Here is a 57,671-nt window from a genome sequence, read left to right on the forward strand (position 1 = left end):
CCCAAGGGCTGCTTTTTTTATTATATAGTCACATTACTCCACTACTTTGACAGGAGTACCATTATCTACATTGATCTGTCCGCTGGTAATCACCTGATCGCCTGCGGCAAGGCCAGAGAGGATTTCTACTTTGTCGCCAAAGTTACGACCACTCTTTACAGTAACCAATTCTGCCATAGGCACCTGCTCACCTTTGTCGTTTTTGCCCTCTACGATCTTAAAGATTTTGTTTTGGCTTACACTTCCTACAAAGGCACTATGAGGCACTACCAAAGCAGTAGCTGACTGGCTTTGTCCAGCAAACTGAGCAGTGGCATACATACCAGCGCGGAGCTTTTTGTCCTTATTGGAAACCAATATCTCTACGGGGAACTTAAGGGCACCGTCGGACTTAGGGGCTATAAATACAATTTTACCCTCTATTGTCTCTGTTTCAGTGCTGGGTTTTACCTGCACCTTGTCCCCTACATGTAGGCGGCTTACTTGGGCTTCATCTACAGTGATTTTGAGCTTGAGGTTGTCTATATTCACCACGTTGAAGAGGGTTTGTCCAGCCCCTACCATGGCACCTTCTTCCACTAGCTTACTGCTTACAATTCCGCTGATCTTACTCTTTACAGCAGTGTCCCCAGAGACAATAGCCGCAGAGTTATAGTTGGCTTGGGCATTGCTAAGCTGTAGGCGTACTTGTTCCAATTGCTGGGCGGTAACCCCCCCTGTCTGGTAAGCACTCTCAAAGCGCTTGAGGTTAGCCTTAGCGGTTTCCAATACAGCCTTAGCGTTCTCCAACTGTACATTGGTACGGTCGGCTTTGGTGCGGGCAAGTACCTGTCCTTCACGAACAAAGTCACCTTCCTTTACATAAATCTGTACGATTTGTCCCCCCATTTCAGAGGAAACATTTAGGTCTTGTGCTGCTACGAAAGTTCCATTGGCAGAGAAGAGGTCGGATACGTTCTCCTGAGCTACCTTAGCGGCACGTACGGCTACTTGTGCCTCCTGCTGAGCCACGATGGCCACTTCCTCAGCATTCTTCTGTTTGTTAGCATGTAAGCGATATGCTAAACCTCCCCCTAAAGCGAGTATCACAACAGCGATAAGTATTTTTTTCATTGTTTCTTAATTTTATACGTTATGAAGCTATCTTTCTTGATAAGGTCTTTTATATTCTTATTCAGGGCGCAAAGGTAAAACAAAAAACTTAATAAACAAAAAAAGTTTCCAACTTTTTTTGGTGATGCGTAAGAAATAATTTGTACCTTTGTTTTAGCTAACTGACATACAATGAAGACACTTTATCTTATCACCATTATAATAGTTATGGCATTGGGAGTGGTACACTCCGCCTTGAGTTTTAAGAAGTTTGAGCATTTTTCTGCTGAAGCTTTCTGGTTTTTTAGTGCAGGGTTGGTGCTTATCTTTGCAGGAATAGCCAACTTGATGCACTACCAATTGCAACTGCCTCTTAGTTTCCGCTATTGCGCTGTTATAAATATACTTTTAGCTGCTTTTACGGTGCTACTAGCTGTAAAAACACACCTACCTACAGCGCTATTAGTTGCTATTTTTTCGGTAATAATGACCTTTTTGATGCTTTTATAGTCAATCATATTTAGAATATGAATAAAACACGAATAAATAAGGCAAGGAGTTCATTCCTAATTCGCTCTCTTTCAAGGGCTAATTGCCATTAGCCCCTACAACTGCTCATGCTAATTTTTCGCAAACCATTTCTGTTTGACTATAAATATAATGCCAATCAATAGTAGAAAGACAATTGTAGACTCCAATTCGTAAGACGCAATAAATTGCGTCTCTACGGAAGACTACGCTCATCAGAAGTTGTCTTAGCCAACGTATGTTTAGCTGAGAAAGGAGTAAAACAATTCACTAAATAATATATCAACATTATGACCTCAGACGAATTTGCCAAAAACTTTTACCTTGAAAAGCTAGCGTTTTTAAAGTCTTGCTTTCAGGCACAACCCGAACAGCCTTCGGCTGTAAATGTCAGAATAAAAGAAATGGCACTGACAGCGCATCAAACAGAAAAACTTAAGGAAGTGATTGATATTCTGTTAGATGATGTGTTTTACACAATCCTATTAGGCTTAGATGGTGAAAGCCCCATAGGCAACACACAACAGGTTTATAAGATATATGACCAAGATGATAATCTTATTTCCAATTGTGGAGAATTGGAAGCCAGTGCTTATGAATACTTTCATGAGGGTAAATACGAAAAAGAAAGCCATTAAGTTTTAGAGAAAAATTTACATTAGGCGATTTTTGTTTCATCAAGTAAAAAACATTTGATTTCATTATAGGATGTGCGAAAATTGTCGTATCTTTGTCTTATGAATTAGGTTTCAGCAGCCTCGACTACTGACCGTTAATTACTTAATAATGAAAACATTTCTAAGTATTATTACTATCCTTGTTGCTCTTACGAGCTGTCAGAAGGACGACACTCCCAAAGTATCCCCTCCCTCCAAGAACCTCAACACCCTAATAGGTTATTGGCTGCGAGAGAATACCTCTTCATGTGGAGAAGAGGAGGCGCTGCTTTTTACAGAGACACAGATAGGTTGGGTACCTCTGCAAGAAAAGACTTGCCTATTAGCCTATCCAAAAATCATTGAATACACTTACAGCCTTAAAGAAGAAGGGAAACTTGTGGTGGCTGAACAATCTGCTTCTTGGGAATATTCCTTTGAGAACGGACATCTCCTATTAAAGAAAGATTCCACTGTCAACTCCTACTCCTATAAGCGCATCACAGCCAATGAGTATCATAGGTTTATCAGCGAACATCAGAAACGCCCCTAATCCTTAGCTCTCTCACCCATGATTTCCGTTTATAAACTAAAACCTAAATTCCAGCAGCTATTGCACCCCCTATTGGTATGGCTACACCAAAGAGGGGTTACTGCCAATGAGATTACCATAGTGGCTATTGTGTTTTCCTTAGGAATCGGTGTGCTCTTTTGGGAGGCTTCTGAGGTACCACTCTTCTTTTTGGCGCTACCCATAGGGCTGTTGATTCGCATGATTCTCAATGCCCTTGACGGCATGATGGCGCGTGAATTTGGGCAAAGCTCTCGCTTAGGAGAGGTGCTCAATGAGATGGGCGATGTAGTTTCCGATGTGTTTATTTTCTTTCCTTTGCTTAAGTATCACCCTGAAAGCCTTTACTTAGTGGTGGCCTTTATTTTATTAAGTGTACTCAATGAGTTTGCTGGCGTCATGGGCAAGGTATTAGGAGGGGAAAGGCGCTACGAGGGACCTATGGGCAAGAGCGATCGTGCGCTACTGGTGGGTATCTATGGGCTACTGGCCTACTTTGGAGTAGGAATAGCGGCTTATTCCAAAGTGATTTTCGCCATTGTCATTGCCCTGTTGCTCTTGAGTACTTTTATTCGTCTTAAAAAGGGACTCTATGCCACACGATAACAAGTATGCCGATGTACCACTGCGTATCAGAAGTTGGGGGGTGATTATCTGTGTTTTTGCCGCCGCTATTTCACACCCTTACGCGATGTACCTCTTTTCCCTATGGGTGAGTTTCCAAGCCCTTACGGAACTGGCGAGGCTCTTTAGCTTCGATGCTACCTATTGGCGTATGGCCATTCCCCTATTACAAGGCATACTCTTTGTGAGCTGTCCTACTTATCCCACTTATATGGTAGGAGCTGGCGCCTTGGTTGGTGTCAGCCTTATCCTAAGTCTCTGCTTAAGGCAAGTCCCCTTAGGCCTCCCCCTTTCCTTACTGATTGTCTTGGTAGCCTACCCACACCTGACTTTCTTACGTATGGAACCCCAAGGGGTGCTGTGGGTTATCTTCTTGGTAGTTACCACAGAACTCAATGACATCTTCCAATACCTCACGGGTAAGCGCTTTGGCAAGCGGAAGATCCTGCCCAAGGTAAGCCCCAATAAAACCGTAGAAGGTTTTGCAGGAGGACTACTACTTACCCCGCTCTTGAGTATGGGCTTAGGTAGGTTGTTAGGGCTACCTACTGCACTACCTACTTTGGCCTTAGTGGGGCTGGCTCTTAGTTTTTTCGGTTTTTGGGGAGATGTAAGTTTCTCCTACCTCAAGCGGCGTGCAGGCGTAAAGGACACAAGTAGCCTTATTCCTGGACACGGAGGTCTCTTAGACCGTATAGACAGCCTATTGTACAACTGTATTTGGTTTTACTTATGGATACGATAAAACCTTTCCACAACTGTCTGCTCCTCTCTGGTGGAGGTACCCGCTTTGCCTTATACAACGGCATGTATGCCGCACTACGCGCCTCGGGCAAAGCCCCTGACTTACTCATCGCCTCATGTGGGGGCGCCTTTGCCGCCTTGGTAATCAATGCCTTTGCTACGGACAAGGAGCGGAAAGCCTATTTGCAATCGGAAGAATTTTACGAGTTTATCAAAAGCCTGTCCCTTACTCCTTATAGTAAGCTACACCGCTTGGGAATTTTAGCTTTGCAAAAGCGGTATGACAAGCGCCGTGCTCCCTTTATCGAAGATGTATATCAGCGCTATTTGGTAGCTATGCGAGAAGAGCTTTCCTCTCTGTTACCCTCTTTGGCACAGGTGTCTTTTTCAGCTACTTTGCCTACCATTGTCATAGGAGCAAAGATGCTGTTTGCCCCCCATGAGTGTGGCAAGCCCAGAGGTGAGCGGAAGCTATACCAAGAAGTGCTCATGACTGACCCCATGACCGCCCAGAGGATAAATCTCTCGGCTATAAAGCATACCGAAGCCAACTATACCCATTCGGCCATAACGGCTGGCATACTTATCGAGACAGAAATGCCTATGCTCACAGCTGCGCGAATTTCTATATCGGATATGTTCTATGTAGCACCTGTGGCTTACAAAGGTGCCTATTATGCAGGCGGGGCTATTGACCTTGTCCCTATGGAGCTGGCAAGTGCTCTTTCAACAAACGTTATTGCCGAAGAGAAACAAGCCTACTCCCCTACCGAAGAGGCCTTGGTGCGTGCTGTTCTTGGCTTTAGCGGCAATGAGCGGTTAGCTTCTGTGGCCTCTTATCCTGCCCAATGGATAGATACACGTGGGGCAACAACGGCACTAAAAGGTTATTACTCAGAAAAATATATCAACTGGAAGCAACTAAGCATTGGCATTCGCTTTCCAAAAGATTACCCTACTTACCGCCAGCAGATAGACCAGCAATGGGACTATGGCTACCAAACCATACTTAACACCTTTAGACCATGAATGTATTTATCATAGGAGGTACCTCTGGGATCGGCTATGCCTTAGCGGACTTCTATCAGCGAGAAGGCAACCGAGTAGGGGTATGTGGCAGAGATCTCAAGAGACTCTCTAATGAATCACGCTTTGAGAAGTTTCAAGCCGATGTTATAGACAAGGAACTGTTAGATAGTGTCATACGCCAATTTGTAGGCACAGATACGCTCTCATTGCTCATCAACTGTGCAGGCCACTACGCCGAAGATGTAGCAGGAGAGATTACCTATGAGGAGGCTGTGGCAATGTTACAAACAAACATCATAGGTGCTATCAATACCCTAGAGATAGGGAGAGAACTCATGAGAGATAGCGGCGGGCAGATCGTTCTACTGGCTTCTATATCAGGAATTTTGGATTATCCTGAATCAAGCCTATACACCAAGACCAAGCGCAGTGTGCTGCAAATAGCAGATGCTTATAGGCGCGCCTTGCGCCCCTTGGGTATCTGTATAACCAGCATTGCACCAGGGTATGTAGCCACTCAAAAGCTACACGATCTGAACCAAAACGACCTGTCTAAGAAACCCTTTGTGGTAAGTGAAGCACAAGCCGTAGCCGAAATCAGCCGTGCTATTGCCCAGAAGAAGCCCCTACACCTATTCCCCAAGCGAATGAAGTGGCTTATGCAGCTACTTTCGCTGCTGCCCAAGTCCTTGTTATCGCTACTTATGTACAAAAAAGCCAAGTGGATGCAATCGACCGCTAATTCTTGAGTTAGAAATTAGGTTTTTAAGAAATAATTTTCTACTTTTGTCGCATAAATCTATTATCCCATGAATACAGGTTTTTTCAAAAGTCACGAAGGAGAAGAGTTATTCTTCTACGAATGGAATTACAAAGCAGGGCAAAAGACCCTTATCGTAATCCACAGAGGACATGAGTATGGCGAGCGCTTGCAGGAGTTTGCCACGCACCCACTGTTTGCCTCCTACAATATCTTTGCTTTTGACATGCGCGGACATGGACACACCAAGGCCGCGGTATCGCCTGCTTTCATGGACTCGGTACGGGATCTAGACACCTTTGCCAAGTTCCTTGGGCAGCGCTATGGGGTACGCGAGGAAGACATCTTTGTGGTAGCCAACAGTATCGGAGGGGTCATCGTATCGGCTTGGGTACATGATTTTGCCCCACGCATTGCAGGTATGGCTCTTTTGGCGCCTGCCTTTGAAATAAACCTTATTGTCCCTTTGGCCAAGCAAGCCATTGAACTGATGCTAAAGGTCAATCCTAAGCTCATTGTAAAGAGCTATGTGAAATCCAAGATGCTCACTCGTGACCCTGAGCAACAGCGTGCTTACGATACTGACCGCTTTATCACCCGCTCTATCAATGGCAAACTCCTTATTGACCTAGCCAACGCAGGCAAGCGATTGGTGGAAGATGCCGCAGCTATCACTACCCCTACCCTACTGCTTTCGGCAGAGAAAGACTTTGTGGTGATTAACCGACAACAGAAACAATTCTATGTAAATCTTTCTTCTGAAACAAAAGAATTTATCACCTTGGAAGGCTTTCACCATGGAATTCTCTTTGAGCAAGGCAGGGAAGAAGTGTATAAAATCCTACAACGCTTTATCCAAAAAGCTTTCTCAACGCCCTTGCCTGCCCCTACGCTAGCCCCTGACCTCTTTACCCAAAAAGAGTTTGAAACCATGCAATACGAACTTATCCCCAGCGGAGAAAGACGAAACTACCGATTTCAGAAATGGGCATTGGGTAAGTTTGGGCACTTGAGCGGAGGTATGACGGTGGGACTCACTCACGGCTTTGACTCTGGTGCTTCTATGGATTACGTATATAAGAATACACCCCAAGGCAAATGGGGGGTAGGTCGCTGGATGGATAAGAGTTATCTGAATGCCATAGGTTGGCGTGGGGTACGTATCCGAAAAGGTCACCTATTACAACAAGTAGAAAAGGCCATACAAGCCCTACAAGCACAAGGGAAAAAGGTAAAAATATTGGACATCGCCGGTGGGGTGGGTAACTACCTCTTTGACATCAAGCAGCGACACCCTGAAGTGGAGATCGTCATCAATGAATTCCTGCCAGCCAACATACAAAAAGGCGAACAAATCATCAAAGAACGCGGCTATCAGCATATACGCTTTACCAATTACAGCTGTTTTGAGGCTGACACCTACCGCAAACTGGATTACACGCCCAATATCACTATTATCTCAGGTATTTTTGAGCTTTTTGGAGACAATGCCTTGGCCGCTGAGGCGATCAAAGGAGTAGTTGCTATCTCGGACAATGGTTATATCGTCTATACAGGGCAGCCATGGCACCCGCAGCTCAAGACTATCGCCTTTGTACTGAAGAGTCACCAAGAGAAAGACTGGGTGATGCGTCGCCGTAGTCAGCGAGAATTGGACGGGCTTTTCGCCCTCCAAGGGGTAAAGAAAGAAAGCATGCTGATTGATGATTTTGGTATCTTTACCGTTAGCTTAGCAGGAGTGAAGAAATAATTATTTGAGGAAATATGAAAATAATTTATGCCTTTATAATAGCACTTATCCTCTCTGTACTCGCTTTTTTTCTTGCTATTAGAATCACTGATAGTACAGGAGCGGGACTCTTTTTATTGGGAATGCTACCTGTAACCTTTTTTATCATCTTTACATATACAAAACTATTAGATATTTTTCATGTAAGAAAGTTTGTATATGTAGCCTTATATACTTTTATAGCTTGTTATGTAATGGTTTTTATGACCACTTTCGGTTTAAGTTCAGATGGTAAGTGGGGCGTTGGGTATGCTCTTTTGGATTCTCTTCATGTAATGATGGATATTTATTTGCTTATTTGCAATATAGCTATTACGCTTATTTACAGCACTTTGTTTGTACTTTTTAGCCGCCTTTCAAGAAAGAAAGATAAGTAAATTAACGTGTGTTCGGTATAACGAAAGCTCCCACTGATTTTCACGGATTTTCTATGTCTATATAATTGTGTTGTTGCGATTTACACAGATTTCTATAAGACCAAAGGCTCTAATCATAGTAGGCACGAGCTGCAAGCTCGCGCCAGCGAAGGGAAAAATCCGTGAAATCAACAAAAATTGGCGGGAGATTTTAGCTCTTGGAATGAATTTTTGCAAGAGAATGAGGCTAACAAAGGGCTAATAAGGTCATTTGTCCACAGAATAAGCTTGCTCTTAAAGGTAATGTAACTCATTTAGTTGTTTTTCTAAAAGTAATTCCATAAAACTTGTTATTCCAGAACAATTCTGTTTTCTTTTCAGCCACTGATGCTGGGATACATTGTTCTATGGCATTCAAATCAACTGTTTTGCCTTCAAAATAGGATTTAGAAAAGATGCTTTTCTTGTATTGGGTCTCCACAAAGTCGGCTGTCTCATCGGCAATAAGCAACTTGCTACCAGGTTTGGCAACTCGGAGCATTTCGCTCATAGCAAGGGCTTTATCGTTGAAAAAATTGATACCTCCGATGTGAAAAACAATATCAAAAGTATTATCAGCAAAAGGCAAGTCCTCTGCGGGGCACTGCACAAGGGTAAGGTTTGTTTTCTTTTGCCACTGCTTTTTACATCTTTTGAGCATTCCCATCGAGATATCAGCCCCTACAAGGTTTATCGTTTTCAAATCAATCCCTTGGGGTAGATAACGCAAGTCCGCCCCTGTACCTATGGAAACATAAAGCACCGAAATAGCATTCTTCCATTCCAAGCGGCTCATCAATTCCGTACGCAGGCGGTCAATGGCGTTTCCATACTTGAGCTTTCCTATCCATTTTTCTCCAAAATCATAAAAGAAAGACATCCAATCGTACATTTTCATATATTTTTGATTGTCTCCACTGACAAAGTGGTCATTCATAAAGCAAAAAATACCATTTTCTTGTTTTACATCTTTTATGTCTATATCAGATTTTAATATTTGGGATATATCTTTCATTGTATTTATATTATTGAATTATCTTTTCTTAATCATAATCCGTATTTAGTCCAGCCCCCATCGTGCCATTGGCATTCGTCAATTCGCCACTCGCCATCTTTTCTGATGATAAGAAAGCGAAACTGACAATTATGTCTGTCTTGGGTGTAGAGGTATATTTTATTCTTGGTCACTGTCTCAGTATCGATAATTTGATGATCACCATAGGTACCGCCTTTATCTAAAGAATAACTAATTCCTTCAGGGCGATAGCCCACGCGAGGCTTATCGGTACAATACTTTTTGAAGAGGGCTATGCATTCCTCCCTTACCAAAAGATCACCCTCTTGGGTATCATCATTCTTGGCAGCAAAAGCCTCCCACTGGGTCATTGCCGCAAAGAAATCTAAGAGTAATTGCTTTACTATAGGTAAGTCATCAGAAGGAGGCGCCGCTGGTTTCTTCTTGCCTGCGGTGCGTTGGGCTTGTTCAAAGGCTTTTATCTGCTCGGCAGTGAAAGGTTTATCAAGGTAGAAACTCACCTTGTTGTAGTGTGCCACAGCCATAAGTCCTTCAAAAGTAACCCGCGTTCTCTTTAGTGAAAGAGACTTTAGGCGTGGTACTTGTAAGACGATTTTTAGTGTCTCATCAGTTATGGGGCAACCGTCCAGTGAGATATGGTCAATAGGTTTGTTGGCAAAGTACTTAAAGCCTTCGCCTGTAACTTGTTTGTTGTCCTCTAAGAAAAGGAGTTTTAGTTTGGGCAAAGTCGCTAAGTATTGTAGTGCTTCATCGGTAATTGCGGTATTGATAAAGCCCATATTGACCAACGACTTTACTTGTACGATCTGTGCGACCATCTCGTCGGTTAGGGCGACATCTCTGTAATGATGTCCCTTGCAAAAGCGCTCCTCGGTTACTTCCTTAAGAGCTGCTTCTAAAGTAATGGGGAGGGGACCTCTAATCATGTACACCTTCACATTGACGGAATACCAATAGTTGTTTTACTGCCAAAAAAGACTCCCCTTGTGACCATGTTTGCGCATATTCCCTAAGTCGCTCCGCCCCTTCGTCCCAGAGTTCGTTGTTCAGCAGACACTCTACTACACAGTCCTCTCCGACACGTGCTACATAGCACTTGAGTGATTGTACACGCACTTCTGTTGTGAAGTATTGAGGCAAGAGATCCACAAGTAAGTCATAAAAATCCCGCTTGGCAGGAGGCGTTTGCCACTTTCCTAACAAATACTGATTGCCAAGCGTGGTATGCCAATGTATATCTCCCAGATAAATATCGCAGTTCTTATTATGATAGCCGCTCAAGCTATCAATAATCGTCTGAAAAGTTGTGGAAAGATAGTTTTCTATAAGCGAAAGTACCTTTTCCTGTTCGGTATCTCCGAATCCTGCTATATTATCCACGATTCCTTGAGGAAAATAGCCATCTTCTAAGTAAGTGCCTATGTGTAGCTCTATGAGACTTTCGTCCATTTCAGGGGTAGGAATGACCTCCAGCTCAATACGCATTTTTTCTCCCATCCAAATGGTACGGGCAGGGATATCAGGGTCTGCTTTATACCCTTGTTCTATAATCTTTTGAGAGAGCTGCTCAAGGATTTGTTCTTCTATATGAGTGGTAAGACGCATGGTTAATGATTAATAGTTAATGATTAATGATTTCTGTAAATATAATGCAAGTAGGTTTGTCTACACTGATATGCTGTGAGGTATCGGTAAGGGTGCCTGTGGTAGCATCTCGCTGGAAGACCTGTATCTTATTATCATCTCGGCAAGCGACCAAAAGATATTTACCATTGGGGGTTATTGCAAAATTGCGAGGGTGAATACCTGTGAGTTGGTAACCTACTTTCTTTAGCGTACCCCGCTTAGGATCAATGGCAAAAATAGAGATCCCATCTTTTTTCAGACGGTGCGAGGTATAAAGAAAACGCCCATCGGGACTGATATGTATATCCGCACTTCCTCCCCCTTGGCCTTCATCGGCCATTAGGCGTTGGACTTCCTTTATTTTCCCTTTGTGATAGCTTAGCACCACACACTCTCCGCCCAATTCGTTGATTAGGTAGGCAAAACGTCCGTCCTTGCTAAAGGTAAGGTGACGAGGGCCTTGTCCATCGCTAACCTGATAAGCTATCTGTTGGTCTGTAAGCACCACAGCTCCTTGGGGAGCTTCCTGATTATAGCGAAAGCGATATATATGATCATTGCCCAAATCGGTAGCTAATACATATTTCCCATCAGGGGTAGGGATCATACAATGGACATGAGCCACACGCTCTGGAGTCCTCCCCTCAAAGGCTATATACTGTATCTCGGCCTGTAACTTACCTGCTGCATCTAATAGGAAAACACCGATGTCGCCCCCTGTGTAATTAGCAGTTATGGCATACTTACTATCTGCAATGATATGGCAAGGGTCGGCACCTGCTTGTGTAGGGTGAAAGATAGGCTGAGTGGGTAGCTTATCTTGCCCTACCTCAAAGGAATAAGCCCCTTGCCGGCCATCGTTATACTCACTTACCGCATAGAGATGTTTTCCGTTGGGGGCTAAAGCTATAAAAGAAGGATTAGCGGCGGCGGTACTACCTAGCAGTACTGACGTTCCCTGTTGCTGATCAAAGCTATAGGTATAAATACCCTTGGAATTACCCCCTTCTGTATAAGTACCTACATACATTGTAAGGCTATTGGAGGGAGCTGATTGTGCAAAAGTATGCAAACCAACTAATGCACAAAATAAAGATAAAAGTGTTTGTAATCTTTTCATATGAGTTTTGAGTTTAAAAAAGTTATTTTCAAGAAAAAACAAATTCTTTTGCTACAAGCTGTAACAAAAGAATTTAGTTTTTAGTAGCTCCCATTACTCAATAGGTGTTGTAGGGAGTTTGACTTCTCCTGGATCTTTCCAAAGGCCGTCCTTTATGGCACGTTTCTTAGCTGCTTCTGCTCGCTTTTCACTATCAGGGTGAGAGCTCATCATCTTTTGGAAGCGGCTCTGGGTTTCCCCGCCAGAGAGTAAGGCTAATTTCTTGAAAGCAGTATATACCGCCACTACATTGTAACCATGCTTCTTCATGAAGTTATAAGAGTACTCATCGGCTTGGGATTCTTGCTTTTTGCTGTGCTTGGCATCGAGCATGGCTTCTGCCATTTCCCCTAATTGGCTTTCGCTCAAGGTCTTCACCGTATTGGAAGCGGCTGCGCCTGCTTCTTGTAGGGCGGCTCTGGTATAGGCAGCCTTAATAGCATCCTTGGTATCTTCGTTCTTTACGTGGCCAATTTCGTGACCAATGATTGCTAAAAGCTCATCGTCAGTCATCAAGTCCATGAGAGAGGAGAAGACACGTACACTACCATCAGCACAGGCAAAGGCGTTGATATCGGTTACCAAATACACCTTGTAGTTGAGGGTCATGCCATCTTCGTTTTTGTGCTTACCGAAAAGACGATTAAGTCGCTTAGTATAAGGACTTTTTGCATCCGCCACTTTATTATGGGCATCCATCCACTCTACAGATTCTTTGGATAGCTTTTGAGCATCCTCATTGCTAAAGGAAAGTGCTTGTACGCCTTTGGTAGCGGCACTGGCCATCTTTCCAATATTAATCTGTGCTTGCGCAGTAGCTACCGCTACCATACACAAGACTGTCAAAATTGTTTTTTTCATATAAATCTCTTTATAATTACCGAGTGCAAATATAAGGGATTTAATTGTTAATTGTTGATTATCAATTATTAATATTTTCATATCTTGCCTAGTAGATAGTCAGTAAAAGAATAAAAAAGAGTATGAGCGATTTAAAATTAACACTTTTCAGGAAATGGGAATTTGACGATGAGGTGATTTAAATTTTAGAAAGATACAGATCAAAGTGCTGCTTATCAACATTGCAAAATTAGATAGTTTTAAGACTTTTTTGATTCGATTTAATTTTATTATACCCCATATTTATCATATATTTTTCAAAACCTTCAATATCTAAAGCATTAGATAATTTTATTACTTTGTAGGTAGTTTTTTCTTGTGTTAGATCATCTTCAGCAACTAGATCACTTTTAAATGAAATATTTTCATCTTCCATCATTTCACGAGTAGAGCCGCCAATTAAATAAAAAATAATATTTTTAGACTCTAACATATCTGCTTTTGGAGTTTCAAATAAAACACAAGCAAAAAAATCTTTATCTACTTCATTGGGTTTGTACAAATTATCATATTTACAAATATTTTTAAAATGATAGCGTTCATTACATAACGCAAATTTTATACCATTTCTTGGAAAAGAAGACCGAACTTCAATTTTCTTTCCATTATTTAATAATAAATCTATTTGATTAGAAGCAGATTGAAATGGAGTAAAAGAAACAATATCTCCAAATATTCCTTTAATATAGAAATACCACCCATATTCAGATAATACCCCTCCTAAGGTATCTAATATTAATCTATCCTTATCTCTTTTATTGATGCTATCATTTGCTTTGTGTGGATTAACTTTTTGTGCTAACTCCCATGCTTTATTGTAATAGAAAGGGGCATGAGGATTATTATTATCAAAAGTAAATTTTATTACTTTATAAGTTCTTTTAATATTAGAATTGTTATAAGGATCTTGACAATTAATTATTTCATATTTATACGGCATTATTCACTTCTTTTTTTGATGAGATAATATTTTTTATAAAAATTCTTGAATATAACCTTTTTCCGTTAAGATATGCTCTATCTAATTTTCCTTTCCATTTTTTATTGGCAATATAACTTAATTCTCCATCTTTTACTTGATAATCTGCACCTATGATTTCAAATTGTTCTGGATTATATTTTGATAAAAAAGTAATTGGAACTCCCATTATTCCTTCAAAATCGTATGGAATATCTTTAGTTTTACTTATTTCAATAGCTTTATAATTATCATATTCAAGATATTCAGTTGTAGAATATGGTTTAGATACATCTAATCTTTGATATTTTTGTTTTATATCTAGATTAGTATACCAAAAACTTCTTGCTCCTTCACATAAATCCCCATTAGGCAAAAAAAACCAACGAACACAATTAATCCCCAATCGTATTTTATTTGCCTTGATATTTTCTAATATCTTTTTAAAACTAAGTGCATTGGAATTTCCAATTATAAGAAAATATTTCTTTTCCTTCAACAACAAATTAACAAAATCCTTAAATAAAGAAAATGGCGGATTGGTAATGACTATATCTGATTTCTTTAATAAATCAATACATTCATCACTTCTAAAATCTCCATTTTCCTTCAACTTTTTTAATTTTAATTCCTTATTAGATCTATTGTAAATTAAATAAAAACCTTGTTCTTCCTCTTTGTAACTTACAATTAATTCTTTTAATTGTAAACTCTCAAAATTGTCAAAAAAGTATTTAAAAAAATTGCTGAATTTTGGATTATCACAGTTGCAATAGATTATTTTGTTTTTAAAAAAATCTTTATGGATCTCCAATTCTTTTTCAATATCTTTCAATAATGTATAAAATTCATCGTTTTTATTTTTTATAGCATTGTTCAACTTTTTATTTTTAGACATTATTCTTCTTTATTAATCATTATTACACTTTGTTTTATCTATTCTTTTGTATTAATCCAATAACCTTATATCCCATATCAGTTATATATTCCTTCTTTTATTTTCATAATTAATGCGAGCTTGATATAACAAAAGCCCCCACAAAGCCAGCGAGTGCTCACGACTGGGTATGTGAAATACAAATTTCACAGATTTTTATATGGTGTGTTTCTCAGCAGCTTTCGCTATTGGGGTCAAAGTTGTCAAAATTGTTTTTCCCCATACAAATTCCTTTATAATTACTGAGTGCAAATATAAGGGATTTAATTGTTAATTGTTAATGTTCAATTGTTAATGTTTAATACCAATAATGATTAATGACCAATAACTAATCCTTTATAGTATTAGTCATTGGTCACTAATCATTGGTCACTAATTGTTATATCTCGTGTTCTGCTTTGATTTCCCTATGTTCGTAGTCGGCGATCATCAGGCGATCATAGTCAGGCTTGGTACCTTTTCCGAAACGCTTACCTATGTTGTCAAAGATTAGATATACCATTGGCACAATAATCAAAGTCAAGAACAGAGAGGAGATTAGCCCTCCGATGATTACAATCGCTAAGGCGTTGTTAATCTCAGCTCCTGAGCCAGAGGCTATAGCCAAAGGTATCATCCCTGCTACCATGGCAATGGTGGTCATTAGGATCGGACGGAAACGCGCATGGTTGGCTTGTATCAGTGCCGTTACCGTATCTTCTCCTTCCTCCTTGCGGTGGTTGGCGAAATCCACAATCATAATCGCATTCTTAGCCACCAAACCGATGAGCATGATGATCCCCAAGAGGGTGAAAACATTAAGCGACATATTGGCCATGGCCAAGGCAATCAAAGCTCCAATAAAGGAAAGAGGAATAGAGAACAAAACTACAAACGGACGAGAAAAACTATTATAGAGCACTACCATTACCATGTACACCAATAAGATTGCGGCAAAAAGGGATACAAATATTGTTCCGAACCCTTCGTCCTGCATCTCTTGATCTCCAGAGAAGACGAACTGTACATTGGCGGGTTTCTGCAAGGTTTCTAACTTGGTTTTCCACTCAGAAACAATAGTACCTGTAGGACGTCCTACGGATTGGGCTTGTACGGTTACTGAAGGCGACTTGTCATAACGCTCTAACTGGGTAGGCCCTGAGGCATAGAATACATCGGCAAATTGGGAGAGCTTGACTTGTTGTCCTGTATTGTTGATAAAAATCATATTCTCTATATTCTCTATAGACTGGCGGTTACCTTCCTCAAATAGGATATTGATATCATATTCGGAGTCTCCTGTGCGGAACTTATTATCATCATTTCCGTTGAAAGCTACACGCATAGTCGTTCCTACTGTAGCAATATTAAGACCCAGCATGGCCATCTTATCACGGTTCAGCTGTACATTGATCTCAGGGTTCCCTGCCTCTGAAGAAAGCTTTATTTCAGTGGCTCCTGGTATTATCTTGAGTAGTTCAGCGGTTTTCACGGCATATTCTTGAGCCACCTTAACATCGTCGGAGGTAACTACCAAGGCAATTGGTGCTTGTTCTGCCCCCATCATGCCAACAGGTACAGTCTTTACTTTGGCATCAACCAAGTATTGACTCAATTCTCGCTTGAGCTTAGCGGCAATTACCGTAGTGGATTCGCTACGTTCTTTCTTATCCACAAGAGTAATCTGTATTTCAGACTTATACGCAGTAGCCCGAGTGGAACCCATACCACTGGTAGACTGTCCTACTGTGGTAATCATACGCTCTACCAAAGGCTTATTGGTGCCCGATACCTTGAGGTTACGCAAATAGTTCTCTGCCTTTTGGGTAATAAAGTTAGTCTGTTCCAAAGAGGCATCTTTGTTCAGCTCAAACTGTATTAGGAACTTACCCCTATCCATATTAGGCATAAAGTCTGTTCCTATATAGCCTGTAGGAATGAGCGAACAAGAACCTGCAAAGAGGAAGAATACCAAAATGAAAGTTTTCCATTTGTGCTTGAACGACCATACCAATAGGTCAGAGAAAAGGTGAGTCATACGCTTGATAAAGCCCTCAAAACCAATAGAGATCTTGCCCATAAGTGATTTAGGATCAGGATGCTCCAACTTTCCAAAACGAGAGTAAAGCCAAGGCACTATAGTAAAGGACATCAGCAAAGAGAGTGCTGTAGCAATAGCCACAGTAAGACAGAACTCTTTTACGATATTGACCACTATACTATTTCCTATAGAAATCGGTACGAATACCACCACAATCACCATAGTAATAGCCATAACGGTAAGGACAATTTCCTTAGACCCATCATAGGCAGCACGTACCTTGTTCTTTCCCATCTCCATATGGCGGTGTATGTTCTCCAAGACCACGATGGCGTCATCCACCAAGATACCAACCACCAGAGAGAGTGCCACCAAGCTCATCAGGTTCAGTGTAAAGCCAAAGAAGTACATACCAATAAAGGCTGCGATGAGTGAGGTCGGGATAGAGACCATGACAATGAGTGCGTTGCGCAAGCTGTGGAGGAAGAAGAACATCACCACGGCTACGAGTACAATCGCCAATACAAGGTCAAACATCACCGAATTAGCCGCATGTAGGGTAAATTGGCTGGTATCCTCTGCCAACTGTAGTTTTACATTTTGATTGACATATGTTTTTTCTATCTGTGCCATTTTCTTGCGCACCAACTCACTTACCGATACGGCATTGGCATCGGTCTGCTTGAGCACTTGCAACAAGAGTGTGTTTTCTTGGTTGATACGCGCGATTTTCTCAGCATCCTCTTCGGTATCTTGTACATCAGCTACATCGGAAAGGCGGATTTCGATACCATTTTTGGAAACTAATGGAAGGTTACGCAGCTGTTCTACATCCTGAATCTTACCCAAGACACGGATGGAGGTACTATTCTCACGCGTTTTGAGCTTACCAGCAGGGATTTCTATATTGGAAGCTGCAATAAGCTGTTGTACCTGAGCGATCGTAAGGCCATAGCCTTCGAGCTTTTGAGGATCCACATTCACACGAATTTCCCTCTTACGTCCGCCAATGATATTGACCTGTGCCACCCCTGGTACACGAGAGAGTTCAGGCTGTATCTTTTTATCCACTAGGTCATAAAGCTCCTGTGAGGAAAGATTGGAGGTAACCCCAAGAGAGATGATCGGCAAGTCCGAAAGTGAAAACTTGGAAAGAGAAGGTTCTTTAACATCGGTAGGGAGCTTAGAACGAATAGCATTGATCTTACGCTGAGCCTCATTGAGCGTATTGTCCACATTGGCATCGTTGGTTAGCTGGATAACCACCACAGAGAGTGACTCATAGGAGTAAGATTGTATTTTTTTGATATTCTCCAAGGAAGATACCGCATCCTCGATTTTCTTGGTTACGGTACTCTCAATTTCTGAAGGAGATGCTCCTGCATATATAGTGGAAATGGTTACCACATTGACCTCGAACTTAGGAATGAGTTCGTAGTTTAGGAGCTTATAAGAATATAACCCTCCTAGGAGAAATAAGGAGAGCATCACAATTAGGACACTGGGTCGCTTGATAGAGAGTTTGATTATATCCATCGCAAGTAATTTCTAAATCGGGGGCAAAGGTAAAGCAAAAAAACTAAATAAACAAAAAAAGTTTCCATATTTTTTATCAAGGAATAATAGCGTTATAGAGATATAGGGATACAGAGTTGCTAAAACTCTATATCCCTATATATATTACCTTAACTATTAACTATTTACTCAAAAGAAACCAACTTTTCTCTCCATTCTTAACACTACGTAGATCGTAATAGTAATCATAAGTAGTGGCATCTATTTGATAAGGACTGTTATTGACCACCTCATCGATGATAGGAGTGAGGTAGGGGAAGTATTGCGAAAATCCGCTGGCGAAGTTCGGGTCTTTCAAGAAGATCTCTATCTGCTCAGGATGCCCTGCTACCCCCACAAAATCAGCCTCATAATCCGAGGTATAGTCAGTATAATTACCATTATTAGGATTGACATTTCTCAGGCTCAAGGTTATACCAGTGGAAGTTCCCCCATCATTTCCCTTGATAAGTTCTCTAAAGGAAAAAAAGGTATTTAGGGAGTAGTTTCTCCACTTGCCACGGCGTACCTGATTGTCCAAGTCCCTATGAATATCTATATAGCTTTGGGAGGTATAGTATTCTCCTACCCTTATCCAACGAGAAGAAGTCGTAGAGAAAGTGATAGGACAAGGTACTAAAGCTGTAGAGATAGTACCATCGGGCGTTGTCAAGGCCGTCTTATCTTCATTGAAATAGAGTTCGTCGAAGGTAACTCCCTTAATATCAGCAGGTTCATAGAGCTTAATTCCTTTTTCGGTAAGAGAGAAGGCACGTTGTAGCGTCTGTCCTTCATAGCTAAAGACCAATTGGCGATAACTAGGGAAGTGTGTGAGTTTCACCTCAGTGCCTTGGATAGTGATAGGAGAGAGTCCCTTGCCCTTAAGCACTTGAGTATTCTCGCGGAGCTTAGTAAGGAAAGCCTCCCTATCGCTAGTGAGTTTGGTGAGGGTCATTAGGTTATTGGAGGTACGCCCTCGGAGGGTAAGCACCCCGTTTTCTTCTTTGAGGAAGATAAACTCAATATCCCCTCCTCTAGCATTGGTAAATACTGGAGAGACGAATCGGAAATGGTCTAAGACACTATTGAAAGTATCAAAACTCAAGGTAGGCCCCTCGGTATTGGAATAGGTATAGTAAGATTCTTCCTCGGCATTGGTAGGTCTTACCTCGGAAGAGGCCTTTACCTTACCATCTTTGAGTTTCAAGACAAAGGAGTAGCCTCCTATACTGCGTGGTGCCACGGGGAATCCCCCGAAGCTACGGCTTACCCCCGGATAATAGGAAAGCAACCAATAGCCATCATAGCTTTCTATGATCTTTTTATAAGTATCAAGCGTGGTGGAAGTACGGTCACTAGCCTCCTTTTTGAATATGGCTTCTTCCTTATATTCACAAGCCGAAAGGAGTGCAAAGGCTAAAAATAGAGTAATATATCTTTTCATTTTTTTAATTATTAGTTAGATCAGAAAAATCTTTCCGAGGGACCACCTGCCCACTCAAGGTACGTCCTGCCACATAAGGATAGCGTTCGCGAATCTTATTGCGCAAGACATCCAAGTTGATATTCCAAGTGGTGGTGAGGTAGCGGCGGATCATTTTCATCTTCTGCTCAAGCTTCTCTTTACCTGTATATTGCTCTGTAGAGCGGATTTTGGCATTGCCCAATTCCAATTGTTCTTCCCATACACGAGCCGAGTCATAGGAAGCCACTGAGGCACCATTGTTATAGTTAGTAAAACTACGCTTCCAAGCTGTATAGAGAGCATCGTCGAAGCCATCTCCATTAGTATCCAAAGTAGTATCCTCGGTAGCACAACCACAATCCTGTGTGGCATTGAAGTAGGTGATATAGCGAGAGATCATCTCCACGAAGTCCTCATCAGAATCCTTACTTCCGTAAGCGCTGATAAAGCCCGCCTTGAGGTAATCGGTACCTGTCCAGCTATTAGCCCAGCTATTACTCTTGTAGTCGGTACCAGAGATACGCTTGTAATCGGTAGGGTAATCCACCGATTGATGCCATGTGTGAGCTGTCTCGTGGTAGAGGGTGTGTAAAGCATTATCATTGAGGTAAAAAATACTATTGGGGCGTATATTGTTGATATTCATCATATGGATCTTTACCCCATTGGTAGCCAATCCTCGCATAGGAATACGGGTAGCATGATAGGCATTCTCCCCTATGAGAATCAAGGTATTAAACGAATGTTCCTTCATGAACTCCTTGGAGGTTACCTCTACATAAGGCTCTATAAATAGATAATTGAACACGGAGGCGAACTGTACCGCCTTGTCATACTTAGTGGGGGTGAGCACCCAGCTACGGGTGGTTTCCTTCTCCACGAAGCGGTAGAGAATACGGATATTATACGGCTTGGTAAATCGCTCTTGTATGTAGGTATCCAAGGGGTTAGGCGGGTTGAGCACTTCTTGTTGTGAGTCATTTTGCTCATTGTCCTTGGGAATAACACTATCGGCCGTAAGAGTATTATCCACGGAGCAGCTTACCATGGCTGCTGCTAAGAGTATATATATGATTTTTTTCATAAACATAAGTGTTTTTATCTTGGATTAGGTTGCATACCGGCACCTATAGCGGTACCAGGGAGCTGTATGGCACGGCGAGCATCAATGGGAGCTAGTACGCCTTCTATGGTAGAGATGTCTCTCTCTTGCTTGGTATGTTGGTAGCGTGCCACCTCTATCCCATAGCGCTTGATGTCCTGCCAGCGAAGTCCCTCATGCATAGTAAGGATACGGCGGCACTGTAACACATAATGAATCAAAGGTTCCTGTTCAGCTGTAAGAGTAAAGGAAGGATGTAGCTGCTTCTTTTGAGTGGCTCCACTAGGAGTGCTTTGGCTATAAGCCAAATCGTTATAGAAGTTAGTTATCTCCTCCTTGGTAAAGGTATTGCCATTAGGATTATAATTAACCCTTCCACGTAGATACTTGGAAGTCCATATATTAAGATCCGCCACGGCACTATCGAGTTCTCCAAGCATAATTTTTGCCTCGGCACGCACCAAGAGGGTCTCATCGGTGGTGAAAGGCACCAAGATGGTACGAGTATAGGAACCATCTCGAAAGGTAGGAAACTTAGGTTGTAGGACGATATCCCTTAGGTCGGCACGCTGCGTGAAAGGCATGAACCAGTAGAACTCATAACCATTATTCTTTGATTCGGCACGCGCATCCCAAAGGTTGGTAGTGGAGAAGGTTTCTTGCTCTGCTACTCTATAAGCATGGGCGAATCGATAGTTAGTTTCTACAAAATAAGTGGTAGAGAGTTCCGAATAGACAGGTTGTAACATAAGGTTGGCTACTTCACTCTCACGGGTATAGGCCTGTGCATAAGCGGTTAGGGAACGGATACCTGTTTTTTGGGCATCACGGAAATCTAACCATTCGCGTATGAGTGTTTTGGTTGTAGCCTCATTGGTAGTAAGCACCACATTGGCTGCATCTACTGCTTTTTGCCATTGTTGGTAATAGAGGTAGAAGCGAGCAGCGAAGGCATAAGCTGCTTTCTTATTGAAGTGATACTTAGGCATTTGGTAATAACTATCATCAATAAGAGGAAGTCCCACCTGAAGGTCATGATCGATCTGCTGATATAGCTGGGCTACAGTACCACGGTCACGCTTAGGATTGAGCTGTGCCTCAGGCTCGGTAATATAAGGAATCCCTAAGTCGGTACCACTGGTGGTAGGGTTGTAAGCCTGACAGAAGAGGTTAGCCAAGCAGAAATGGGCATAGGCACGAGCTACTAAGGCTTCCCCTTTGGCAGGATTAAGGGCTGGATCACCCTTTAGAGTCGTCTCAATAGCCTCCAAGGCAGCATTGGCATGGCTGATCGCCTTATAGTGAAAGTCCCAAATATTCTGTAAACCATCCAAGTAATTGTATTCCAATATAGGTTGCCAATAGGCTGCCTCACGAGTGAGGAAGTTAGAATAGATATTGTCCGCCCCTATATCATCTATATTATCCGAAGAAAATTCGCTAATGAGGGTGGTGGCTATCTGGGGATAGGCATTGGTCAGGGTCTGCTGTACCTTTTCAGGTGAGTCAATCAGCAGGCGATTGTCCGGCATTTTATCCAGCTGATCGTTACAAGCGGTCAGCGCGAGGGAAGTAATGGCTAATATATAGTATATTCTTTTCATCATTTTAGGGTTAAAGTCCTACACGTAAAGTAAATATCAATCGCTTAGGAGAGATAGGGGTATATCCGTTAACCAAGTAATCAGGATCATCTCCATTAAGGCGCTTATCGGCATAGAGTAAGGCTAAGTTGGTGGCTTGCAACTTGACACTAAGCTGGCGGATACGAGTCTCACGCAAGAAATCCTTATCGAAGGTATAGCCTAAAGAGATCTCTTTCAGGCGGATATTATCTCCCTTGGCGATACGAATATCGGAATAGTCATAGGTATTATAAGCCTGGCTGATTTCATTGTAGCCATAGGCATTTTGCATAAAAGTAGTATAGACTACAGGGATGTTGGTTTTGGTCTCATCACCAGCGAATTGCCAACGGTTGTTGAGCTCACGAGGGACAATTCCATAGTCGGTATAGATATTGCTGAGTTTTCTAAGGCGTACCACATTCCCATAGGAGTAAGTAAGCACTACCCCCAAGGAGATACCTTTGTAGTGAAAGGTATTGCTAAAGCTTCCCTTATCAGTAGGGATGAGGGTACCTGCATATTTTAGAAAATCTACGTTGCGACTATCGAATCGGATTCCCCCGATGGTAGATTGGTTGTGTTCGTTGAGGAAAGTAGGCAATCCCCTATCGTTGAGTCCATTGAAAGGAACTGAGAAGATAGACTTAAGTGGATAGCCTGCGCGGGCGAACCCTCCTTGGGAGGTAGCACTGGTAGAATAGCCAATCATATCACGAATGGTAGGAGTGGTAAGCAGCTCTGTGATTTCATTTTTAGCTCGAGAATAGATAAAGGAAGTCTTCCAAGAGAAGTCGGCTGTTTTGAGATTGGTTGTCTCCAAGCCTATTTCAAGCCCACGGATACGCATTTGAGCCATATTCCCTTTTTTGGTAGTGAAGCCCCCCGTACCTTGGGTAACAATATCCCCTATCAGGTCATAGCTATGACGGTGAAACCATTCTACAGAGAGGTTGATACGATCATCGAAGAAGCCCAAGTCTGCTCCTATGTTTAACTCTTGGTTTTTCTCATAGGTCAGGTCATGGTTGGCAATATTCTGGATTTCAAGACCTAACTCACGCTGAGTGGAGTTGCGCCAAGGATTGTTGATATAGAGCTGTGCTAAGGAATTGCTCACAGAAGGTGCTACAGCCGTTACTCCAAAAGAAGCCTTGAGAGTTAGGTGAGAAAGGGGCTTAAGAGAAGCAAAGAAGTTCTCTTGGCTCACATCCCACTTCAGTCCAGCATTCCAAGTAGGCATCCAACGGAGGTAGCGAGAAGGACCGAAAGCGTTAGAGGCATCATAGCGCAAAGTACCATTGGCCGTATAGCGTCCTTTGAGGGTATAAGAAGCATTGGCAAAGAAAGCCTGGTTGTTATTTTCAGTATCGGCTATGGTATAGTAGTTACGGAATTCTTCTTGCAACTTCTTGAACATCAGGTAAGAGAAAGAAGCATAGTTACCTGCATTGTAGAGCAAGCCATAGTTTCGATTCAGATCATTGGTATTCTTGGCGTTGTCCATCTCAAAGCCTCCGAATAAGGCGATACTATGTAGGCCTTCGGCAAAGGTATCCTTATAGCTAAGGGTCGCACGGAGGTTATTGGCCAGTGAGGTTTTGTCTATCTTCTCACGAATTCCTCCCTTGGGTAGTACCACCACTGGAAGGGCGAAAGGATCGTTAGGGTCTTTGTACAGATTGGTATTATTGTCCCTCACAGTTGTATTGGGCATGGCGCGGTAAGAGAGCACCCAGTTGGAATTTTCTTTATACTCTGTCTTTTGGGTATTATTTTGGTAGCGGATAGCACCCATGAGAATTGCCTCTATCTTAGGGGTGATCTTCCAAGAGAGTTGCCCCTGTATACGAAGGGTAGCTATATCGGTATCTATATAAGCGTTGTCCATCTCATTGAAGATGTTGTAAGGAGCATAGTTGGTTGTGTAATAGTCCTTAGCATTTAGAGTTCGAGAGTGGTTCAATGCATAGTTATAGCCATCCTGTATAGGAGTGGTTTGGTCTCGGTAGGAGAGGTCTGTGATCAGTCCCAAGCGCACTTTGGAAGAAAGATTATAGTTAGCATTGAGATTGGTTGTATACTGAGTGAGCTTATTACCTTTTTGCCAACCTGGATCTGAGAGGAGGCTTAGGGAGGCATAATAGGTAGATTTTTCATTTCCAGAGGAGAAGGAAAGGGTATGATTCTGCATTACGGAAGTTTGGAATAGTTGCTTGAACCAATTGGTATTACGTCTTTCGGCTTCTTGTAGGTAAGCCCTACGTCCTGCCTCGGTATTGAGTACGCGAGAGTTGCCTTGTCTATCAAGCTCGTAGAAGAGTTCATACATTCTTCCTACGATCCCTTTGTTCTTTTGGGTTACTACATTTTGAAACTCATAGTGGCCACCCTGCATCAGTTCTTGGATAACAGACATTTGTTCCTGAGAGTTCATAATGTTGTACTGGTCATAAGTAGGAATAAGGCGGAAAGTAGATTCGTTGGTATAGGTGAAGCTACTGGTTCCAGCGGCACCTTTTTTGGTGACCACTTCCACTACTCCTGCGATAGCACGAGGGCCATAGACAGCAGTAGCAGAGGCATCCTTAAGCACTCTAAAACTCTCGATGCTTTCAGCTGTAAGGCCTGGGATTGCGGAGGCTATCAGCAACTTAGCATCTTCGGAGACGAGATCTTCAGGTTTAAGGTCTATTTCGTCTTGGAGGATAACCCCATTGAGCACCCATAGGGGCTTTACCTCTTGATTGATAGACGTTTGCCCACGGGTATTGGTATTCATGGGCGCTTTTGGGGCAGGTTTGGGCTTTGTTTTGGCCTGCTTGCTCTGCTCCGTTTTTTTCAGTTCCTCCTGTGCCCAAGAGGTCTGTCCTACTGCTAAGAGCAGAAAGAAGAAGAGCAGAAATCTGACTTTCACTGTATTCATCTTTATGTATTAAAAATAGATTTTTTGAGTCTTGTTAGGGAAATCTCCCTTTTGAAAAAGGCTTGCAAAATTACGAATAAAAAAAGGAAAAAGCAAGCACTTTCCCCTATTTATGTAGGGCAAGAGATGTTAAAAGAACCATACCTAACACACATGAATTTCGTGTTCTTTTATCCACTAAATCATAAAGCTCATAAGAGGAAAAATCAGGAGTAATCCCAAAGGAGATGCCAGGCATGTAAGTCGAGGACAAAGGTAAAGCAGAAGAGTTTCCATATTTTTTAATAGTCAGTGGCCAGAAGTCAGTTTTCAGTCTTTTTGAGACTGACCTCTAAAAACTGAAAACCAACTAATATTTGTTTTTCTAGGGAAAAAAACGTAATTTTACTGCAATCAAAACCTACCTTTCTGTTTTTGAAAGCTAAACTAAAAGATATGAAAATAGAAAAAGACAAAATGAAGGATGTTTCTAATCCTTCCGAATGTACTACTATTATTGTAGGCAAGCGAGCCACCACCGATGGTTCTATGATTGTAGCACGTTCTGATGACTGGAGTGCTGTAGTGGCCAAAAGATTAAAAGTACACCCTGCGAAAGGACAAGGCCCTGAGGAATTTGTATCCTTCAACAATGGTTTCCGTTGTCCCCTTCCGAAAAAGGCACTAGGGTATATGGGGATGCCTCCTTATCAATACCCTGACCAATGGGAAAGTGCCGGCTTTAACACCGCCGGTGTGGGTATGAGTGCTACCGAGAGTATCTTTAGTAGTGAAAAAGCCCTAGCTGCTGACCCCTTAGTTCCCAATGGCTTAGGCGAAATTTCTATTAATTCGGTAGTGCTTCCTTATATCCATAGTGCCAAAGAAGGCGTAGAGAGATTGGGAGCTCTTATAGAGAAATATGGGATTGCAGAAGGCTTTGGGGTTGGTTTCATAGATCAAAAAGAGATATGGTATTTGGAAACCGCCTCTGGCCACCGCTGGATAGCCAGTCGTATTCCCAGCAATGTATATTTTGTAACAGCTAATCAGGCACGCCTGCGTGAGTATGATCCTATGGATAACCACCACTTCCTAGGCAGTGAAGACCTGATTGAGTTTGCTATCACTCACAAGCTATATGACCCTAGCAAGGGTGTTTTTGACTTCCATAAGGCTTACATTCGCGATGAAAAACTTGATACCACCTACAATTACCCACGCGTATGGGCTTTACAAGCACTCTTTAGTCCTGAAATAGAGAATGATGTAACTGAAAATAACTTTCCTGTATTTGTACAAGGTGAAAATTGTATCTCCTTAGCTGATGTCCGCCGTGCTTACTACCACCACTACCAAGGCTCGACACATGACCCTTACTTTCACCAAAATCCCAAAGAACCTTACCGCCCTGTGGCTATCTTCCGTGCTACTCATACTCATATCCTACAGGTAAGACCTGAGCTACCTAAGGCTATAGGCGAGATCAATTATGTGGCTTTCGGTATGGCAGCATTGGGAATTTTTATCCCTATCTACCAAGGGGTTACTTCCTATCCAGAGGCCTACACCAAGGGTGATAACCACTGCAAAGAGGATGCTGCTTACTGGATCCTAAGGCGTGTACAGACCTTAGGCATGGTCAATTATAACAAATATGCTCCCGTGATACGCGATGTGTATGACCGTTTTGAGACTGAAATGGAACAACGCCAACGTGAAATGGAGGCTGATTATCTTGCCCTCTACCCTACTCATCCTATGTCAGCTCAAGAGCTATTACAACGCTTTTCTGATCAGCTCTTAGAAGATGTACTTACCGTAAGTCGTGAGCTACTCAATGACCTCTTCACCCGCCTTACTCTGGATATAGAAGCCAAGTATCGCTTTGCAGGTGCATAAGAGAGTGATTAGTGACACTACTAACAAATAAAAGGGCTACCCTCGCGGGTAGCCCTTTTGAAAATGATGATATGAGAAATGCTAATTACTTGTAAAGGTAGAACCAGTAATCGCTATTGGTGGTACTGGTAAATTTGTAATAATCACCTCCGTCCTCTACTGTATAAGGGCCATTATTAGCAATAGCTCTATAGAGTATGGTAACAAGCCAAGAGTAGAACTGTATTTGGTTTCGGTATTCGCCTGTTCTGAGGGTTTTGTGATCAGATGGGTCTTTGAGGATAAAGCGCACTTGGTCAGGGTGATCTCCTACCCCTACCATATCCACTTCATAGTAAGTCCATACACCACCTTCGTATCCCTCTACATAAGAGATAAACTTGGTGAATCCTGCAACTGATTCGTTGTCATTTCCTTTAATAGTGGAAAGTCTAAGGTCGGTATGGCCACTTCTTTTAAGATCATACCACGCATAAGCCCACTTAATCCATGAATCCGTTGTATTGTAGCTACTCAATAGCTTATCGGAAACAAACCCTTCGTCAAACCACACTTTCATAGGGTTTTCTGTTAGTTGGAGAGGAGCTGCTTGGAGAGTAATGGTAAGGGTATTATCAGGTGTGGTAAGGGCTGTTTTTGCCTCATTGATATAGAGTTCGTCCAAAGTAACCCCATTTACAGTAACAGGTTCGTAGAACTTAAGACCCTTATCGGTTATCACAAAGGCCTGTTGCACATCCTGCCCATCATAACTAAAAGCTATTTGACGATAGCTAGGGAAAAGGGTCATGGTAACTGTCTTGCCACCGATTTGGGTAGAGTTAAGACCTTTGTCTTTAAGAACTTCCGTATTAGCACGTACCTTATTGAGGTATTCCTCACGGTTTCCTGTGAACTTGGTAAGAGTCATTTTGGTAGTGGAAGAACGCCCTACAATAGCATAACCATTACTTACAGGTTCCAAAATCTCTAACTCAATATCCCCACCACGAGCGTTAGGAAACTGACCAGAGGTACGGCGGAAGTGGTGTAACACATCGTTATATGTATCAAAACTAAGGGTGATTGCCTCGGTATTCTGATAAGAGAAGTAAGTGGTATATTCATCATTATTAGGCATGAACTCTGCTGAAGCACTTACCTTACCATCCTTGAATTTCAAGAAGATGTTATACCCCCCTACACTATGATCCATTCTTGGTAGCCCTAAGAAACGTCGGCTTACCTGAGGGAAATAAGAGAGTTGCCAATAAGTATCCTCTTCAAGGGTGTTCTTATAAGTCTCTAGGACATTGGCCATACGGCCTGCTGGTTTCTGGTCGAAATTATCATCTTCCTTGTAGCTACAAGAGGCTACCAAAGAAAGCGTCACGAGTAATATGATATATCTTTTCATAGCAAATTTTAATTATTAGGTAACACAGAGAAATCTTTTCTTGGTACAGGATTTCCTTCAAAGTCTCGACCCACTACATAAGGGTATCGGCTACGGATTTCAGCACGTAGTTCATCAAGATTGATATTCCATTCTTCCAAGAGATATTTCTTCATAATGGCCATTTTCTGTTCTATTTTTTGCTTACCTGTATAGGTTTCAGTAGGGCGTATTTTTACATCAGCTATTTTAAGCTGTTCTTCCCATACATTGGAAGACTCATAGGTGTTTTGACCATCGTTTAGGCTTCCGTAGTTCCAGAACTTATTCTTCCAAGCGGTGTAAAGCGCATCATCAAAGCCATCTCCGTCGGTATCCAAAGAACTATCTGTAGTAGCACAACCACAATCCTGTGTTGCATTGTGATATACGATATAGCGAGCCAACATCTCTACGAAGTCCTCATCGCTATTAAAGCTAGAGTATGCGGTCATAAAGCCGGCAGGCAAATAGTTTCTTGAGGATAGGTTCCAAGCTGTTACCCAGTTATCTCGCTTGTAGTCAGAAGCGGAGATCTTCTCATAATCAGTAGGATAGAGTTTGGCTTGGTGCCAAGTGTGTGCATTCTCATGATAAAGTGTAGCCAAGATGTTGTCGTTAAGCCAATAGATATTGTTAGGGTCCATATTGTTAATCTCCAACAAGTGAATCTTCACCCCAGCAGCGGCAAAACCTACCAGCTTCGCTCCAGTGGAGTTGAAAGCAGGTTCACCTATCAATATAATGGTATTGAAGGAGTGTTCTTTGAGGAACTGTTTGGAGGTTATTTTGATATAAGGCTCTACAAAGAGATAATTAAATACATTGACAAACTCTATCGCTTTTTCGTAGCGTGTAGGAGCCATCGTATAAGACCTATAGATTTCCCTTTCAAGGAAGCGGTATAATATATTTATACTATAAGGCTGAGAAAAGTGCTTTTCTATATACTTATCCAATGGATTCTGAGGGTTAATCACCTTTCCATTGACACCTCCATCGTCGGCAGTTGTAGCACTTTCGGAGGTATTGATTTTATCATCATTGGAACAGCCCATAAGGAAGGCTGCTGCCAAAAACATATATATTATTTTTTTCATAAGATACTATTTTTATTATCTTGGATTAGGGGTCATTCCTGCTTGTAGTACCATAGTAGGCAACTGAAGTGTACGTCTTGGGTCATCAGGAGGAAGTACCGCTTTGACAGAGAACTGGTTACGGTTATTTTCGTCGGTCTTGTAGCGTACTACCTCTATATTGTAGCGGCGTATATCCTGCCAACGCAAGCCATCACCAAGGGTAAGAACACGGCGGCACTCAAGCAAATAGTGCAAGAGGGGTTCCTGTATGCCATCAGCCTCTATAGTGAAGGAAGGATTTAAGTGCTTCTTCTGAGTTGCTCCATCGTCAGTAGCTTGGGAGTAGTTTATACCATTGTAGAAAGCCACAATTTCGTCCTGAGTTACTTGGTTCTTGTTGGTATAACCTGCTACTTCTTTAACTTGGATAAACTTAGATGTCCATAGGTTCAAGTCATTAACAGCGCTTTCGTACTGCTTGAGGTGTATCTTAGCTTCGGCACGTACCAAGAGGGTTTCGTCGGTAGTGAAAGGAATCATGATACTTCTGGAATAATCGCCTGAGAAAGCAGGCCATTTGTCAAAGAAAATAGTATTGGCATCGTTACTTTCTGTCTTAATAGGCATGAACCAATAGCGCTCATTGATAATAGCCTTTCCTTGTGTATCCCATAGGTTAGGAGCTGCCAAAGTTTCTTGGTTGGAAATACGGCTATTGTGGGTGTAACGGCGCGAATAGTCTTCAGAGAAATAGTTAGTAATGTTCGAATACACTGGCAATACTAAGAGGTTCGCCTGTATATCATCACGGGTATAGTAGAGCGCTCTGTTTCCTTGTTTGGTACTTCCTACTTTGCTCACATCACGGAAGTCTTTCCAGTTTCTTAGCAAGTTCTTAGTGGTTCTATCGTTGGTAGTAAGCACTTCATTGGCTGCATCCAAGGCTTTTTGCCACTGTTGGTAATAGAGGTAGAAGCGTGCTGCAAAGGCATAAGCTGCTCTTTTGTTGAAGTGATACTTAGGCATATCATAGTAGCTATCATTGATAAGGGGCAATCCCTCTTGCAAGTCGGCATCTATCTGCTGGTAGATTTTAGCCACTGAAGTACGTTCGTACTTTTTGTTCAATTCAGTCTCAGGGGCGAGCATATAAGGAATCCCAGGGTCAGAGGCGCTGGTAGAAGGATTATAAGGCTTCCCAAAGAGGTTCACTAGTTCAAAGTGCCCGTAAGCACGAGCTACCAAGGCCTCACCACGAGCAGGTTGTAGCTCAGCGGTATTACCCAATTTGTCAATGGCCTCTAGGGCTGTATTGGCATGGTTAATGGCATCATAGTGATATTGCCATACGTACTTTAATCCCTCATAATCAGAGTATTCGTTAATGGGTTCCCAGTTGGCTATTTCTACGGCCAATGGGGGGTCAAACTTCACGAGATCTCCTCCATCACCTATGTTATCGGAAGAAAATTCGTTCAAGATGCTGGCACTTACCTGAGGATAGGCATTGACCAAGAGTTTCTTTACCTTTTCAGGAGAGTCCACACGTACTTGGTTATCAGGTAGTTCGTCCAATAGTTTGTTACAGCTTGTAAGTGCTAGAAAAGCAGCTGAAAATATATAATATAATCTTTTCATATCGTCTTAGTATTAAAGTCCTACACGTAAAGTAAAGATAATTCGCTTAGGCGAAATAGGGGTATAGCCATTGGCAAGGTAGTCAGGATCGTCTCCGTTGAGTTTCTTGTCGGCATAGAGCAGCGCCACATTGGTAGCCTGTAACTTCATGCTGAGCAGGCGGATACGTGTATCCCTCAAGAAATCTTTGTCAAAGGTATAACCTATAGAAATCTCTTTTAGGCGGATATTATCACCCTTGGCTATACGCACATCGGAATAGTCATAAGTGAGATAAGTACGTCTGATTTGATCCCAGCTGTATGTCTTTTCATACATATAGGTAGTATAGAGACGTGGAATATTGGTTTTGTTCTCATCGCCAGGTACGAGCCAACGATTGTTGAGTTCTCGAGGAGCATTGGCATAGTCGTTATATACATTGTTCAAATGTCTTAGACGTACCACATTTCCGTAAGAATAGGTAAATACCACCCCGAAAGAAATTCCTTTGTAGTTGATTGTATTGCTAAAACTACCACGGTCAGTAGGAATGAGGGTACCTGAGTATTTCAAGAAATCCACATTTCGGTTATCAAAACGAATACCACTCATGGTTACATCCCCGTTTTGATCACGGAAAGTAGGCAATCCGTTGCTAGCAAGTCCGTTGAAGGGAACAGAGAATAGAGATTTTAGTGGATAACCCTCTTTGGCAAAACCACCAGCCGATGTTGCATCGGAGGAGTTATAGCCCACCATATCAGAAATATTAGGACTGGTAAGGAGCTTGGTTATTTCGTTCTTAGCACGAGAGTAGATAAAGGAAGTACGCCAAGAGAAATCGTCGGTCTTGATATTGGTAGTTTCCAAACCTATTTCCAAACCATGGGTACGCATTTCGGCCATATTACCTTTCTTAACTATGGTACCACCTACCCCTTGGGTTACGATGTCCCCGATTAGGTCATAGCTGCGACGATTGAACCATTCGGCTGAGATGTTGATACGGTCATTGAATAAGCCAAACTGAGTACCTATGTTAAGCTCTTGGTTTTTCTCATAGGTAAGGTCGTGGTTTGCAGAATAAGAGATATTAAGCCCCAACTCTTGTTGCTTGGAGTTCTTCCAAGGTAGGTTTGGATAGATCTGGGAGAGAGAGTTGCTCACCGATGGTGCTACCGCAGTAATCCCAATAGAACCATAGATATTTAAGTGAGAAAGTGGTTTTAGGTACTTGAAGAAGCTTTCCTGAGTAACGTCCCAAGTAAGACCTGTATTCCAGGTAGGCATCCAGCGGATATAGCGAGATTCCCCGAATTGGTTAGAGGCATCATAACGCAAAGTACCACTAAAAGTGTAACGACCATTGAACGTATAAGAGGCATTACCGAAGAAAGCCTGATAGTTACCTACCGTATTATTAATGGTATAATACTTATTGTCATCCTCTTCTTGGCGTTTCTTAAATATCATATAGTTATAAGAACTATAGTAGCCTAAGTTATAGAGTATTCCAAAGTTTCTATTGACATCGTTGGTATATTTGGCATTATCCATATCAAAACCACCGAATAGGGACAAGGCATGCAATCCGTCCTTGAAAGAGTCATTATAACTAATAGTAGCACGGAAGCTGTTGGCATTGGTCGTATTTTCGGTTTTTCTACGGATCCCTCCTTCAGGAAGTACAGAGAGCGGTAAGGCGAAGGGGTCGTTAGGGTCTTTGTACAAGTTGGAATTATAGTTCCTTATCACAGAGTTAGGCATATATCGGTAAGAGAGTGCCTCGTTGGAGTTCTCTGTTTTCTCCTGATTATAGATAGCTGATTGGTAACGAATAGCTCCCATAATGGCTGCTTCCACCTTAGGGGTAATCTTATAAGTAAGTTGTGCCTGTAGTCGTAAGTTTGCTATATCGGTATCCATATAAGCATTATCTATCTCATTGAAGATATTATAAGGAGAATAGTTACGTGTATAGTAGGCCTTAGGGTCTAAAGTACGAGAGCTATAAAGGGCATACTTATAGAGCGAACCTGTGGAAGAGATATAAGGAGAGGTCTCATCGCGATAGGAAAGGTCAGTGATGACATTGAGGATAAATTTGGAAGAAAGGTTGTAGTTGGCATTGAGGTTTCCTGAGTATTGTGCCAACTTACTACCCTTAGTCCATCCTGGGTCTGCCAGTACATTGATAGAGGCATAATAGGTAGATTTTTCATTCCCTGAAGAGAAAGAAAGCGTATGGTTCTGCATCACAGAGGTTTGGAAAAGTTGCTTGAACCAGTTGGTATTTCGTCTTTCAGCTTCTTGTAGATAAGCCAAGCGACCTGCAGAAGTATTAGGCACTATGGCATTTCCGTCAGGGCCGATTGTTTTGTGTAGTTCATACATTTTACCAATGATTCCCTTGGTCTGTAGGCCGGACATGCTTTCTGTCTTGAAGTGTCCACCACGCATAAGCTCTTGCATAACCGACATATGGTCTTGGGAGTTCATGATATTATACTCATTATAGGTAGGAATGAGTCGATAGGTAGATTCATTCGTATAGGTAATGCTGCTGGAGCCTGCGGTACCTTTTTTGGTCACCACTTCCACCACCCCCGCGATGGCACGAGGCCCATAAGTTGCAGTAGCAGAGGCATCATTGATCACACGGAAGCTCTCAATACTCTCTGCGGTAAGTCCCGGAATAGCTGATGCAATGAGCAACTTGGCATCCTCAGAAACCAAGTCTTCCGGCTTGAGATCGATATCATCCTGAAGTGGTACGCCATTGAGCACCCATAGAGGCTTTGCTTCTTTGGAGATAGAAGTTTGCCCTCGTGAGTTGGTATTCATAGGCGCTCTTGATTCTCCTTTTGTGGCGGCTACCTCACCTTCTTTAAGCATAGTAACATCCACAACGAGGGAAGTTGGGGTCAGCTCCTGCGGCTGCATGCCTTTGAGCGCGAAGACTAAGGTTTGTCCCTTAGTGATTTCGAGGGTATACTTCCCATCGAAATCGGTGTACGTACTTTGGGAGGTGTCTTTTACACTGACCTGTACGCCAGCCAGTGGCTTGGATTGGGAATCTTTTACCAATCCAGAAATTTTCATCTCCTCTTGAGCTAAGGAGACATGCCATACTCCAAAGAGGAGTAAGAACATGCACAGCAATCTGAATTTGACTGTATTCATCTTTATATACTTAAAATAGATTTTTTCCATCAAAAGTTTTTCCTTATCACCGGCAAGACATATCTTGAAAATATTATCCTACTGAGAGCTTTTATAAATACCTATTTTAACGCGAGTTCGACGTAAGCAAAATTATATTTTTCTCCCACAGATTCCACGGATTTTCACGGAGAGAAAGATATAACAACTAAGTATAACTCCTTAATTTCCACGGATAAATAAGGCCTTTGGCCTTATAAAAATCTGTGTAAATCGCAACAGCACAATTACACAAACATAGAAAATCTGTGAAATCCGTGAAAATCTGTGGGAGCTTTTGTTATATCGAACTCACGTTATTTTAGAAAAAGGCTCGCAAATTTACGAATTTTAAACGACATATTCTACAATAATTTGTTAATTAGCAAATAGACTAATGCGCCTATTAATCTATAAAAACAAATTAGCCAATTAGTCAACGAACTTATTGACTAATTGGCTAATATCAGAACATCTTCTTAAAAAAGGAAGTTAGTTTCTCCAAGAATTTACTTTTATAAGGAGCATTTAAGTACCACTGCTGGAACTCTGGATGTTTGTACCCATGATTTAAACTGACCTCTACAATGAGCTGATAGTTTTTATAACAACTAATATTGTAATAAAAGTCTATACTCTCATCAAAAAATTGTATAGCCGAAAGGGTCATCATGCGTTCGAAGCATTCTTCGGTAGCCTCAGGCCTCCCATTTTTTTCATTACACTCATTAAAGCAGTCTATATTCTGATGTGCGAGATACTTTTTAGCTTTCTCGTCCAATGTGGGAAGATAGACCAATACATTGTTGGCCGTTTCCAATAGCTGCTGGAGCGTATAGGCATAGTTGTCCAAAATAATTTCTACTTTGCGTCCTTTATAGGCTACTGCAATTTCATAAGAATCAGGCACAGCCTCATTCTTTTTCAAGTCATTAAGGTGTAAAGATTTCATTAAGTTTTAGTCTATATTATTACAAATGGAGTTGGTGCTCATTTGCGGGGCAAAGGTACGAATTAAAAACCAAATAACTCCTTATCTTTTCCTAACTTTAGCTTATTTGATATGTTAAAAACAACTAATTACTCATAGTCAATGATTTACAAATGTTAATTAACAATTAAACGTAAAAATATTCGCCCTTCCATTTGTCCATTATTTAATTTATTTTCATACATTTGCAATATATTTAGAACCATTAAAAATTAGATAAATATGGACAAATTCGAAGAAAAGCAAGCCAGCGGAGAAAGCAAATTCATTCGCATTCTCAGTGTTTTAGCAGCTGTTATGGCTGTAGCTATGTATGTAGCCTACATTGACCAAATTCAAAAAACATGGGGTGATGCCACAGGGCCTTGGTTACAACCTTTTGTAGCAGGAATCAACTGTAGCTTGTGGGTAGCTTATGGTTTCTTAAAGCGAGACAGAGACTATCCTATTGTATTTGCTAACCTTCCAGGTATCATACTTGGCTTTATCGCAGCCTACTCAGCCGCATTCTAACCATGATTAATGAATTAATGCCAGCAGTGATTATCATTGTTGGCATTATTGCTAATTTCTATATTGATTTGCATTACTATCAAAAATCTTTATAATTGATATAGAGAAAAAAGATAAAAAAGTCTTTACTTTGCTATCCAGAAGTCGTACCTTTGCACCGTTGAATTTAAAACCTTTAAAATATGAGTTTAAACAGTTTAGGCCTTAACAAGGCACAAGTAGAGAAAGAAATTGCATCACTTAACATTTTGCTTTCTAACTATCAAACCTATTATCAGAACTTACGTGGGGTACACTGGAATATCAAGGGAAAACGCTTTTTTGAACTACATATAAAGTTCGAAGAGCTTTACAATGCCGCTCAAGAACAAGTGGATCAAATCGCTGAACGTATCTTAACCCTTGGAGGAGTACCTTTCAACACCTTAGCAAGCTATGTAAAACATGCTACTATCCCAGTGGGAGAAAACGTAACTGATGACGACAAAGCCGTTCGCCTTATCACAGACAGCATTGTAGCACTACTTCCTTTGGAAAGAGAACTACTTACCTTCTCTGATGAGATCAATGACGAGGGTACTAACACCCTTATCAGCAACTTCATCGTAGAACAAGAGAAAAACCTATGGATGCTTAAGTCCTACCTTAACGAGGCAATCTAATTTGCTTTAAGAAAAAATAAGTTTGTTAAAAAGGGCTGCCCCAAAAGGGCAGTCCTTTTTGTTTTTATAGCTTCTACAATTACAGCCATGGTGCAAATAGTAATCCCCCCTTCTGTCTCATTTGAAGCATTTGGTTTATTTTATTTCCTTATTAATACACTCATAGTTTATTTACTGTCTTCAAATTCAACCACAAAGATATAAATAACATGAGTTCGACGTAAGCAAAATTATATTTTTCTCCCACAGATTCCACGGATTTTCACAGAGAGAATAACGCAACAACTAAGTATAACTCCTTAATTTCCACGGATAAATAAGGCCTTTGGCCTTATAAAAATCTGTGTAAATCGCAACAGCACAATTACACAAACATAGAAAATCTGTGAAATCCGTGAAAATCTGTGGGAGCTTTCGTTATATCGAACTTACGTTAAATAATTTCTCTTGCAAAAAACTTTTGAGATATTTTTTCTTTTAAAATGATATAAATACCCCTCCTGTAAAAATAGTATAGCCTTTGCGGATAGGGACTATAGGGCGGGTATGGTAGAGGTATTGGTAGGAAAGCCATACCCCAAAGTGCTCGGTAATCTTGTGACGGAGGTCTAAGGCGGTAGCCCAACGGGGATTGCCTATTTTGCTATCCATACGATTGTGCATATAAGCGCTGGCAATCAGTAACCACTTCTCGGTAAACTGGAACTTAAGGCCTGTATGCAATTGAGACTTGATATTTCTCTGATACTCCCTCCCTTCAAAGCTATGGGGAAGCGGTACGCCATTGTAGTTCCATTGTTCGTATTCGCCAAAAAAGCCTATGCCCGCGAACCATATGAAGTGCTCGGTTTGAACTAAATGAAATCGGGATTGTAGCCCCGCGGCCAATTTCAATTCCAAGCCTCTGGAGGGTGTCCATACGGATTCAGCAAAAGGATAGATCTCTATCGCTTTACGAATCATATAGCGATATTCCCCATGCAAGAAACCATTGTTGACCGAGGTAGTCTCTCCTGAGCGAATCATCTCTACCTGATTGAAAAAGGTCAAGGCATGCTTCTTTCTGACCAATAAAGTGATATTGGCATTATTTTTTAGCTGGAAGAAGTCCTCCCGCTCCGTTTTGAAATTGAACTCAGGGGCGATTGTGCCTTGTATCACCCGTGTTGTATCAATAGGTGTTGCCAGACTCTCTGTGAAAATTATCTGAGCCTCAGCCATAATTGGCGTAAGAAGTAATAAATAAAGAAATCTCATAATAATGGTTAATTGTTAATTGTTAATTATTAATGATTAATGGTATTGATCATTAATCATTATTGGCATTAATCATTAAAAAATGACATCTTCTGCAGCAAAGTTTATCAGGTATAGTTTTTTCTTGGCGCGTGTAATGGCTGTATATAACCAACGAAAATAGGCTACACTTTGGCCTTCGGGAAGGTAGGGTTTTTCTACAAATACCTTTTCCCACTGTCCGCCTTGGCTTTTGTGACAGGTAACAGCATAGGCATACTTTACCTGTAGGGCATTATAATAAGGATGTGTACGAATATTCAGCGGAGCTATAAAGCCCGTTTGCTTGTTATACTCTTGTAATATTGCTCGATATAGTTCGTTCTGCTCCTCATAGGTCTGTGAGGGGTTGGCACTGGTGAGTGTATCTAGGAGCAATATGGCCTCGAAAGGGTCTATATGAGGGTAGTCCAATAGCCGAATGAGCACATGAGCAAAGGTATTGCCATAGAGTCGCTCCACCGATTGTATCTCAAGCACTTCTATGGTATCGCCATTGGCGATAAAGCCAGCGGTATCGGCCGCCCATAGGTAGTTGTTCTTGACCACCATCAGTTGGTCGCCCACACAGAGGAGTTCGTCGTACTCGAAGGCCACCTGTCGTATCTGTTGGTTATACTCCACGGCACGCTTATTGGCACGTACAATAAAGCAGGTCTCCTCCACCCCACTCTCCTCATAGGCTTCCAAAAGGGCGTCCTGCACCTCGGAGGCATTCTCTAGAAGTACCATATCCTTGAAAGGGGTTATACGCATACGGAAATTGTCCTTAAAGGTCTCTATACGCTTTCTTAGTCGGGTAGCATTGTAAAGGATACCCGATTTGCGCCCTTGTCTGACCACATCGGTAAGGACACCCTCAATGACTTCCTTATGATAGACAAAGGAAAGTCTATCGCTATCCAAGGCAGGACTTAGGGGGGTATGTATAGGGGGCAACTGTGCTGTATCGCCTATGATCAGCAAGCGGCAATTATCCCCTACATAGACAAACTCCATGAGATCCGAGAGTAACGACCCCTGACCAAAGACACTCTCCTCCCCTATCATAGAGGCCTCATCCACTATAAAGAGCGTATCGGAGGCTTTGTTGTCCTTCAGTGAAAAGGAAAACATACCCAGCTCATCTATCGCCTGATAGATATACTTATGAATGGTAAAAGCCCGCTGAGCAGTGTAGGTAGTCATCACTTTAGCTGCTCTCCCTGTGGGTGCCAGCAAGACTACCTTCTGAGAAAGCGCCTTGAGGGTCTTGACAAGGGTGTTAACCAGTGTGGTTTTTCCCGTCCCTGCAAAGCCCTTCAGAAGGAAAAGACTCTGGTCATTATCGTCGGCCAAAAAGCCCGCAAGTTCCTCTAAAACAGACTCTTGCGATTCAGTAGGCTCCCACCCAAAGTACCCTAAAAGTAGCTCATAGATATCCTCTATATCCATATGTTGATAAATAATTTCAAAGATAAGAAAAATTTCTTTGCAAAAAAGTCTTTTTTTAAAAAAAATATTGTATTTTTGCTCATTGTTGCGAATTTAATACAAATACATATTATATGAGAAGAGGAATTCAAGCTGCTTTGTTGATAATCAGTGCGATAGGTTTTTATTTGATATATAAATCTATCCAGACGCCTATTGAGTTTGCCCGTGAGAGCAAGGCGCGTTTTGCCAAAGTAATTGCTACGCTGAAGGATATCCGTAAGAGCGAAGAGGCTTACGAGGCGATCAACAAGACTTATACGAACAATTTCGCCGATTTGGAGAAATTCATTGAGAATGGGCAGTTCTATATCACCACCAGTCGTGATACTAGCTGGACTGCGTTTGACCCACACTTTAAGATAGATGTGCTCAAACAAAGCTCAATTACTGATACCATAGGAAAAGTATCTGTAAAGGATTCCCTATTTAAAGGGTCTGACCGATACAAACGAATGGCATCGGTAAAAGTGGGTGATCGTACCATTCCTATCAAGATAGAAACAGGAGTTATCACTCGTGATAATGACGTGAAGTTCCCTGTATTTCAAGTAAAGGTATCTAAGAAAGATATTCTTGAGGGCTTAGACGAGGAAGAAATAGAGAGAGAACTCCAAAAAGTAGGAGTAAATGACATCAAAGGGCCTTATGTATCGGTAGGTTCTATGACTGAGGTATCAAGTAATGGTAACTGGCCCTCTTACTACAACGATAAGTCAGAAAACAAAAGTGGCTCAGAGTAATCATTTACATATTGAGTTTAAAAAAATGTCCATTCAATTGAATTTGGATGGGCTTTCTTTTTGTATCTTTAACCCAGGACTCTCTTGTATAGAGTCTATCTATCACTTATCACTGCCTGCTTCTATGCCGCCTATTGTTGCCGAACAGGAAGTACAAAAATATCTGAATGAGGAGCGGGCTCTCTGTCAAGACTTTGATACAATCAAGGTATTGCATAACAATGAGCAATTCGCCTTTGTCCCTGAAAAACTCTTCGCTACGGAACACCTTTTTGAGTACCTCAAGTTCAATGTGGCGGAGTATCGCAACCAAATTATTAGCCATGATACACTCAGCAGGGAGAAGATGATCAATGTGTATATCCCCAACGCCGCTATCAACCGAGTCCTAAGAGAGACCTATGGAATTTTTGAGTACGAACACTTCACTACCACTCTCTTGGGCGTACTACTGATGCACAATCCTCAGAAAAAGGATGCTATCTATGCCCATTTTGACAAGAATTCCTTCCACTTGGTCGTATTCAAAGAAGGACAACTGGCTTTTTTCAATCGTTTTGCTTTTGAGGAGCCTATAGATATGCTCTATTACCTGCTCTTTTCATTAGAACAACTCGCTATAGATACCGAAGTTACTCCTTTGTATCTCTTGGGAGATATCATACGTAACTCCGAGTGGTATTACCTTATATATAAGTATGTGCGATTCATCTATTTTCTCCCTCCACAGAAGAATAACCCCTTCTGCCAAAATATGGATCCTACACTGGCCAGACAGAATTTTATATTGACACACACCTTTTAAAAGGTAAGAGGTAAGAGTACTATAGTAACTGACTACTGACTACTGAAATTAACAATTGACAATTAATAATTAACAATTAAAAATCGTTTTTATTCCGTATCTTTGCGCAAAGAAAACGTAAAACCTTATAACATATTAGCATGAATAATCCAGACTTATTGAAACGAGTGGAAACTGCCTTAGCTGAAATTCGCCCTTACTTACAAAATGACGGAGGAGATATCTCCCTAATTGGTATAGAAGAAGATAAGATTGTAAAAGTACAGCTCTTAGGGAGCTGTCTGAATTGTAGTGTGAACCAAATGACCCTCAAGAGTGGCGTAGAAATGACGGTAAAGAAATATGCCCCTGAGATAGAAAAGGTTGTGAATGTAATTTAATTAAGAAAAGAATAATTTGTTTTGTTTATTTCCCTTTAGGGGCTACGGCTCTTAAGGGGTTTTTCTTTACTTATGGAGAAAAAAGAGTTTTATGCCCACGGAAAGTTACTCCTCACGGGGGAGTATGCCGTCTTGGACGGTGCTTTGTCCTTAGCCCTACCCACTCGGTATGGTCAGCATATGGAGGTATCCCTTCTCAAGGAACAGCGCATTCATTTTCGTAGTCTTACCATGGATGGCTCAGTATGGTTTGAAGAAGACCTATTTACAGGAAGTGACAATCCCATAGCCCAGACCTTAGAGCGTATTCTTAGAGAAGCTCAAAGGCTACAAGCTGATTTCCTCTTGGAGGGAGGCGCTATGGTTACCACTCGCTTGGAGTTTCCCCAAGGCTGGGGATTGGGGTCGTCCTCTACCCTGATTGCCATGCTTGCCCAATGGGCAGGCGTGGATCCTTACCAACTCTTGTGGAACAGCTTCGGGGGGAGTGGGTACGACATAGCTTGTGCCACGGCCTCCTCTGCTATCCTCTACCAGCTACAAGAGGGACAAGCCAAGAGCTATCCGATCTACTATCAGCCTGAGTTTGCCGACTCGCTTTTCTTTGTCTACCTAAACCAAAAGCAGAACAGCAGGGAGGGCATTGCCCACTACAAGGCCATCAAAAAGCACAAAGCAAGCCTCCTCCAGCAGCTCACTCACCTTACTGAAGCAGTGTATCGCTGCCGCGACAAGGCGCTATTCGCCAACCTTATCACCGAGCATGAGGCGCTACTCTCTACTTTCTTACAGCTACCCACTGCAAAAGAACGCCTTTTTGCCGACTTTGCAGGGGCTATCAAGAGCTTAGGGGCTTGGGGGGGCGACTTTGTTTTGGCAGTAGGTGAAGGAGACTATGTGAGAGACTATTTCACAAGTAAAGGATTCGATACCATACTCCCTTTCAAGCAAATGATTCTCCCTACGGATAGGGAGCCAATATTACCTCCAAGCCCTCAAGGTCTTCTGTAATAGGAATTTGGCAACCCAAACGACTGTTTTCTTTGGTATAGGAAGTTTCAAAAAGCATAGCCTCCTCCTCTGGGCCTATCTCAGGCAGGGGGGTATCGCTCATGATATAGCATTGGCAAGAGCCACACATGGCCATACCGCCGCATACCCCTATTTCGCCATCTTCGGCTATAGCATAGGCACGAATGACTTCCATAAGGGACATATTCATATCGGTAGGGGCTTCTACCTCAAAGAGGACGCCATTCCTATCGGTTATTTTTAGATTTACTTCTGCTGACATATCAGTTGTATGAGAGTGCAAAAATACGAAATTAATGTTTAATGCCAACAATGATTAATGATTAATGATTAATGACCAATGAAATAGTGATTAGTGATTAGTGAACAGTGATTAACATCTGCTAACCTCTAACCACTGACTACTGACCACTAACCACTGATAGCTGACAATCAAAGGGTTGTGATTTTTAAAAAAAATTCTTGGAAAAATATTTGTCAGTTTAAAAAAAGGTTGTATCTTTGCACCCGAATTACAAAAGGGTTCTTAGCTCAGCTGGTTCAGAGCATCTGCCTTACAAGCAGAGGGTCACTGGTTCGAATCCAGTAGGACCCACTTTTGTTAGTTTTTTCAAAGTTAATTACAATTTAATGTTAGGGTTCTTAGCTCAGCTGGTTCAGAGCATCTGCCTTACAAGCAGAGGGTCACTGGTTCGAATCCAGTAGGACCCACTAACAGCGTAAAAAGGTAAAGAGTAGTCACCTACTTTTTACCTTTTTTTGTTACCCTAATTTTTGCATCAATCATTCTCATAGGCTGTTAAAAAAAATTTCCGCTCAAAAAAGCTGTTTATTTACATAATTTTCATATATTTGCACGTTTTTTGAAATAGTATAAATCATTGTAAAATGCAAAACAAAGGATTAGTAAAATTATTTGCCTTACTCTTTGGTTTAGTGAGCATTTATCAGCTCTCCTTTACCTTTGTAGCAAATCGTCAAGAGAAAAAAGCAGAAGAATTTGCAGCCCTCAAAGTACCTACTTCCGTAGAAGATTATTCGCATAAGCGTGAAAAAATCGTAAGTCAGTACTTGGATTCTATCGCTAATGAAACTGTGTACAACTTAGGGATAGCCAGCTACACCTTCAAGGAAGTGAAAGATAGAGAACTCAAGCAAGGGCTTGACCTCAAGGGAGGTATCAACGTAACCCTACAGATATCTGTACATGATATCCTCCGTGGGCTTGCGGATAACTCCAAGAATGCTGACTTTGAAAAGGCGTTAGCACAAGCCGATAAGCGCCTTCGCGAAACTGACCAAAGCTATATAGACCTCTTCTTTGAGGCCTTTGATGCTACTGGGGCTAAGCTGGCTGCGGCTGATATCTTCGGTAACAAAACCCTCAGCTCTCAGATTACTCCTCAGATGAGTAACTCTCAGGTACAACCTATCATCAGAAGAAAAGTAGATGAGTCCATCTCCTCTGCCTTCGAGGTATTGCGCAAGCGTATCGATAAGTTTGGGGTTACTAATCCTGATATCAAAAAAATGGGCAACTCAGGCCGTATCTCCGTGGAACTACCTGGTGCTAAGGATATTTCTCGTGTAAAAAACCTCTTACAGAGTACCGCCCAATTGGAGTTCTGGGAAACCTTCAAGGCTTCAGACTTTACTATGTTCTTCGGTCAGCTCAACGCTGCCCTACAAGCCAAAGAAGCTCCTGCTAAAGCAGAAGAGACCCCTTCAACCGCCCAGACTACAACCCATGAGACAGATAGCCTAGCTACTGCTACCGCTGATACGCTGGCACATGGCGAAGTAGACAAACTCTTAGGTAAGACTGAGGAAAAGAAGGATTCTATAGCTCCTGCACAGAAGAATCCTCTCTATGACCTTTTCCAGCTTACCCAAGGGGACAACTCTCCTTCTATAGGCTATTTCTTAGCTGCCGATACTACCAAATTGCTCTCTTACCTTCGTGGTGATGAGGCTAAAAGACTCATGCCTGCTGAACTTAAGAACGCTAAGTTCGTATTTGGCAAGCCTCACAAGCTAGACAACTTCCAACAGCTCTACCGCTTATTCATGCCTTACGAATACGAGCAAGCGCGTCCCGCTGAGGCTAAGGCCTTCAAAGAACGCCTACAAGGTCTCTTGCGCAAGTCTGACCTTGTGGAACTCTATGCCCTACGCGGTAACCGTACCAACGAACCCCCACTAAGTGGTAGTGTCGTTACTGATGCGGTACAAACTTATGACAACCATAACCAGCCTTGTGTATCCATGAATATGAATAGTGAAGGTGCTAAAATATGGGAAAACCTTACAGGAAAAGTATTTACTGAAAAAGGAAATATCGCTATTGTACTGGATAACATCGTATATTCTGCCCCTAGTGTAACCTCTGGCCCTATTGCAGGAGGTAGCACCCAGATTACAGGTAACTTTACCGTACTAGAAGCGCAAGACTTAGCCAACGTACTACGTGCTGGTAAATTGCCAGCCTCTGCCGATATCGTACAATCTGTAGTGGTAGGCCCTTCTTTAGGACAAGAAGCCATCACCAGCGGATTTATCTCTTTTGCTATTGCGGGGCTGATCATCTTCCTTTGGATGCTCTTCTACTATGGCCGTGCAGGGGTATTTGCTGATATTGCTCTGCTCTTCAACATTCTCCTTATGTTCGGTATCTTGGTGAGTATCAACTCCGTACTTACCCTCCCAGGTATTGCGGGTATTGTACTTACCATAGGTATGTCCATAGACGCGAATGTGATTATCTTTGAGCGTATCCGAGAGGAATTGAGGAATGGCAAAGCACTCACCCAAGCTATCCATGACGGATTTAGCCATGCGATTACCTCCGTACTCGATGCCAATATCACCACTTTCCTCACCGGTGCAGTGCTCTTTATCTTCGGTAGCGGGCCTATCAAAGGTTTTGCCACTACCCTGATGATTGGTATTATAACCACTATCTTTACAGCGGTATTTATCACTCGCTTACTCATTGACTGGTATGTAGCCAAGGGTAAAGACCTTTCTTTCTCCACTTCGCTTACTAAGAATCTTTTGGCCAATGTCAATGTAGATTTCCTTTCTAAGAGAAAACTATGGTATGCTATCTCTGGGATACTCATTCTCATTAGCTTAGGCTCTATGTTCAGCCGTGGCTTTGACCAAGGTATTGACTTTGTAGGAGGTCGTTCTTACCAAGTACGCTTTAAGAACCCAGTAGAGACACAGAAAGTGGCTAGCCTTCTTAAAAAATCCTTAGGTTCTGTAGAGGTAAAAACCTTCGGAGCTGCCAACCAAGTACGTATCTCTACCAAGTACAAATACAATGACGAAAGTACCCAAACCGATAACGAAATTCAAGAAATTCTCTACAAGGATCTACAACCTGTAATGGGTGAGCAGATCTCTTACGACGAGTTCATGAGTGGTGAGGGACTTGGGGTGATGAAGTCCGACAAGACAGGGCCAAGTATCGCTGAAGACATCAAGAGCAGTGCTGTATGGGCAATCATCGGTTCGCTTATCATCATCTTCGGATATATCTTGGTACGTTTCCGCAAATGGCAGTTCTCTATGGGAGCAGTAGCCGCCCTTACCCACGACGTGATTATCACCTTAGGGGCATTCTCTTTGCTCTACTCTGTGATGCCTTTTAGTCTTGAGATAGACCAACAGTTCATTGCAGCGATCCTTACCGTAATTGGTTACTCCTTGAACGATACAGTGATTATCTTTGACCGTATCCGTGAAGAAATAGGCAAGAGTGGTTGGAGTGCTCAGACACTTAACCATGCCATCAGCACTACCCTAAGCCGTACGCTGAACACCTCCCTTACTACCTTGTTAACCCTCTTGGCCATCTTCATCTTTGGGGGAGAAACCCTCCGAGGCTTCATGTTTGCCATGATCATCGGGGTAGTAGTTGGTACTTACTCTTCTATCTTCGTAGCTACCCCATTGGTATATGACTCCTCTAAGAGAGAAAGAAGAGAGGACGCGCAAAAAGAAGTAGAAGGACATAAGAAATAATTTACTTCATTGTCATATTACTAAATTGCAAAATCTGTGGGGAGCACTCCCCACAGATTTTTATCATATATGAAAGATATCACCGATGTAATCATCATAGGCGCAGGCGCTTGTGGGCTTTTCACCGCTATCAATATAGCTGAAAAAGCCCCCGATATGCGTATTCTGATTCTTGAAAAAAATAAGGAAGCTCTCGGCAAAGTACGTGTCTCTGGCGGAGGGCGCTGTAACCTGACCAACGCGGAGACAAACCCACGTGAATTTGTCAAGAACTATCCCCGTGGTAACCGAGAGCTGTTGGGCGTATTCTCACGGTTTTCGTCCCAAGATACCGTCCGCTGGTTCTCCTGGCATGGAGTAGCTATAAAGCAAGAAGCCGATGGCCGTATGTTCCCCCAATCCAACAGCTCGCAGACCGTGATAGACTGTTTTCTTTCCTTGGCTAAGAAATACCATATAGAGATCCTATACAGGCAAAATATTCAGTCTTTTTCCTATGAGCAGGAACTGTGGCAGGTACAAGGCACCGAGACTTTCCTTTGTCGCCATCTGGTAGTGGCCACTGGCAGTAATCCCAAGATATGGGAGGTGCTTGCTGGCTTAGGACATACCATTGTACCGCCTGTGCCTTCGCTCTTTACCTTTGCCTCCAAAGACACCTTTGTAGAAGGACTTGCAGGGGTGAGCAAGCAAGTGGGGGTCAAGCTCTTAGACAGCCAAGGAACGCCGCTGAAGATGCCTCTTATAGACAAACAAGGACTTATAGGAGCGCTGCTTATCACCCATTGGGGGTTCAGTGGACCTGCGGTGCTCAAGCTATCGGCCTTTGCCGCGAGAATCTTGGCTGAGTTGGAGTACAAGTTTGCCCTACAAATCAACTGGTTAGCCGAAGTAGATGAGCTACTCACCGCCCAAGATGCCCTCTCCATCTTGCAAGAGGAAAAACAGCAACACCCACGCAAGGAGCTACAGAATCATTGTCCGTTCTCCTTAGCCAAAAAGCTATGGAACAAGCTCTTAGAGCGCGCAGGGGTACTGCCTCACCAGCTATGGGCGGAACTCAACAAAGGGCAGTTACACGCCTTAGCCAAGGAACTCACTGCAAGTACTTTCTCTATTGAGGATAAAGCCCCTTTCAAGGAAGAGTTTGTTACCGCTGGGGGCGTCTCCCTCAAGGAAATTGATTTCAAGAGCTTTCGCTCCAAGCTATACCCTACGCTCTATATAGGAGGTGAAGCCTTGGATATAGATGCCGTTACAGGTGGCTATAACTTCCAAAACGCTTGGAGTAGTGGCTACATTATTTCAACAATGATTAATGCCAATAATGATTAATCATTGAACATTAAACATTAAAAAAATGATAGATATTGGCCTAAACCTAACCAACCGACAATTTGCCCACGACCAAGAGGAACTCCTCTACCGTGCTGAGGAGGCGGGCGTAACCCAAATGATACTCACCGGCACCTCTCTTCGCAGTAGCAAAGAATCCTTTGCGCTTGCCAAGGGCTACCCTACCCTGCTCTATAGCACCGCAGGGGTGCACCCTCATGATGCTAAGACGATGAATGAACAGACCATTCCTCAGCTCAGCACGCTACTGAAGGAAAAACAAGTAGTAGCTGTAGGAGAATGTGGATTAGATTTTGATCGAGATTTCTCGCCACGCCCCGTACAAGAGCAGTGTTTCCGTGCCCAGCTCGCCCTCGCCCAAGAGGTGCAAAAGCCACTATTCCTACACGAGCGCGCTGCCTTTGACCGATTTGTAGGGATTCTCAAGGATTATACCAACCTACCTAAGGGCGTAGTACATTGTTTTACAGGCAGTTTGAGCGAGGTAAAGACCTACCTTGAGGCAGGTTACTATATTGGTTTTACAGGTGCCATTAGCGACACCCGCCGATTTGCCTTCTTGGAAGAGGTAGTACGTTATGTACCCTTAGAGCGTATGCTTATAGAGACCGATGCGCCCTTTATGCTTCCCAAGAATATACCTGCACACCAGCTAAACCCACGAGATAAGCGACGCAATGAACCCGCTTTCCTCCCCTATGTAGCGCAAAGTATTGCTCACTTTAAGAAAATTAGCGTCAAGGAAGTAGCGGAGACAACCACTAAGAATGCCAAAGAATTATTCCCCCTTAGCGAGTAAGGGGGAACTTCTCTCAGGCTCAGGAAACTTGTACTCTATGAAACACTATCTTCATCATCTTCAAATTCATCATCTTTTTCATATAGTTCTATTATTTTTTTCACTTGTTCTTTTGTTGTTTTAATGTTATACTTAGTAAGTTCATTATATACACTATCAACAGCGACATTTATATTATCTGTTTCATTTTCTAATGTATATAAATAATAAAAATCTATTATAAACTCATCAGTTGTTGTTTCAAATTCTTTATCTATTATCATTGTTTTTTCTTTTTTATTCATTTCAAATTCTTTATTTTATCAGGGGGGAGCCTCTAATCATTTATTCAAGTACATACCATCTTTGAGGGTAGGTATCATAAGGTTCTGCCTCAAGGAGGTATTTGTCTGAGGGAAAAGTTCTTATAATCTGCCCCATTCTATTTTTTATGATAATAGTATTGCCGCTTACCTCTGCGATTCCTATATACTCCCAAGGGTTGTGCTCTTCCCTATAGGTTATGGTCTTATCTGTCTTTATTAGTAAGTACTTAAAGCCATTCTCTATAATATATTCACTCATAGACTCATCATAATCATACACCTTAGTTTCTGTGATTTTCAGGGGAATAATCTTTATCTGCTGTCTACAAGGTGCATTCTCATCATATATCAGCTGCTTATCTATATCCTTCCCTAAGAGATAATACTCCCAAGAAGGTCTTGTTATATGAGTAAATTCACTTGGAGATACTCCCATCTGATTTAGTACCGCTAAAAATCTCTTAAGGACGTATGCGCTGTATTGTGGTGCTACCTTATAACAAGTCTCCCTATACCAACCTTTTAGCCGAGCTATTCTTTCAAATGCTTCCTCAAAGGAGTCATAGATAGTATTCCTGTAATAGAACTTTTCCCCTTCAGGCGTTTCTTCTCTATCTATAGAAAAACTTTTTGTTTCAAATACCACCTTAGGTTTTTTATCATTATCTTTTTCTTGCTGTTGGAATATTCTGAAAAATTCCACTCTTCTTTCACGATTATCCATATTACAATATTTTTTATTTTCCCTACTCTATTACAGGCTTTTCGGGATACGCCTTTGTGTTTCTTATCTGGTGCAAAGATACAGCTCGTACTGGACAAACTGTGACCAACTTATATATTTTTTTACATGAAATATATTCGTATCATTTTTTCTTTTATGTTACCATTTATTGCTATTAAATGCGTATCTTTGCCTTTTATTCTAAATAATATGACAACTCAAAGACTTTTTACCCATTTGTTAGCAATTTTTGTAATCACCGTCTGGGGGGTTACTTTCGTTTCTACCAAGCTGTTATTGGAAGCAGGCTTCAATCCTGCCAGTATCCTTTTCTACCGCTTTGCCTTGGCCTATATAGGTATTTGGCTGGTAGCGCATCGCCTACCACTCTTTGCTAAAAGCCTCAAGGACGAGTTGTGCTTTGTCCTCATGGGTGTATTTGGAGGATCTATGTACTTCTTTACGGAGAACTTAGCCTTGGGATATACCTTGACCAACAATGTCTCCCTCATCGTATGTATGAATCCGCTGCTAATTGCTATCATTGCACATTTCCTCTCTAAGGACGACAAACTAAGTCCGCGACTGCTTTTAGGCTCGCTCTTGGCTTTGGCGGGGGTTACCTTGGTTATTTTCAACGGAAACTTCACCTTTGAGATTACCATAGTGGGCGAGCTCTTGGCCTTTGCTGCTGCCTTCAGCTGGGCGTTCTATACCCTGCTGATGCGCCGCTTTTCGGACAAATACCCCGCCCTTTTCCTTACTCGCAAGGTGATGCTCTATGGTATGCTCACGGCCTTGCCTATTTTCCTATACCGCCCGCTGACTACCGATTTTACCCTCTTTACCCAACCTGTGGTATGGGTCAATTTTGTCTTCTTAGGACTGATAGCCACACTTTTATGCTTTTTCCTATGGAATAAGACAATCAAGTTCTTAGGCGCTGTCCGTGCCTCCACCTATATCTATGGTATGCCGATAACCACCCTCATCGCCTCGGTGCTTATCTTAGGAGAGCCTATCTCCCTTATGGCGATTATAGGCACTTTGATGGTGCTTATAGGGGTGTATTTCGCGACGAGGAAATAAAGTAATGTGTCAATTTGCCGATTAGTTAATTACCAAACTGATTCTAGGCAAAAAATAAAGTATTTGTTTATTAGGAGAAAAATAACTACTTTTGTATTATAGAATTTTCTTCCAGTTATGCAAAAACAAAGAATTGGTATTATCCATTTCCTTACCAAAGAAGAAGGCGGGCGAGAACAACCACCAACCACCGTTTTAGAGTATCGCCCTACCACTCATATCGCGCAGCTGGCACAGCCTAATTGGAGTATCGTCATTACCTTTGATGAGCCTATGAAAGAGGGGCAATACAGCGCTTTGTGCCAGGTAAGGTTTCTTTTTGACCACGCTCCTCAATATATATTAGACGAACTCAAGGAAATGGAGGTCTATGAGGGAGCGAGAATTGTTGGTAAAATAGTGTTTGAATAGCAATATATTAAAGAAAATACTTTATGAATTATCTAAAACGATTAAAACAGTGTGGAGAATTTGAGTATTCTATAGGGGCTAATGCTGAAGAAATTAAGCATATAGAAGAGGAATTAGGCATATGGCTCCCTGAAGCATATATGAATTTTCTATCAGAATGTGGGTCGTGTAATTATAGCGATGTCTATATCAATGGTATTTACAAAGAAAAAGACAGCATTTCTTATCCTATTGTGGAACTAACTAAACAACTAAGAGAGGACTTACATCTCTCAGAGGATTTTATTGTACTACATTACGAAGTGGACGAATTTCTAACCTTATATCAAGTTTCTAATAAGATACGCCTAAAAGATGCTAAAGTCTTTGGAGCAGAAGTATTTTGCAATGATAAGGGGGACTTTGAAATCTACAAACCTACGCCTATGTTTGATTCTTTTGAGGAATATTTTGAAGACTTTTTAGACTTAGCAGAAGATTAACCCTATGAAAACAGAAAAGATATTATTAGCAGGAGCAACCGGCTATTTAGGTCAGTATATACTGGCTGTACTATTAAGAGAAGAATACCCGACCCGCATTGTGGTACGTAACAAATCGAAGCTCTCCCCTGCCCTACTCACACACCCGCTATTGGAGGTAGTAGAAGCGGAAGTAACCCAGCCTGATACCCTACAAGGAGTATGTAAAGGGGTGCATAAGGTAATTTCAACCGTAGGGATTACCCGCCAAAAAGATGGCCTTACCTATGAGCAGGTAGACTTCCAAGCCAACAAGAACCTCCTTGATGAAGCCTTACGCGAAGGAGTACGTAAGTTCATATATGTATCCGTATTCAAAGGAGAAGCCATGCGACATATAGCCATTGGAGCGGCTAAAGAGCGCTTTGTAGATACTCTTAAAGCCAGTGGATTAGACTATTGTATCATACGCCCCAGCGGTTTCTATAGTGATATGACTATATTTTTCAAAATGGCTAAGGCTAAGAAGGACGAAATACTCCTATTTGGCAAAGGACAATATGCCATGAATCCCATTCATGGGGAAGACTTGGCTGAGGTCTGTGTCGCCCAATTGGAGCGTTACGAACGGGAAGTCAATGTAGGAGGAGCTGAGATTTTTACACAAACGGAGATTGCTTGTTTGGCTTTTGAGGTACTCCATAAACCTGCCAATATAAGTTATTTACCCGACTGGGTAAGACGTTTGATCCTAAAAATGGGCAAATACCTCCTCCCTAAAAGTATCTATGGTGCTATAGAATTTTTCCTTACCACTATGGCGATGGATGTTGTAGCTCCTATGCAAGTAGGCAAACATCGGTTAAAGGCGTTTTTTGAATCCTTAAATTCATCAGCTGAAAGAAAATACTTTATGAATTATCTAAAACGATTAAAACAAAGTGGAGAATTTGAGTATTCTCTAGGGGCTAATGCTGAAGAAATTAAGCATATAGAAGAGGAATTGGGCATCTTGCTCCCTGAAGCATATATGGATTTTCTATCAGAATGTGGGTCGTGTAATTATGGAGATGTCTATATCAATGGTATTTACAAAGAAAAAGACTCCATATCTTATCCTGTTGTGGAACTAACTAAACAACTAAGAGAGGACTTACATCTCTCAGAGGATTTTATTGTACTACATTACGAAGTGGACGAATTTCTAACCTTATATCAAGTTTCTAATAAGATACGCCTGAAAGATGCTAAGGTCTTCGAAGCAGATGTTTATTGCAATGATAAGGGGGCCTTTGAAATCGACAAACCTACGCCCATGTTTGATTCCTTTGAGGAATATTTTGAAGACTTTTTAGACTTAGCAGAAGAAGATTAACCCAATGAAAACAGAAAAGATATTACTTGCTGATGCAACTATCTATTAGGCAAGCATCGGTTAAAGGCGTTTCTTGAATCTATAAATTCATCAGCTGATAGACAGATTCTTTCTTAGCCTTGCTACCATCTGTAATTATCTAATAAGCCGTCAGCAGTTCGGTATTTTGTAAAGAAAGTTACATAATGGTCATATACCTTCAAATCAAACAACTTACTATTATTGTATTTTAGGCACAATTGATATTCGCTTATTTCTCGTTCTATCTCATCAGCCAATAGGATACTAAAAGCATCAATACATTCTTGATATTCTTTGCATAAGGTAATCAGCGCCTCACTCAACGAATTTTCTATGAGTCGTGCCCTATAACAATAAGCTATTGAGGGAATAGCTTCTATATGATCAATCAAAGCATAATCCCCTTTTGTTGGAGAGATTATATAATCGGTTTTTATTTGTAAGACCATCTTTTTTCCTATTCTCGATAAAACCCTTTTTCTTGCAATATTTTCACAGGACAATACGCTGTTTCCACTGTGGTATGAATACTATTAAAATCCAAATCATATAGCAAAGGAGGAAATTTACATTCATAAATCACTTCCTCTGCTAATTTTGTATAATACAACTGGTTATTAGGATACTGGGGACATTCTATAAGGCTATTATAAGAGAGCAGGAAGTCAAATAGATAATAAATTGAGGAAGCAAATATCTCAAAAGAAGAAGATTCCTCCCTCAAAGAGCCATAGACTTCTTCGCTTATAGAACACCAATCAAAATTTAACTGATATAAAGGCATCTCCATCATAACAAACTTCTGCAAAGAATAGCTCTGAAAACTTGCTTGATAATGATTTATATGACTTCTTAGTATCCAATCCTGCAATTGTGAGGTGTGTTTTTGTAGCAACAAAAGATAAGGCAGATTGGAATTACCCACTACCTGTAACATTTCTTCCTTTGTATCCCTATAAAAACACTCCCATTTCTTCTTCATCTGTTATTTATTCTAAACTATTTTTATTCTCACATAAAGCACACTATATCAACGCACAAAAATACAAAAACAAAAAAATCCAAACAAATAATTTCTGTAATTAACGTGAGTTCGATATAACGAAAGCTCCCACAGATTTTCACGGATTTCACAGATTTTCTATGTTTGTGTAATTGTGCTGTTGCGATTTACACAGATTTTTATAAGGCCAAAGGCCTTATTTATCCGTAGAAATTAAGGAGTTATACTTAGTTGTTGTATCATTCTCTCCGTGAAAATCCGTGGAATCTGTGGGAGAAAAATATAATTTTGCTTACGTCGAACTCGCGTTAATTAGTAATTAAAGGAAAGTACAGACTATTTACCTGTTAATTAGACAATTAAAAAATAATTTATTTTATATATCTTTATTCTAAATAAAGGCACGATTTTTGATGGGACAATTTGCCCATCGTCAAATGGATTCATTAACAAATCGCAATTATGATAAAAAAAATTCTCTTTATTTCCCTTTTAGTTATTTCTGTAGGGGTGAATGTAGTTCTTATCAGAAAGATGTTTGTAGGCAACACTGAAGTCCTACCCAATGATACCCGTGTGAGTATCATTGTAAGCCAGTCCAACAGGGACTTTGTTATGCAAGAGATGCGTACCTTTGTAGAGGCACTTCAACAGATCAATGTAGGCATAGCCCAAAACGATCCTGCTCTTATTGCCAAGGTAGCTCGTGCTTCGGGGGGTTCAGTAGCAGGGCATGCCCCCGCAGGCCTGCTGGCTTCTATCCCTGCGGAGTTCAAGACTATAGGCTTCGACACCCATGGCAAGTTTGACCAGATCGCCGAGAGTGCCGAGAAAAATTTTGACCCTAAGCATACCGCTGCACAAGTTACTGAACTCTTAGGCAATTGCGTTGCTTGCCATAAAATGTATAGAATGGACGTGAAATAATGACTAATGATTAATTATTAATAATTAATAAAAACAGATACATACTTGCTTTTTAATTGAAAGAGTATTATCTTTGCAGTGCGAAATAGTGGTTATGCTGTTTTGAATGGTGGGGGACGAGACTTCGGGTCTCTATAAGCCCACACCCCCCGGGAGGCAAATTGATGTTTATTCAGTTTGCCTCCTTGTTATTTTGAATCGTGCTGTATTTACCTGTAAAACTCTATTATCAGGCATTATAAAAGTTATCATCTCTATCTTATCTGCACGTTTTTGCTTAAATGTAGCCTTTAATGTATCAAAAGCTTCACGATTAGAAGCTAACACTTGAGTAAAATGGATAATCACTTCAGATACACCTTGTTTATTAGCTTCTTTTAAGGCTCCTTGTATAATATTCTTTCCATTATTACTCTCTCATACCTTAATATCTACATACTTTTCTGTTTGTAGATTAAAGGCATCTGGATTTTTCTCCCCGTCTTGAATAAGGGGTAGCAATCGGTATTGCCTACCATTATCTGCTAAAATCTTTAGAGCCTCTATATTTTTATATTTTTCTTTCTTTCCTTGCACCCCTTGGTTAAACCTTTCTACTAATCCTCCATTAGGGTTTTCATATAACACAGAAAAGGTAATCCCTTGGTATCTCTCCCTAAGAATTACCTCATGTATTGTAGTTATAGTTGTAGACTCTTCTTCCATAATTCTCTATTGCCATCTATTTGAAAAAGTAGCTCTACAAAAATACGATTTTTCCCTTAGGTAGCCAAGTAAAGGGCTTGATATTTCTGACTCTTTTGATATTCAATTAATCAATAAAAAAATCCCCTTACAAATAATAGCTTTGCAAGGGGATATATGAAAAAGTTATTTACTACTTAAGGCCTTAATGATAGCTCCTCCTATCAGACCTAAAACTGCTGCTACACCTCCTGTAACTGCCGTTTTGACTTTTTCATTTTCTAGGGCTTTTTTACCCATTTCAAGACCGATTTTAATTCCTTGATTTTTACCGGCTCCAAAAGCTTTATTACCCATAATGTAAAAAGATTTTAGTTTATACCTACTGTCTATTACAGGCTTTTCGGTTTCCGCCTTTATTGTATTAATACAATGATTTCCTTATTTCTAAGAATCTTTGCCACAGATTTTCACAGAAAGAAAAGCACAGCGATTAAGTGTAATTTTATAATTTCCAAACACAAATAGCACTTTTCCCCTTTATAACAATCAGTAAAAATCATGGAGATATGATTATACAAGTGTAAAAAATGTTAAATTTTTATTTTAAATACATAGCCGTAAGCTCTTGATAGCTTTGTGGATGACTTTCGTTATACCAAAACCATATTATATATCAAGTTCTTTTAATCATGCATGCCTGCAGGAGGAAGGTATTCTTCAACTGTATAGATATAAAATCTATCATTCTCATATCTTATCTTATCTGCTGGCAATACAGTCGCTTGATACCCATGATATTGACCTACTGAATAAAAATCTTCTATTCTTATATCACAATTATTTCCTCTTTTCACCCATTCATCTTTCACTTCCGCCATATCTGTCATATAGAAAATATCAAATTCTTCAAATAAAATGTCATCTAAAGAACTAAATACAGGAGTATTTTCAAATAATGATTTTATAATTTCCCAACCTAAAACTTCTTTATCTACAAATTTTTGAATATAGACTTCATCATACTCACCATAATCAGGCCTATTCATCTTAGCTTTAATCTTGAACTTATATTTTGTATCAGGACAATCATAGCCATTTTCACACGTTCCTTTTTGAACTATAATAAGTTCTTCATTTGCAACGACCTCTTGAAGATATTCATAAGCCTCCTTATTTACAAATGTATAAGAATCTTTCTCACTATTTTTTCCAGCCATTAGATTCCAATACATTGCATACAATACATCCTTAACTCTACTATTCTTTAGTTCCTTCAATTTAATAGTTTCAACTGTGACAGTTCCTTCATTTACTGTTCTGTTGTTCTGATTGGATTCTTCATTGTTCTTACAAGAAGCTATTCCTGCTGACAGAATCAAAAGCATAATTACTACTTTTTTCATTTAATTTTAAATTTAAAATACCCCCTACTCTATTATAGGCTTTTCGGTTTCCGCCTTTGCATTACTTAGAGATAATAAAAAAAACGTGAAACATTCCTTATTACTTTCTTGCAGAAGCCCGACCAAAGGCTATGTAGCAAAGCAAAAGGAATGCCCACGCTTATACGTAGGCATCTCCACTTCAGCTTTCCCGCTACTAAAAATATTTGGTCGTTTTCTGCAAGAGGGAAAATTGTAAGCGAAACGCTATATGTTGTTTTTGATTATATCTTCTTAAATGCTATTCTAAATATTGTTTTAATTTTTTGACAAAGGTAGTGCTTTTTTTTGTAACGCACAAATTATTGTATGGTTTTTTATTCAAAAACAACTATATTCTCACATCTTATTTCAAAAAGTATTACCTTCACAGCGCAAAATAGTAGTTGTGCTATTCAGTGGTGGGGGACGAGACTTTAGGTCTCTATAAGTCCACTCCCCTCGGGAGTCAAA

The 57,671-nt window shown here is 41.2% G+C and carries 53 protein-coding genes and 2 tRNA genes; 27 read left to right on the plus strand and 28 right to left on the minus strand.

Annotated elements, in window-relative coordinates:
* Positions 1-33: 33 nt before the first annotated feature.
* Positions 34-1,113 carry an efflux RND transporter periplasmic adaptor subunit gene (locus HMPREF9331_RS11205; RefSeq protein WP_016421018.1) on the minus strand — a complete coding sequence of 360 codons (1,080 nt, stop codon included), beginning with the start codon at positions 1,111-1,113 and terminating at the stop codon, positions 34-36.
* A 171-nt stretch (positions 1,114-1,284) separates the two neighbouring features.
* Between HMPREF9331_RS11205 and HMPREF9331_RS11210 the strand changes: the two genes are divergently transcribed.
* The 9 genes from HMPREF9331_RS11210 to HMPREF9331_RS11250 all read left to right on the plus strand — a co-directional run bounded on the left by HMPREF9331_RS11210 (position 1,285) and on the right by HMPREF9331_RS11250 (position 8,170).
* Positions 1,285-1,602 (plus strand): hypothetical protein, encoded by a 318-nt coding sequence (locus HMPREF9331_RS11210; RefSeq protein WP_016421019.1) that lies wholly within the window; start codon positions 1,285-1,287, stop codon positions 1,600-1,602.
* Between the two features lie 308 nt (positions 1,603-1,910).
* Positions 1,911-2,258 carry a hypothetical protein gene (locus HMPREF9331_RS11215; RefSeq protein WP_016421020.1) on the plus strand — a complete coding sequence of 116 codons (348 nt, stop codon included), beginning with the start codon at positions 1,911-1,913 and terminating at the stop codon, positions 2,256-2,258.
* 148 nt (positions 2,259-2,406) lie between these two features.
* Positions 2,407-2,829, plus strand: coding sequence for a hypothetical protein (locus HMPREF9331_RS11220; protein WP_016421021.1), 423 nt, complete (start codon positions 2,407-2,409; stop codon positions 2,827-2,829).
* 18 nt (positions 2,830-2,847) lie between these two features.
* Entirely contained in the window at positions 2,848-3,453 is a 606-nt protein-coding gene (locus tag HMPREF9331_RS11225) for a CDP-alcohol phosphatidyltransferase family protein (protein WP_040357499.1), read from the plus strand.
* On the plus strand, positions 3,440-4,216 hold the full coding sequence (locus HMPREF9331_RS11230; RefSeq protein WP_016421023.1) for a phosphatidate cytidylyltransferase: 777 nt from the start codon (positions 3,440-3,442) through the stop codon (positions 4,214-4,216). Before HMPREF9331_RS11225 ends, HMPREF9331_RS11230 begins: the two co-directional genes overlap by 14 nt.
* Entirely contained in the window at positions 4,204-5,244 is a 1,041-nt protein-coding gene (locus HMPREF9331_RS11235) for a patatin-like phospholipase family protein (RefSeq protein ID WP_016421024.1), read from the plus strand. The genes HMPREF9331_RS11230 and HMPREF9331_RS11235 overlap by 13 nt, the downstream gene beginning before the upstream one ends.
* Positions 5,241-5,993: an SDR family NAD(P)-dependent oxidoreductase gene (locus HMPREF9331_RS11240; protein WP_016421025.1), complete on the plus strand. Its 753-nt coding sequence runs from the start codon at positions 5,241-5,243 to the stop codon at positions 5,991-5,993. Before HMPREF9331_RS11235 ends, HMPREF9331_RS11240 begins: the two co-directional genes overlap by 4 nt.
* Before the next feature lie 60 nt (positions 5,994-6,053).
* Positions 6,054-7,754: a bifunctional alpha/beta hydrolase/class I SAM-dependent methyltransferase gene (locus tag HMPREF9331_RS11245; protein WP_016421026.1), complete on the plus strand. Its 1,701-nt coding sequence runs from the start codon at positions 6,054-6,056 to the stop codon at positions 7,752-7,754.
* 14 nt (positions 7,755-7,768) lie between these two features.
* Complete coding sequence (locus HMPREF9331_RS11250; protein WP_016421027.1) at positions 7,769-8,170, plus strand: hypothetical protein; 402 nt, start codon at positions 7,769-7,771, stop codon at positions 8,168-8,170.
* Positions 8,171-8,459: 289 nt separating this feature from the next.
* On the opposite strand, the gene HMPREF9331_RS11255 is transcribed toward HMPREF9331_RS11250, so the two are convergent.
* The 12 genes from HMPREF9331_RS11255 to HMPREF9331_RS11310 all read right to left on the minus strand — a co-directional run bounded on the left by HMPREF9331_RS11255 (position 8,460) and on the right by HMPREF9331_RS11310 (position 25,496).
* Positions 8,460-9,203, minus strand: a complete 744-nt coding sequence (locus HMPREF9331_RS11255; protein ID WP_016421029.1) for a class I SAM-dependent methyltransferase — start codon at positions 9,201-9,203, stop codon at positions 8,460-8,462.
* A gap of 32 nt (positions 9,204-9,235) precedes the next feature.
* On the minus strand, positions 9,236-10,150 hold the full coding sequence (locus HMPREF9331_RS11260; RefSeq protein ID WP_016421030.1) for an NTF2 fold immunity protein: 915 nt from the start codon (positions 10,148-10,150) through the stop codon (positions 9,236-9,238).
* Positions 10,143-10,829, minus strand: a complete 687-nt coding sequence (locus HMPREF9331_RS11265; RefSeq protein WP_016421031.1) for a DUF6348 family protein — start codon at positions 10,827-10,829, stop codon at positions 10,143-10,145. Before HMPREF9331_RS11265 ends, HMPREF9331_RS11260 begins: the two co-directional genes overlap by 8 nt.
* Before the next feature lie 16 nt (positions 10,830-10,845).
* A complete protein-coding gene (locus HMPREF9331_RS11270) occupies positions 10,846-11,970 on the minus strand; it encodes a lactonase family protein (protein WP_016421032.1) in 1,125 nt (374 codons plus the stop codon).
* 93 nt (positions 11,971-12,063) lie between these two features.
* Positions 12,064-12,870, minus strand: a complete 807-nt coding sequence (locus tag HMPREF9331_RS11275) for a M48 family metallopeptidase (RefSeq protein ID WP_040357504.1) — start codon at positions 12,868-12,870, stop codon at positions 12,064-12,066.
* A 229-nt stretch (positions 12,871-13,099) separates the two neighbouring features.
* The gene (locus HMPREF9331_RS11280) at positions 13,100-13,849 is read right to left on the minus strand and encodes a hypothetical protein (RefSeq protein ID WP_016421034.1); all 750 of its coding nucleotides are present in this window, start codon (positions 13,847-13,849) and stop codon (positions 13,100-13,102) included.
* A complete protein-coding gene (locus HMPREF9331_RS11285) occupies positions 13,839-14,765 on the minus strand; it encodes an adenine-specific methyltransferase EcoRI family protein (RefSeq protein WP_016421035.1) in 927 nt (308 codons plus the stop codon). Before HMPREF9331_RS11285 ends, HMPREF9331_RS11280 begins: the two co-directional genes overlap by 11 nt.
* 418 nt (positions 14,766-15,183) lie before the next feature.
* Positions 15,184-18,360, minus strand: a complete 3,177-nt coding sequence (locus HMPREF9331_RS11290) for an efflux RND transporter permease subunit (protein WP_016421036.1) — start codon at positions 18,358-18,360, stop codon at positions 15,184-15,186.
* Between the two features lie 160 nt (positions 18,361-18,520).
* Positions 18,521-19,822: a DUF4302 domain-containing protein gene (locus HMPREF9331_RS11295; protein WP_016421037.1), complete on the minus strand. Its 1,302-nt coding sequence runs from the start codon at positions 19,820-19,822 to the stop codon at positions 18,521-18,523.
* A 4-nt stretch (positions 19,823-19,826) separates the two neighbouring features.
* On the minus strand, positions 19,827-20,933 hold the full coding sequence (locus tag HMPREF9331_RS11300; RefSeq protein WP_016421038.1) for a substrate import-associated zinc metallohydrolase lipoprotein: 1,107 nt from the start codon (positions 20,931-20,933) through the stop codon (positions 19,827-19,829).
* Positions 20,934-20,941: 8 nt separating this feature from the next.
* Positions 20,942-22,549, minus strand: coding sequence for a RagB/SusD family nutrient uptake outer membrane protein (locus tag HMPREF9331_RS11305; protein WP_016421039.1), 1,608 nt, complete (start codon positions 22,547-22,549; stop codon positions 20,942-20,944).
* Between the two features lie 10 nt (positions 22,550-22,559).
* The gene (locus HMPREF9331_RS11310; protein WP_016421040.1) at positions 22,560-25,496 is read right to left on the minus strand and encodes a SusC/RagA family TonB-linked outer membrane protein; all 2,937 of its coding nucleotides are present in this window, start codon (positions 25,494-25,496) and stop codon (positions 22,560-22,562) included.
* A gap of 435 nt (positions 25,497-25,931) precedes the next feature.
* Between HMPREF9331_RS11310 and HMPREF9331_RS11320 the strand changes: the two genes are divergently transcribed.
* A complete protein-coding gene (locus tag HMPREF9331_RS11320; protein ID WP_016421041.1) occupies positions 25,932-27,377 on the plus strand; it encodes a C69 family dipeptidase in 1,446 nt (481 codons plus the stop codon).
* Between the two features lie 85 nt (positions 27,378-27,462).
* Here HMPREF9331_RS11320 and HMPREF9331_RS11325 read toward each other — a convergent pair whose 3' ends face one another.
* From HMPREF9331_RS11325 to HMPREF9331_RS11345, 5 genes are all read right to left on the minus strand, one after another.
* Positions 27,463-28,773 (minus strand): DUF4302 domain-containing protein, encoded by a 1,311-nt coding sequence (locus HMPREF9331_RS11325; RefSeq protein ID WP_016421042.1) that lies wholly within the window; start codon positions 28,771-28,773, stop codon positions 27,463-27,465.
* 8 nt (positions 28,774-28,781) lie between these two features.
* Positions 28,782-29,891 (minus strand): substrate import-associated zinc metallohydrolase lipoprotein, encoded by a 1,110-nt coding sequence (locus HMPREF9331_RS11330; protein WP_009640997.1) that lies wholly within the window; start codon positions 29,889-29,891, stop codon positions 28,782-28,784.
* 15 nt (positions 29,892-29,906) lie between these two features.
* The gene (locus tag HMPREF9331_RS11335; RefSeq protein WP_016421043.1) at positions 29,907-31,511 is read right to left on the minus strand and encodes a RagB/SusD family nutrient uptake outer membrane protein; all 1,605 of its coding nucleotides are present in this window, start codon (positions 31,509-31,511) and stop codon (positions 29,907-29,909) included.
* A gap of 12 nt (positions 31,512-31,523) precedes the next feature.
* Complete coding sequence (locus tag HMPREF9331_RS11340) at positions 31,524-34,676, minus strand: carboxypeptidase-like regulatory domain-containing protein (protein ID WP_234945884.1); 3,153 nt, start codon at positions 34,674-34,676, stop codon at positions 31,524-31,526.
* A gap of 484 nt (positions 34,677-35,160) precedes the next feature.
* Positions 35,161-35,646: a DUF2262 domain-containing protein gene (locus HMPREF9331_RS11345; protein WP_016421045.1), complete on the minus strand. Its 486-nt coding sequence runs from the start codon at positions 35,644-35,646 to the stop codon at positions 35,161-35,163.
* A 261-nt stretch (positions 35,647-35,907) separates the two neighbouring features.
* On the opposite strand from HMPREF9331_RS11345, the gene HMPREF9331_RS11350 reads away from it, so the two are divergent.
* The gene (locus HMPREF9331_RS11350) at positions 35,908-36,198 is read left to right on the plus strand and encodes a SemiSWEET family transporter (RefSeq protein WP_009642495.1); all 291 of its coding nucleotides are present in this window, start codon (positions 35,908-35,910) and stop codon (positions 36,196-36,198) included.
* A 182-nt stretch (positions 36,199-36,380) separates the two neighbouring features.
* Positions 36,381-36,860, plus strand: a complete 480-nt coding sequence (locus HMPREF9331_RS11355) for a Dps family protein (RefSeq protein ID WP_016421046.1) — start codon at positions 36,381-36,383, stop codon at positions 36,858-36,860.
* Positions 36,861-37,337: 477 nt separating this feature from the next.
* On the opposite strand, the gene HMPREF9331_RS11360 is transcribed toward HMPREF9331_RS11355, so the two are convergent.
* The gene (locus tag HMPREF9331_RS11360; RefSeq protein ID WP_016421047.1) at positions 37,338-38,117 is read right to left on the minus strand and encodes a DUF481 domain-containing protein; all 780 of its coding nucleotides are present in this window, start codon (positions 38,115-38,117) and stop codon (positions 37,338-37,340) included.
* Positions 38,118-38,192: 75 nt separating this feature from the next.
* Positions 38,193-39,590 (minus strand): ATP-dependent DNA helicase, encoded by a 1,398-nt coding sequence (locus tag HMPREF9331_RS11365; protein WP_016421048.1) that lies wholly within the window; start codon positions 39,588-39,590, stop codon positions 38,193-38,195.
* 113 nt (positions 39,591-39,703) lie between these two features.
* Between HMPREF9331_RS11365 and HMPREF9331_RS11370 the strand changes: the two genes are divergently transcribed.
* The 4 genes from HMPREF9331_RS11370 (at position 39,704) to HMPREF9331_RS11385 (ending at position 42,568) form a co-directional block, all read left to right on the plus strand.
* Positions 39,704-40,372 (plus strand): hypothetical protein, encoded by a 669-nt coding sequence (locus HMPREF9331_RS11370; protein WP_016421049.1) that lies wholly within the window; start codon positions 39,704-39,706, stop codon positions 40,370-40,372.
* The gene (locus tag HMPREF9331_RS11375; RefSeq protein ID WP_262482237.1) at positions 40,314-41,177 is read left to right on the plus strand and encodes a DUF3822 family protein; all 864 of its coding nucleotides are present in this window, start codon (positions 40,314-40,316) and stop codon (positions 41,175-41,177) included. The genes HMPREF9331_RS11370 and HMPREF9331_RS11375 overlap by 59 nt, the downstream gene beginning before the upstream one ends.
* 140 nt (positions 41,178-41,317) lie before the next feature.
* Complete coding sequence (locus HMPREF9331_RS11380) at positions 41,318-41,557, plus strand: NifU family protein (protein WP_016421051.1); 240 nt, start codon at positions 41,318-41,320, stop codon at positions 41,555-41,557.
* Between the two features lie 72 nt (positions 41,558-41,629).
* Positions 41,630-42,568, plus strand: coding sequence for a GYDIA family GHMP kinase (locus HMPREF9331_RS11385; RefSeq protein WP_016421052.1), 939 nt, complete (start codon positions 41,630-41,632; stop codon positions 42,566-42,568).
* Here HMPREF9331_RS11385 and HMPREF9331_RS11390 read toward each other — a convergent pair.
* On the minus strand, positions 42,519-42,851 hold the full coding sequence (locus HMPREF9331_RS11390) for a 2Fe-2S iron-sulfur cluster-binding family protein (RefSeq protein ID WP_009642018.1): 333 nt from the start codon (positions 42,849-42,851) through the stop codon (positions 42,519-42,521). The genes HMPREF9331_RS11385 and HMPREF9331_RS11390 overlap by 50 nt on opposite strands.
* Positions 42,852-43,109: 258 nt before the next feature.
* Here HMPREF9331_RS11390 and HMPREF9331_RS11395 point away from each other — a divergent pair.
* From HMPREF9331_RS11395 to HMPREF9331_RS11415, 5 genes are all read left to right on the plus strand, one after another.
* Positions 43,110-43,184 (plus strand) — tRNA-Val (locus tag HMPREF9331_RS11395).
* 41 nt (positions 43,185-43,225) lie between these two features.
* A tRNA-Val gene (locus tag HMPREF9331_RS11400) sits at positions 43,226-43,300 on the plus strand.
* Positions 43,301-43,477: 177 nt separating this feature from the next.
* Positions 43,478-46,618 (plus strand): protein translocase subunit SecD, encoded by a 3,141-nt coding sequence (gene secD, locus HMPREF9331_RS11405; protein ID WP_016421054.1) that lies wholly within the window; start codon positions 43,478-43,480, stop codon positions 46,616-46,618.
* A gap of 69 nt (positions 46,619-46,687) precedes the next feature.
* Complete coding sequence (locus HMPREF9331_RS11410) at positions 46,688-47,953, plus strand: BaiN/RdsA family NAD(P)/FAD-dependent oxidoreductase (protein WP_081638609.1); 1,266 nt, start codon at positions 46,688-46,690, stop codon at positions 47,951-47,953.
* Positions 47,954-47,978: 25 nt separating this feature from the next.
* Positions 47,979-48,773, plus strand: a complete 795-nt coding sequence (locus HMPREF9331_RS11415; RefSeq protein WP_016421056.1) for a TatD family hydrolase — start codon at positions 47,979-47,981, stop codon at positions 48,771-48,773.
* A 35-nt stretch (positions 48,774-48,808) separates the two neighbouring features.
* Here HMPREF9331_RS11415 and HMPREF9331_RS11420 read toward each other — a convergent pair whose 3' ends face one another.
* Positions 48,809-49,057 carry a hypothetical protein gene (locus tag HMPREF9331_RS11420; protein ID WP_016421057.1) on the minus strand — a complete coding sequence of 83 codons (249 nt, stop codon included), beginning with the start codon at positions 49,055-49,057 and terminating at the stop codon, positions 48,809-48,811.
* 40 nt (positions 49,058-49,097) lie between these two features.
* Positions 49,098-49,802, minus strand: coding sequence for a hypothetical protein (locus HMPREF9331_RS11425; RefSeq protein ID WP_016421058.1), 705 nt, complete (start codon positions 49,800-49,802; stop codon positions 49,098-49,100).
* A gap of 210 nt (positions 49,803-50,012) precedes the next feature.
* On the opposite strand from HMPREF9331_RS11425, the gene HMPREF9331_RS11430 reads away from it, so the two are divergent.
* The 4 genes from HMPREF9331_RS11430 (at position 50,013) to HMPREF9331_RS11445 (ending at position 53,138) form a co-directional block, all read left to right on the plus strand.
* Complete coding sequence (locus HMPREF9331_RS11430; protein ID WP_040357513.1) at positions 50,013-50,891, plus strand: DMT family transporter; 879 nt, start codon at positions 50,013-50,015, stop codon at positions 50,889-50,891.
* 117 nt (positions 50,892-51,008) lie between these two features.
* Positions 51,009-51,302 (plus strand): hypothetical protein, encoded by a 294-nt coding sequence (locus HMPREF9331_RS11435; protein WP_016421060.1) that lies wholly within the window; start codon positions 51,009-51,011, stop codon positions 51,300-51,302.
* A gap of 23 nt (positions 51,303-51,325) precedes the next feature.
* Complete coding sequence (locus HMPREF9331_RS11440; RefSeq protein WP_016421061.1) at positions 51,326-51,784, plus strand: SMI1/KNR4 family protein; 459 nt, start codon at positions 51,326-51,328, stop codon at positions 51,782-51,784.
* A gap of 4 nt (positions 51,785-51,788) precedes the next feature.
* A complete protein-coding gene (locus HMPREF9331_RS11445; RefSeq protein ID WP_016421062.1) occupies positions 51,789-53,138 on the plus strand; it encodes an NAD(P)H-binding protein in 1,350 nt (449 codons plus the stop codon).
* Positions 53,139-53,260: 122 nt separating this feature from the next.
* Here the strand turns inward: HMPREF9331_RS11445 and HMPREF9331_RS11450 are convergent, their stop codons facing one another.
* Positions 53,261-53,608, minus strand: a complete 348-nt coding sequence (locus tag HMPREF9331_RS11450) for a hypothetical protein (RefSeq protein WP_016421063.1) — start codon at positions 53,606-53,608, stop codon at positions 53,261-53,263.
* Positions 53,609-53,616: 8 nt separating this feature from the next.
* Positions 53,617-54,141, minus strand: coding sequence for a hypothetical protein (locus tag HMPREF9331_RS11455; RefSeq protein ID WP_016421064.1), 525 nt, complete (start codon positions 54,139-54,141; stop codon positions 53,617-53,619).
* 483 nt (positions 54,142-54,624) lie between these two features.
* Here HMPREF9331_RS11455 and HMPREF9331_RS11460 point away from each other — a divergent pair, with 483 nt between their 5' ends.
* Positions 54,625-55,089: a hypothetical protein gene (locus HMPREF9331_RS11460; RefSeq protein WP_016421065.1), complete on the plus strand. Its 465-nt coding sequence runs from the start codon at positions 54,625-54,627 to the stop codon at positions 55,087-55,089.
* Between the two features lie 417 nt (positions 55,090-55,506).
* Here the strand turns inward: HMPREF9331_RS11460 and HMPREF9331_RS13390 are convergent, their stop codons facing one another.
* From HMPREF9331_RS13390 to HMPREF9331_RS11470, 3 genes are all read right to left on the minus strand, one after another.
* A complete protein-coding gene (locus tag HMPREF9331_RS13390; RefSeq protein WP_016421066.1) occupies positions 55,507-55,794 on the minus strand; it encodes a hypothetical protein in 288 nt (95 codons plus the stop codon).
* 165 nt (positions 55,795-55,959) lie between these two features.
* Positions 55,960-56,130 carry a hypothetical protein gene (locus HMPREF9331_RS13015; RefSeq protein WP_016421067.1) on the minus strand — a complete coding sequence of 57 codons (171 nt, stop codon included), beginning with the start codon at positions 56,128-56,130 and terminating at the stop codon, positions 55,960-55,962.
* A 329-nt stretch (positions 56,131-56,459) separates the two neighbouring features.
* Entirely contained in the window at positions 56,460-57,179 is a 720-nt protein-coding gene (locus HMPREF9331_RS11470) for a hypothetical protein (RefSeq protein WP_016421068.1), read from the minus strand.
* An 85-nt stretch (positions 57,180-57,264) separates the two neighbouring features.
* Here HMPREF9331_RS11470 and HMPREF9331_RS13020 point away from each other — a divergent pair, with 85 nt between their 5' ends.
* Positions 57,265-57,417 (plus strand): hypothetical protein, encoded by a 153-nt coding sequence (locus tag HMPREF9331_RS13020; protein ID WP_155848682.1) that lies wholly within the window; start codon positions 57,265-57,267, stop codon positions 57,415-57,417.
* Positions 57,418-57,671 lie beyond the last annotated feature (254 nt).

Source organism: Capnocytophaga granulosa ATCC 51502 (genome assembly GCF_000411115.1).
GTDB classification, from domain to species: Bacteria; Bacteroidota; Bacteroidia; order Flavobacteriales; family Flavobacteriaceae; genus Capnocytophaga; species Capnocytophaga granulosa.

Excerpts from the sequence above, each read along its gene's own strand:
- HMPREF9331_RS11205 (WP_016421018.1), bottom strand. The coding sequence starts at position 1,113 with ATGAAAAAAATACTTATCGCTGTTGTGATACTCGCTTTAGGGGGAGGT.
- HMPREF9331_RS11210 (WP_016421019.1), top strand. The coding sequence starts at position 1,285 with ATGAAGACACTTTATCTTATCACCATTATAATAGTTATGGCATTGGGA.
- HMPREF9331_RS11215 (WP_016421020.1), top strand. The coding sequence starts at position 1,911 with ATGACCTCAGACGAATTTGCCAAAAACTTTTACCTTGAAAAGCTAGCG.
- HMPREF9331_RS11220 (WP_016421021.1), top strand. The coding sequence starts at position 2,407 with ATGAAAACATTTCTAAGTATTATTACTATCCTTGTTGCTCTTACGAGC.
- HMPREF9331_RS11225 (WP_040357499.1), top strand. The coding sequence starts at position 2,848 with ATGATTTCCGTTTATAAACTAAAACCTAAATTCCAGCAGCTATTGCAC.
- HMPREF9331_RS11230 (WP_016421023.1), top strand. The coding sequence starts at position 3,440 with ATGCCACACGATAACAAGTATGCCGATGTACCACTGCGTATCAGAAGT.
- HMPREF9331_RS11235 (WP_016421024.1), top strand. The coding sequence starts at position 4,204 with ATGGATACGATAAAACCTTTCCACAACTGTCTGCTCCTCTCTGGTGGA.
- HMPREF9331_RS11240 (WP_016421025.1), top strand. The coding sequence starts at position 5,241 with ATGAATGTATTTATCATAGGAGGTACCTCTGGGATCGGCTATGCCTTA.
- HMPREF9331_RS11245 (WP_016421026.1), top strand. The coding sequence starts at position 6,054 with ATGAATACAGGTTTTTTCAAAAGTCACGAAGGAGAAGAGTTATTCTTC.
- HMPREF9331_RS11250 (WP_016421027.1), top strand. The coding sequence starts at position 7,769 with ATGAAAATAATTTATGCCTTTATAATAGCACTTATCCTCTCTGTACTC.
- HMPREF9331_RS11255 (WP_016421029.1), bottom strand. The coding sequence starts at position 9,203 with ATGAAAGATATATCCCAAATATTAAAATCTGATATAGACATAAAAGAT.
- HMPREF9331_RS11260 (WP_016421030.1), bottom strand. The coding sequence starts at position 10,150 with ATGATTAGAGGTCCCCTCCCCATTACTTTAGAAGCAGCTCTTAAGGAA.
- HMPREF9331_RS11265 (WP_016421031.1), bottom strand. The coding sequence starts at position 10,829 with ATGCGTCTTACCACTCATATAGAAGAACAAATCCTTGAGCAGCTCTCT.
- HMPREF9331_RS11270 (WP_016421032.1), bottom strand. The coding sequence starts at position 11,970 with ATGAAAAGATTACAAACACTTTTATCTTTATTTTGTGCATTAGTTGGT.
- HMPREF9331_RS11275 (WP_040357504.1), bottom strand. The coding sequence starts at position 12,870 with ATGAAAAAAACAATTTTGACAGTCTTGTGTATGGTAGCGGTAGCTACT.
- HMPREF9331_RS11280 (WP_016421034.1), bottom strand. The coding sequence starts at position 13,849 with ATGCCGTATAAATATGAAATAATTAATTGTCAAGATCCTTATAACAAT.
- HMPREF9331_RS11285 (WP_016421035.1), bottom strand. The coding sequence starts at position 14,765 with ATGTCTAAAAATAAAAAGTTGAACAATGCTATAAAAAATAAAAACGAT.
- HMPREF9331_RS11290 (WP_016421036.1), bottom strand. The coding sequence starts at position 18,360 with ATGGATATAATCAAACTCTCTATCAAGCGACCCAGTGTCCTAATTGTG.
- HMPREF9331_RS11295 (WP_016421037.1), bottom strand. The coding sequence starts at position 19,822 with ATGAAAAGATATATTACTCTATTTTTAGCCTTTGCACTCCTTTCGGCT.
- HMPREF9331_RS11300 (WP_016421038.1), bottom strand. The coding sequence starts at position 20,933 with ATGTTTATGAAAAAAATCATATATATACTCTTAGCAGCAGCCATGGTA.
- HMPREF9331_RS11305 (WP_016421039.1), bottom strand. The coding sequence starts at position 22,549 with ATGAAAAGAATATACTATATATTAGCCATTACTTCCCTCGCGCTGACC.
- HMPREF9331_RS11310 (WP_016421040.1), bottom strand. The coding sequence starts at position 25,496 with ATGAATACAGTGAAAGTCAGATTTCTGCTCTTCTTCTTTCTGCTCTTA.
- HMPREF9331_RS11320 (WP_016421041.1), top strand. The coding sequence starts at position 25,932 with ATGAAAATAGAAAAAGACAAAATGAAGGATGTTTCTAATCCTTCCGAA.
- HMPREF9331_RS11325 (WP_016421042.1), bottom strand. The coding sequence starts at position 28,773 with ATGAAAAGATATATCATATTACTCGTGACGCTTTCTTTGGTAGCCTCT.
- HMPREF9331_RS11330 (WP_009640997.1), bottom strand. The coding sequence starts at position 29,891 with ATGAAAAAAATAATATATATGTTTTTGGCAGCAGCCTTCCTTATGGGC.
- HMPREF9331_RS11335 (WP_016421043.1), bottom strand. The coding sequence starts at position 31,511 with ATGAAAAGATTATATTATATATTTTCAGCTGCTTTTCTAGCACTTACA.
- HMPREF9331_RS11340 (WP_234945884.1), bottom strand. The coding sequence starts at position 34,676 with ATGAATACAGTCAAATTCAGATTGCTGTGCATGTTCTTACTCCTCTTT.
- HMPREF9331_RS11345 (WP_016421045.1), bottom strand. The coding sequence starts at position 35,646 with ATGAAATCTTTACACCTTAATGACTTGAAAAAGAATGAGGCTGTGCCT.
- HMPREF9331_RS11350 (WP_009642495.1), top strand. The coding sequence starts at position 35,908 with ATGGACAAATTCGAAGAAAAGCAAGCCAGCGGAGAAAGCAAATTCATT.
- HMPREF9331_RS11355 (WP_016421046.1), top strand. The coding sequence starts at position 36,381 with ATGAGTTTAAACAGTTTAGGCCTTAACAAGGCACAAGTAGAGAAAGAA.
- HMPREF9331_RS11360 (WP_016421047.1), bottom strand. The coding sequence starts at position 38,117 with ATGAGATTTCTTTATTTATTACTTCTTACGCCAATTATGGCTGAGGCT.
- HMPREF9331_RS11365 (WP_016421048.1), bottom strand. The coding sequence starts at position 39,590 with ATGGATATAGAGGATATCTATGAGCTACTTTTAGGGTACTTTGGGTGG.
- HMPREF9331_RS11370 (WP_016421049.1), top strand. The coding sequence starts at position 39,704 with ATGAGAAGAGGAATTCAAGCTGCTTTGTTGATAATCAGTGCGATAGGT.
- HMPREF9331_RS11375 (WP_262482237.1), top strand. The coding sequence starts at position 40,314 with ATGGTAACTGGCCCTCTTACTACAACGATAAGTCAGAAAACAAAAGTG.
- HMPREF9331_RS11380 (WP_016421051.1), top strand. The coding sequence starts at position 41,318 with ATGAATAATCCAGACTTATTGAAACGAGTGGAAACTGCCTTAGCTGAA.
- HMPREF9331_RS11385 (WP_016421052.1), top strand. The coding sequence starts at position 41,630 with ATGGAGAAAAAAGAGTTTTATGCCCACGGAAAGTTACTCCTCACGGGG.
- HMPREF9331_RS11390 (WP_009642018.1), bottom strand. The coding sequence starts at position 42,851 with ATGTCAGCAGAAGTAAATCTAAAAATAACCGATAGGAATGGCGTCCTC.
- secD (WP_016421054.1), top strand. The coding sequence starts at position 43,478 with ATGCAAAACAAAGGATTAGTAAAATTATTTGCCTTACTCTTTGGTTTA.
- HMPREF9331_RS11410 (WP_081638609.1), top strand. The coding sequence starts at position 46,688 with ATGAAAGATATCACCGATGTAATCATCATAGGCGCAGGCGCTTGTGGG.
- HMPREF9331_RS11415 (WP_016421056.1), top strand. The coding sequence starts at position 47,979 with ATGATAGATATTGGCCTAAACCTAACCAACCGACAATTTGCCCACGAC.
- HMPREF9331_RS11420 (WP_016421057.1), bottom strand. The coding sequence starts at position 49,057 with ATGAATAAAAAAGAAAAAACAATGATAATAGATAAAGAATTTGAAACA.
- HMPREF9331_RS11425 (WP_016421058.1), bottom strand. The coding sequence starts at position 49,802 with ATGGATAATCGTGAAAGAAGAGTGGAATTTTTCAGAATATTCCAACAG.
- HMPREF9331_RS11430 (WP_040357513.1), top strand. The coding sequence starts at position 50,013 with ATGACAACTCAAAGACTTTTTACCCATTTGTTAGCAATTTTTGTAATC.
- HMPREF9331_RS11435 (WP_016421060.1), top strand. The coding sequence starts at position 51,009 with ATGCAAAAACAAAGAATTGGTATTATCCATTTCCTTACCAAAGAAGAA.
- HMPREF9331_RS11440 (WP_016421061.1), top strand. The coding sequence starts at position 51,326 with ATGAATTATCTAAAACGATTAAAACAGTGTGGAGAATTTGAGTATTCT.
- HMPREF9331_RS11445 (WP_016421062.1), top strand. The coding sequence starts at position 51,789 with ATGAAAACAGAAAAGATATTATTAGCAGGAGCAACCGGCTATTTAGGT.
- HMPREF9331_RS11450 (WP_016421063.1), bottom strand. The coding sequence starts at position 53,608 with ATGGTCTTACAAATAAAAACCGATTATATAATCTCTCCAACAAAAGGG.
- HMPREF9331_RS11455 (WP_016421064.1), bottom strand. The coding sequence starts at position 54,141 with ATGAAGAAGAAATGGGAGTGTTTTTATAGGGATACAAAGGAAGAAATG.
- HMPREF9331_RS11460 (WP_016421065.1), top strand. The coding sequence starts at position 54,625 with ATGATAAAAAAAATTCTCTTTATTTCCCTTTTAGTTATTTCTGTAGGG.
- HMPREF9331_RS13390 (WP_016421066.1), bottom strand. The coding sequence starts at position 55,794 with ATGGAAGAAGAGTCTACAACTATAACTACAATACATGAGGTAATTCTT.
- HMPREF9331_RS13015 (WP_016421067.1), bottom strand. The coding sequence starts at position 56,130 with ATGGGTAATAAAGCTTTTGGAGCCGGTAAAAATCAAGGAATTAAAATC.
- HMPREF9331_RS11470 (WP_016421068.1), bottom strand. The coding sequence starts at position 57,179 with ATGAAAAAAGTAGTAATTATGCTTTTGATTCTGTCAGCAGGAATAGCT.